The following is a 57671-nucleotide window of genomic DNA, read 5'->3' as shown; positions in this document are numbered from 1 at the left end:
CGCTGACGTCCGACTGAAGTCGGACCCACAATGGGACGGGATGGATTCCCGCCTGCGCGGAATGACGCACGGTTGCCGGATTGCACCAATGCGCCTGATCCAGACGCGTTGCCTTGACCTGGATCAAGCAAAGCTTGCTGCGATTCACGTCTGCGAACATCCCTGAATGGTTACGAGGCACTCCGCATTGGTGCTGTCGCGAAGCTCTGTTTTCCTGCACTCCAAAGACGCCTGTCAGCGTCGCAGCGGAGTGGCAGTCCATGTCGAACTACAAATCCTTCTGCCTGGCCATCGCGGTCGGGCTCGTGCTCTCAGGCTGCGGCAAGGAGAGCGCACAGCAGCCGGTGGCGTCTGCGCATGCGAGCGGCGTGCTGCTCGATACGGGCGGATCGCGCAAAGGCGACTTCGGGGCGCCGCAGGGTGAGCCGATCAATGCTGTGCTGACGAATCCACCAAACGTTCCGCCGCCGACCGCTCGCAACTATCCGGCGAAAGTGATCGTCGAGCTCGAAGTGAAGGAGCTCGACCTCGAGATCTCCGAAGGCGTGAAGTACACGTTCTGGACTTTCGGCGGCACGGTACCGGGCAGCTTCATCCGGGTGCGGCAGGGCGATACCGTCGAGTTTCACCTGAAGAATCATCCGTCCAGCAAGATGCCGCACAACATCGACCTGCACGGAGTGACGGGTCCCGGCGGTGGTGCCGCTTCAAGCTTCACTGCTCCCGGCCATCAATCTCAGTTCACTTTCAAGGCACTGAATCAAGGCCTCTACGTCTACCACTGCGCGACCGCGCCTGTCGGCATGCACGTAGCGAACGGCATGTATGGCCTGATTCTCGTGGAGCCGCCCGAGGGCCTGTCCAAAGTCGATCACGAGTTCTACGTGATGCAGGGCGATTTCTACACGGTCGGCAAGTATCGCGAGAAAGGCTACCAGGCCTTCGACATGCAGAAGGCGATCGATGAGCATCCGACCTACGTGCTGTTCAACGGCTCCGAATCGGCGCTCACCGGACCGCGCGCGCTCAAGACGAAGACGAACGAGAGCGTGCGCATGTTCGTCGGCAACGGCGGACCGAATCTCGTGTCCAGCTTCCATGTCATCGGCGAGATCTTCGACAAGGTGCAGTACGAAGGGGGTACCCGCTACCAGGAGAACGTCCAGACCACTCTGATTCCCGCAGGGGGTGCCGCCACGGTGGAGTTCCATACCGAGGTGCCCGGTACGTATGTGATGGTCGATCACTCGATCTTCCGCGCGTTCAACAAGGGCGCCCTCGCGATGCTCGAGGTCAGCGGCGACAAGCGCGCCGATATCTACTCGGGCAAGGAACAGGACGAGGTTTACATCGGCGACAAGCTCGAGAGCCTTGCATCCGTCGCAACCGCCCAGGAAGCACGCGCCAAGGGAACATTGACGAAGGCACAGCAGATCGAAGCCGGTGCCGCGCTCTACAAGGGAACCTGCTCGGTGTGCCACCAGGACAACGGCGCGGGTCTGCCGAACGTGTTCCCGCCACTCGCGAAGTCCGACTTCCTCACGGAGAACCCCGCGAGAGCCATCGAGATCGTGCTCAACGGATTGAACGGGCCGGTCAAGGTGAACGGAGCGACCTACAACTCCGTGATGCCGCCGATGAGCCAGCTCAACGACGACGAGATCGCGAACATCCTCACGTTCGTGAACAACAGCTGGGGCAACAGCGGTCCGGCGATCGATGCCGCGCAGGTGAAGACCACTCGGGCCGGCACCAAGCGGGCGGAAGGCGCGGCGCACTGAACCAGGAGCTAGTCATGAAGACGCTCATCGTCGCCGCTGCGCTGAGCCTGGCATGGGCTTCGGGGTTCGCGGCGAATCTCAGGGCCGAGGGAACCCAGCGACCCGCCATGATGCGGGTCGCTGCCGGTGAGTTCGAATCGGTATTGCCCGTCGCGCCGGGAAAGAATCGCGTGCGTGTGGCGTCGTTCGAGATGGATGCCGTGCCGGTCACGAATGCCCAGTTCGCTGCGTTCGTGGCGGCGAATCCGAAGTGGCGCCGCGATCGCGTATCCAGACTGATGGCGGATCCGCAGTATCTGGCGCATTGGCAGACACCGACGACGCCTGTCGCCGCAGAGCGCAATCAGCCCGTCATTCGAGTGAGCTGGTACGCAGCGCGTGCGTACTGCGAGTCGCGAGAAGCGAGATTGCCGACCTGGTACGAATGGGAATGGGCTGCCGCAGCGAACGAATCGAAGGCCGATGCACGCAACGATCCACGCTGGACACAGCAGATCCTTGCCTGGTATTCGCAGCCGGCAGGTGCTTTGCCTGATGTTGGATCGCGGCCGGCGAATATTCACGGTGTTCGCGATCTTCACGGCGTCGTCTGGGAATGGGTCGAGGACTACAACGGCCTGATGGTCGCCGGCGATAACCGCCAGCAAGCGGAAGCTGACGACACCCGGTTCTGTGGTCCCGGTGCACTGACGATGGAACAGAAAGAGCAGTACGCGACGTTGATGCGGATCGCGATGCTCTCCAGTCTCAAGGCCGAGTTCACTACTGCCACGATGGGATTCCGATGCGTACGCTGAAGCGGTTCTGCCTGTCATCCCTGTTTTCGCTGACCCTCGGCTTGATCGCGCAAGCCGCGCCGGCCGAGCCCGTCTCACCTTCGCTCTACGAACTCGATCTGACGCTCACGAATCAGGCGGGGGCGTCTCGACAGTTCGATGTGTATCGAGGCCATGTCGTGCTCGTCACGATGTTCTATGGGCGCTGTCCCATGGCTTGTCCGCTGCTCATCGATACGCTCCGGGCGATCGAGTCATCGATTCCTGAGGCGGAGCGCTCGAATCTGCGTGTGCTGATGGTGTCCATCGACCCGGAGCACGACACGCCGGACGCGCTCGCGGCGCTAGCGAAGCAGCGGCGACTGGATTCGAAGCGATGGACGATGGCGCGGATTTCCAAGGATGACGTGCGTCTGCTGGCCGCGGCACTGAACGTTCAGTATCGGCAGTTGCCCGATGGTCAGTACAACCATACGAGCGTGATCAGCTTGCTCGGACCTCAGGGCGCTATCGAGAAACAGACTACCGTGCTGGGGAAGCCGGATCAGGAGTTTGTGGCGGACGTGAGCAAGGCGTTGGGAAGAGGGCGGTAAGAGTTCCTAGTCGTCGGCTTAGCCGGACGTGAGGCCGACAGGCCCCCTCCGTCATTCCCGCGAACGCGGGAATCCATCCGGTCGGCGAGGGGTGTGACAGGTGAAGATGGACTCCCGCGTGCGCGGGAATGACGGAAGCGCTAGCGCGCTGACGTCCGACTGAAGTCGGACCCACAGCAAGAAGGTAGCGGTTGTCGGAGTGTGGGTCCGGCTTTAGCCGGACGTGAGGCCGATAGGCCCCCTCCGTCATTCCCGCGAACGCGGGAATCCATCCGGTCGGCGAGGCGGTGTGACAGGTGAAGATGAACTCCCGCGTGCGCGGGCGTGACGGAAGCGCTAGCGCGCCGACGTCCGACTGAAGTCGGACCCACAGCAAGAAGGTAGCGGTTGTCGGAGTGTGGGTCCGGCTTTAGCCGGACGTGAGGCCGATAGGCCCCCTCCGTCATTCCCGCGAACGCGGGAATCCATCCGGTCGGCGAGGCGGTGTGACAGGTGAAGATGGACTCCCGCGTGCGCGGGCGTGACGGAAGCGCTGGCGCGCCGATGTCCGACTGAAGTCGAACCCACAGTGACGGAGACGCCTATGCGGAAGTAACGGAGGGCGCGGAGGCGACCTCGCACTGTCCGCCACAACCACATCCATGGTGTTCGCGTGAAATCACCGACAGCTCGGTAGCCGCCTGCGCGAGGATTTCGCGCAACGCGATTCTCAGTGCACCGCCATCGAGAAGATCGGGCTGAAATCGCACGACGCCGATCGAATGCTCGAACACGTGCAGCGTGGCGCGAACGAACCACGTGCCGCCCTGCGATGCAGGGCTCGGCGATCGGCCTATCAGCAATTCGCATCGTGTGATCGAATCACACACACGAACCAGGTCTTCTGCAAACTTCGAGATGCCTTCCTCGATCTGAGGAAGCGGCTCGACGTTCCGATAGGTAACACACAGCAGCGGTGCCATGATTTCGCCAGCGTTCTTAGGTGCAGGCAGTCTGGGGCTTTGTGCCGGAACGAGTGATGAGGGCTTCCGCGTGCGCGATACGCAGTAGAACCTGCACTGCGACATACGTCACAGACGGTGTTCGATTGACCTAGATCAGTGCGCAGCTGCGCGAGCAAGCTGACACTGGTCCCATGAACACCATCCCGCCTTTCGACCGCGAGCTACTCGTCCGCTACGACAAACCCGGTCCGCGCTATACGTCGTACCCGACTGCGCCGCAGTTCGACGCCCGGTTCGACGAGTGCGCTTTCCGCGAGCAGGCGCTGCTGAGCAACGCAGATCTGATCCCGCGACAGCTCTCGCTCTACGTTCACGTGCCTTACTGCTTCAGCCCGTGCTTCTACTGCGGTTGTACCCGGATCATCACACGCGATACGAATCGCGCTGAACCGTATCTGGAACGGCTGCTGCGGCAGGTAGAGACCGTGTCGTGTCTCTTCGATCGGGACCGCGAAGTCGTGCAGATTCATCTCGGCGGCGGAACTCCGAACTTCCTGCGACCGCATCATCTGGAGCAGCTGTTCAGCAGCCTGTCGCGCCATTTCACCTTCAGCTCGACCGCCGCCCGCGACTTCTCCATCGAGATCGATCCGAGATTCATCCAGGCCGGCGATATCGAGGCCTATGGACGGATCGGCCTGAACCGCGCCAGCCTCGGTGTTCAGGACTTCGATCCCGACGTGCAACGGGCGGTCAACAGGATCCAGAGCGTCGAACAGACCCTCGACGTGATCGAGCGTTGTCGCGCGAGCGGCTTTCGTTCGGTCAATGTCGATCTGATCTACGGCCTGCCGAAGCAAACGCTCGCTGGATTCTCTCGTACGCTCGATACGGTGCTCGCGGCACGGCCGGATCGACTGGCGATCTACGGTTACGCTCACATGCCTTCGCTGTTCAAGGCGCAACGTCAGATCGAGGAAGTCGATCTGCCGGATGCGCAGACGAAGCTGGCCCTCCTGCAGGTGGCGATCGAGAAGCTGTCGGGCGCCGGCTACCGCTATATCGGGATGGATCACTTCGCATTGCCCGAGGACGATCTCTCCAAGGCCCAGGAGGAAGGCAAGCTGCATCGGAATTTCATGGGCTATACGACGCATGCGGATTGCGACCTGATCGGCCTCGGTGTCAGTGCGATCAGCCACGTCGGCGACAGCTTCAGCCAGAGTCCGCGAGACCTGACGAGCTGGGAACTCGGCGTGGATCAAGGGCGCATCCCGGTATGGCGGGGCCTGCGCATGAGCGCCGATGACATGATCCGTTCCGAGGTCATTCAGCAGCTGATGTGCCAGGGCGAGATCGACATCGATCGCATCGAGCGCCGCTATGTCATCGACTTCCACCAGTACTTCGCCGACGCGTTCCCGCGCCTGCAGGCCCTGGAGGCGGATGGCCTGGTCATCCTCGAGCCCCACCGCGTGGTTTCGACGTCGCGCGGACGGATGCTGTTGCGTATCATCGCGATGTGCTTCGACAACTACCTGCAACAAGCGGCCGCGGCCACCCCACGATACTCGCGGGTGATCTGAGTCTTTCAGCGACATGCGGGCAGGTTTCTGCATGACGGCGCCGTCCCGCAAAACGGGGGCGATGGCCGACGACGGCGACGATCTGCATTTCTGCAGTACCTGCGCGTTCTCGGCTGCGTGCATGCAGAGCGGCTACGACAAGTCGCATCTCAAGGAACTCCACGTCCTCGTCGAGCACGTCGGACCGTTCAAGGAAGGCGAGCACCTGTTCCGCGAAGGCGACCCGTTCAACGCCATTGCAGCCGTGCGTTCGGGAACCGTGAAGACGTATGTCACGGATGCCAATGGTCGCGAACAGGTCCAGGGATTCTTCCTGCCGGGCGAGATCATCGGGCTGAACGCGATTTCTCATTCCCGCTATCCCTGCAATGCCGTTTCGCTCGACTCAGTGCTACTGTGCTGGTTCTCCTTTCCAACGATGGCTGCGCTTGCGACACGCATGCCTGGCCTGCAGCAGCAGCTGTTCAAATTGCTCAGTGAAGACATCGGTAAGGCAGCGCTGCTGTCGGGCAATTACAGCGCGGACGAACGGACCGCCGCATTCCTCATGGGATTGTCACGGCGCTACGCCTCGCGAGGGTTTTCACCGAATCGATTCCTGCTCACGATGAGCCGGACTGACATCGCGAACTATCTGCGCCTGGCGTCCGAGAGCGTCAGCCGGGTTTTCCGACGCTTTCAGGACGAGGGGCTGTTGCGCGTCGATCGAAGGGAGATCGAGATTCTCGATCGCGCGCGGCTGGAGGAGCTGTCAAGGAGCATTCTGCGGGAGTGATTCCCCGTGTGGGTCCGGCTTCAGCCGGACGTAAGGCCGACAGGCCTCTCCGTCATTCCCGCGAACGCGGGAATCCATCTGGGTTAGTGAAGATGGACTCCCGCTTGCGCGGGAGTGACGAGGCGCTGGCGCGCTGACGTCCGACTGAAGTCGGACCCACAACCAGAAGGTCGCGCTCGTCCGAGTTGTGGGTCCGGCTTTAGCCGGACGTAAGGCCGACAGGCCCCCTCCGTCATTCCCGCGAACGCGGGAATCCATCTGGATTAGTGAAGATGGACTCCTGCGTGCGCGGGAGTGACGAGGCGCTGGCGCGCTGACGTCCGACTGAAGTCGGACCCACAACCAGAAGGTCGCGCTCGTCCGAGTTGTGGGTCCGGCTTTAGCCGGACGTAAGGCCGACAGGCCCCCTCCGTCATTCCCGCGAACGCGGGAATCCATCTGGGTTAGTGAAGATGGACTCCCGCTTGCGCGGGAGTGACGAGGCGCTGGCGCGCTGACGTCCGACTGAAGTCGGACCACAATCAAGAATATCGCTCGCACTTTCCGAAGGTTCCTTCTTACCCCACTTCCACTTGATCTGGATCAGGGCACCGAACGCCCCCCGCGCTCAGCATCTGCTCATCATCCGAGGAGATGCGTGTCATGAGTGCGAACAAGAAGCTATGGGGTGGTCTGGCCTTGCTGCTGCTGGCCTCGTTCACCGTGCTGTTATGGGTCGGTGGAGAAATCCATCGTGTGATGCCGCCAATCCCCGCGGCGGTGGTAACGAACGAGGGAGCGACGGTCTACACCCGCGCCGATATCGAGAAAGGCCGGCAGGTCTGGCAATCGATCGGCGGACAGCAGCTGGGATCGATCTGGGGTCACGGCAGCTACGTCGCACCGGACTGGACTGCGGATTGGCTGCATCGCGAAGCACTCGCATGGCTCGATATCGAAGCGCGGCGCGCCACATCGAAGGACTACGCGCAGCTCGCGCCGGATGTGCAGGCGGGTTTCGTCGCGCGTCTGCAGCCGCAGATTCGAGAGAACACTTACAACCCGGAAACCGATACGGTCGTTATTCCGACCGATCGCGCAGCGGCCATCAAGCAGGTCGCTGAGCACTACACCTCGCTGTTCGGCAACGATCCGAAGCTGCTGGAGCTGCGCAAAGCCTACGCGATGAAGAACGACACGGTGCTGGACGCTGATCACCGTCACGTTCTCACGGCCTTCATCTGGTGGACGTCGTGGTCCGCGGTAACTGTGCGCCCGGGGCAGGACGTCACCTACACGAACAATTGGCCGCACGACGAACTCGTTGGCAACCAGCCTCCGGGTCAACTGCTGCTATGGACCGTGTTCAGCGTGCTGTTCCTGATCGCGGGTATCGCCTTGCTAGGCTGGCATCACGCGCGTCATCGCGAGGAAGAGCCGGTGACATTTCCTGCGACTGACCCCCTGGCTTCGATTGCTGTCACGCCGTCGATGCGTGCAACCGCGAAGTACTTCTGGCTCGTGATCGCGTTGTTCCTGACGCAGATCCTCCTGGGCGCGATCACCGCGCACTACCAAGTGGAAGGGCAGGAGGCCTACGGCTTCGCACTTTCCAACTACCTGCCGTACTCGCTCTCACGCACCTGGCACACACAACTCGCGGTGCTGTGGATCGCGACCGCATGGCTCGGCATGGGCCTCTACATTGGACCGGCGATCTCGGGTCATGAGCCGAAGTATCAGCGGTTCGGTGTGAACTTCCTGTTTGCCTGCTTGCTGATCATCGTAGTCGGCGCCTTCACGGGCCAATGGCTCGCGGTCATGCAGAAGCTCGGACTCGCGAAGAACTTCTGGTTTGGCCACCAGGGCTGGGAATACGTCGATCTCGGCCGCTTCTGGCAGATCTTCCTGTTCGTGGGACTGTGCCTGTGGCTCACGCTCGTGGGTCGCGCTCTCCTGCCGGCAATCCGCAAGGGAGGTGAGTCGAAGTCGATCATCGTGCTGCTCTTCCTCTCCACCGTCTGCATCGGCCTGTTCTACGCAGCCGGCTTGATGTGGGGCGAGCACACCCACCTGTCGATGGTCGAGTACTGGCGCTGGTGGGTCGTGCATCTCTGGGTCGAAGGCTTCTTCGAAGTGTTCGCGACGGCGGTGATCGCGTTCCTGTTCACTCGCCTGGGCCTGCTTCGGGTGTCGACTGCGACTGTGGCTGTGCTCTTCGCAACTATCGTGTTCCTGTCCGGTGGTGTGCTTGGAACGCTTCATCACCTGTACTTCACCGGAACGCCGACAGCCGTCATCGCGCTGGGTGCGAGCTTCTCGGCACTCGAAGTCGTGCCCCTGGCATTCGTCGGTTTCGAGGCCTATCAGACCTTCAAGCTGGGTTCTGCGACACCGTGGATGCAGCGGTATCGCTGGCCGATCCTGTTCTTCACCGCAGTCGCGTTCTGGAACGTGGTCGGTGCAGGCTTGTTCGGCTTCCTCATCAACCCGCCGCTGCCCCTGTACTACATGCAGGGTCTGAACCTCACTCCGCTCCATGGCCATACCGCGCTGTTCGGCGTGTATGGCTTTCTCGGAATCGGACTGATGCTGTTCTGCCTCCGCGGTCTGAAGCCGAACCTCGTCTGGAACGAGAAGCTCCTGAGGACCGCGTTCTGGTCGCTCAACATCGGTCTCGCCGGAATGGCCTTGTTCACGCTGCTACCCATCGGTGTGATCCAGCTCAGTGCGGCAATCGAGCACGGCTACTGGTATGCGCGGTCTGCTGACCTGATGCAGCAACCGATCATCCAGCTGCTCGTGTGGATGCGCGTTCCTGGCGACACGCTCTTCAGTGTCGGCGCGCTGTCCCTTGCGCTGTTCGTCGTCCGGCTCTGGATTGCACCGAAGCGTGAGCGTGCACCGGAGCTGGCGGGCGATGTGGCGAAGAGCAGGGCGTAGGTGCCCGAAGAGGGCGGTTGCAAGTGAGGATGACGATGAACAACCAGAACATCTCAGCCGATTCGACAGGTGCCTTCGTTCCTGCGGCCCTGCTGAAGCAACTCGCAGCCGCCCCGCATCGCTTGCTGTTCCTCATCGGTGCCACGAATGTGCTGCTGGCAATGGCCGCATGGACGCTGTGGCTGATCGATGCGCGATGGAACGTGTTCGACATCACGCAGCCAGTTGTGCCGGCCGGCTGGCTGCACGCCGTCGTCATGCAGTACTACGTGCTGCCGGCTTTCATCTTCGGGTTTCTTCTGACTGTGTTCCCTCGGTGGATGGGTTTGCCTGCGTTCGAGCGCAAGCACTACGTGCCGGTGGGTCTTGGGCTCGTAGGCGGCCAGTTGCTCACGCTGATCGGCGCGGCAGCGGGCCTGCCAGTGATGCAGGCTGCGGCCGCGATCACGATTCTGAGCTGGAGTGTCGGTCTCTGGTTGCTCGCGAAACTCGTCTATGTTCACTCGGCAAAGGATTGGCATTCGGTGAGCTGTGTCCTCGCGCTCACATTCGGTCTTTGCGGCTTGCTGATGTACGCAGCTTTCCTTGCGACCTTCGATGCCCGATGGATGTTCGCGACGATCAAGATCGGCAGTATCGGGCTCCTGCTGCCGATCTACTTCACCGTCTGTCACCGCATGATTCCATTCTTCGCGAGCTCGGCGCTGCCTGGCTATCAGACCGACCGTCCGCTCTGGAGTCTGGCGTTCGTCTGGGCCGCCGCGCTGGGACAGCTGTATCTCGAGATCCGGCATGGCTACGCATGGATCTGGCTACCAGCCGGGCTACTGGCTGTGCATTGCTCCTGGCTGCTGTTCAAGTGGTGGCCTCGCCGACAAATGCCTGCGCTGTTGCGCGTCCTGTTCGTCGGCTTTGCGTGGCTGCCGATCTCGTTCGCGCTCTATGCCATTCAGAGCGCCTGGTACGCGATCAGCGGTGCATTCATACTCGGTCGAGCACCGGCTCATGCGCTGTTCATCGGCTTCTTCGGCAGTCTCCTGGTTGCGATGGTGACGCGAGTAACGCAAGGACACTCGGGTCGACCGCTCGTTCTCGGAGCTGTCGCCGCGGTTGCGTTCGTACTGGTGCAGGGTGTGGCAATCCTGCGCATCGTTGCTGAAACGATGCCGGACGCGATGTTCTGGCAGGTGCTGGCGGCGATCGGCTGGGTGCTGGCGTTCATTCCCTGGGTCGCGCGCTCCAGCTGGATCTATCTGACGCCTCGGGTGGACGGACGCACGGGTTGAATCGATGGCTGAGTTCTATCTGCAGATCAAATGGGTCCACGTTGCGGCAGTCATCGCGAGCGGAGTGTTGTTCTTCCTGAGAGGCGGCGCGCAACTGCTTGGCGCTCGCTGGACGATGGCCGCGCCTCTGCGGTATCTCAGCTATACCGTCGACACGGTATTGCTCACCGCTGCGCTGATGCTCGCGACGATCCTGCACCAGATGCCATTTGCGAACGGCTGGCTGACCGCGAAGGTACTGCTGCTGGTTGTCTATATCGTGCTGGGCAGCTTCGCGCTGAAGCGCGCAAAGAATCGACGCCAGCAGGCGTTCTGCTGGATCGGCGCGCTGCTCGTTTACGGATTCATCGTCAGCATCGCACGAACCCACAATCCATTGGGGCTCTTCGCGATGCTCTGACAGTCAGGGCCGAACGGCCTTGTACAGAGCCCGCATCAGATCCGTCTGTGTGATGATGCCGACGAGACGGTTCTGCGCGTCGATGATCGGGATGTGATGGTGACCGCCATCCGAGAACAGCGGCATCAGCTCCATGACGTGCCGGTCGTCAGACGCGACGCGCACTTGCCGGGTCATGATCTGACCGACGACCTCCGGCTTGTCGGAGTGTGTGAGACCCGACAACTTCACGAGCGAACGCAACCGCGCACCAATCTCGTCATGCGCATCCAGATCCACGTGTCGCATGAAGTCGGCCACGGTAACGATGCCGACCAGTCGACGGCTTTTGTCTATGACAGGCAACGCCTTGATGCGATGCTCACGCAGTAACGCCCACGCTTGCCGCAGTGTCGTACCGAACTCGACCGCAATGGGTTGCGTGGACATGACGTCTGAGCAGCGCAGCTCGCCGAGATTGCGGTGATAAGCAGCCAGCTCCGCGTGATGCAGCAGCTCCTCGAGATCGTCGCGGCTGACGTCGAGCACCTGGTTGTAGTGAGCGAGGGCCGTATCGAGATCAGACGATGTGAATCGAGAGAGCAGGAGGCCAGTGGAAGCAGGGGAGAGCTGCACGTGCGGGTACCGCCTGCCCGTAAGCGAGTTGTAGACGATCCCGGCGAGCACCAGTACGACTGAGTTGAACAGCACCGGCGTCAGCGCGAACGAAAACTCCGTCTGGTGACTGAGCACCGCAAACAAAGCACTCGCGCCGCCAGGCGGATGAAGACATCGCAGTGGGAACATCAGGGCGATCGCGAGTGCCACTGCCGCCGCTGCTGCGAGCCTCTGATCAGGGATAAGAAGGACGCACGCGATGCCGACGAGCGCAGAGATCGTATTTCCGCCGATCACCGACCACGGCTGCGCGAGAGGACTGGCGGGCACCGCGAATACCAGAACGGCACTGGCTCCCAGAGGTGCAACGAGCCACAAGCCTGCGGGATCTGGCAGCAATAACCCGAGCCAGGCGGTCAGGAGGATGCCGATTCCAGCGCCCGCGAAGGCTCGAGCACGTTCGCGCGTGTCGACCAGAACCGGTGCCGGCCAGAAGGTACTGATCCAGTGCCTGATGACGGCCAGACCGCCAGGTGCTCGTTGTTCTACTGCTGTTCGATCCATTGGAACCGCCGGCGAGGAAAGAGCCCCATTGCCCATGCTCGCGAGCGGCCGCGGAGTATCCGCGAGGCGGGTAGATGAGTCCAATGTCGAATTCGCAGAAGTCGTGAAGCGATGCTTCCATGGTTCCGGGCCTGTCAGCCAAATCCCTCCCGGCAGTCCCTCATTGCGAAGGAACGCGGTGTTGCCATGATCGCGTGCGATCAGCGGATGCGTGACCAGCAAGGAGAGCCGCCATGAACGTCTACGTGGGCATCGCCGTCGTTGGGTTGACCTGCGTGTCAGTGGCACACGCTTCACAGCCGGAGCAGATCAAGCCACGGACGACACAGTATTGTGCATACGGTCTTGGTGACTCGGCACCCGGGGCGTACGCAACGCCCACGGCAATCAACAATCGCAATCATATCGTGGGCTACTACGTCTCCGATGGCCGTCCGCTGCCCTTCGTATGGAGCGCTGAAACGGGCATGCGCAAGCTGCCGCTGCTGGAGGGAGACGATATGGGATCGGCAGCGGACATCAACGACCGGGGCGAGATCGTCGGCGTATCGATGAATCAAGCAGAGTTCATGGAGCACTCGGTGCGTTGGCATCGCAATGGCGAGATCGAGGCGCTGAGCATTCCCTTTGTGGAGGGCGCCAGTCACTACGCGACCGGCATCAATCGACGCGGCGACATCACGGGGAGCAGCAACAGACGGCCGGCCAATCCGATCGACCGAGGATATCTGCTCGAACGAAATGGCAATGCGATCGACCTCGGCACCCTCGACTCGCCCTACCCGGCATCGACAGCACTCGGCTTGAACGATGCGGGCACGGTCGTTGGGTTCAGTACGTTCGGGTTTCAGTCCAACGCCTTCGTGTGGACGCGCGCGACGGGGCTCGAGCTGCTGTGGGAACCGGGCCGAGATGGCTGGTACGCAATAGCCGCTTATGCCGTCAACAATCGTGGCCACGTCGTCGGATCTATGGAGTCGAATGCCGGATTCGACAGCTTCTTCTGGTCGCGGCAGGGCGGACTCGTCTTCTTCAACGTCCCTGACGGTTCAGCGAAGGACATCAACGCACGCGATCAGGTAGTCGGTTGGGGTTCGGACTACGGTTACCTCTGGGACCGTCGCAATGGCGTGCAGGATCTGAATACGCTCGTCGATCGGTCGAGTTCCGAACCCGTAGGTCAGATCATCACCGGCTATTCGATCAACGATGCCGCCTGGATTGCGGCGCAGGCAGATGACGGCACGCAGACCCGCGCAGTCGTGCTGATTCCGCAGCGTCGGGCGAAGAAGCCGTGCCCGCCAACTGTGCCGCGTGCATCTGCCCCAGTTGAGCAGTGAGGGGAAGAGGGCGCACGGAATTCGCCCTGCGCCATAGGACGCTGGAAGGAGACTGGCAATGAGCAATCCCCATGCATCGCTATTCGTGGCATCAGCCCTCGGCAGCCTGATACTCACGCAGAATGTCTTCGCGTCGGCGTCGGCGAGCGAAGGGCAGCTCATCGACGGCCGCGGTGAAGCGATCGAGCTGCGAGTCGCAATTGAGCCGCTTGTTGTGAATGAACCCGACATCGTTGCCGCCGCAGACGGCATCGTCGCTACGTTCGACGCGCCCGCCCTTGTTGCACTCAGCCGGAACGGAGAAACGCGCAACTTGGAAATCACCTCCGAGAATCTCCGCTTCACGTTCCGCGACCAGGGCAAGTTCATGGTGTCGAGGAGCGCAGCTGGGCTCATCATCCAGGCGCCTGCGAACAGCTCTGGATGTCCGATCTACGATCAGATCACCGGCATCTGGCAGGCGCCGGGCATCAGGGCCTACAAGAGAATCAACGTCAGCCAGAGTTCCCGAACGCCACCCGCAAGCGGCCAGGACTGCTCATCGAGGTCCTCGGCGTCCGTCGCACCTGAGTCCGGGGAAGATCCGCTCTCAGGAACTTCAACCGATTTTGACGCTGCGATTCGAAGCCGCATCGCAGATGGCAGCAATGCGGTGCGAGTCGTTCCTCCCTCGGTCGATGGCGCAGGGCTGCTCCGAATCGTGGAAGCATGCGAGCGACAGAGGGTGTGGTGTCTGCTGGATCCCGGACTTGCACCAGCGGATGAGACTGGCGCGAGCGCAAGCGACCCAGTGAAATATTTCACACAGACAGCAGTTCACGACACGCTGCTCAAGCATCAGGACTACGTGATGCTGGTGGTTCGTGAAAGCGAGGGCGAAGCACTCGACCCGGGTGACGCACTCAACCAACTACGTGGGATCGGACTGCCGCATGTCGTGCTGTTCAGTGCGAGCTCGATGCGGTCTGGCGCGGATGCCGAAGCACTACTGGGTGTCGACCCTTACCAAGCAGTCGCACTGACGGTCACCGCGGGCCACGATCCCGTGATGGCCGCGTCTGTGCCTGTGGTGACGCTGCCCGACGTCCAGACAGCAGCTGCGGACGTTCCATGCAAGCTCAAGATCAATCACGGCTCAACGACTGTATTGGATGTGGACTGTCGCGTGGATGCAGCAGGGGCAGGTGGCATGCCGGAACTTACGATCGGTGGTAACCACGGAGCCGTGCGCACGACGACCAGGAGCGACTGGTTTCGAGCTGGTGCATCCAATACCACGTCGCTGCCCGTGATCATCGATGGCTGGCAGAGCCCGACGCCAGGCGGCTCCCGCATTGGAATACTCGCCGTGGAAGTCCCTGGCCAACAGCACAGCCGTGTTCTGGGCTCCGTCCTGGTGAAGCAGTCGTCCAGGTACTGGCGCTACAACGTGGACATGTTCAGCGGCGGGGTGAGTGCGCTGGAGAACCTGCTGGACAATCGCGGCGCCAGCGAGTGGGAACTGGCGAACGTCTCCGCCAGCGGCGTCTATATCTTCAAGCAGCGCGCGGATCAGAGTCTCATCTGGCGTTACAACGTCGACGCGTTCAGCGGCAACATCGGTGCGCTCGAAAACCTGCTGGACAATCGCGGCGCCAGCGGCTGGGAACTGGCCAACGTCTCCGCCAGCGGCGTCTATATCTTCAAGCAGCGGGCGGATCAGAACCTGGGCTGGCGTTACAACGCGGATGCTTTCAGCGGCGATGTGGGTGCGCTCGAGAATCTGCTGGACAATCGCGGCGCCAGCGGCTGGGAACTCGCCAACGTCTCCGCCAGCGGCACGTATATCTTCAAGCGGCGCACGAACCAGAACCTGACCTGGCGTTACAACGTGGATTCGTTCAGCGGCGACGTGGGTGCACTGGACAACCTGCTGGACAATCGCGGCTCCGCCGGGTGGGAACTCGCCAACGTCTCGGCCAGTGGCGTGTACACCTTCAAACAGAGGACCAACCGGAACCTGCGCTGGCGCTACTATGTGCGTTCATTCAGCGGCGGGCTCGGTTCGCTGGAGAATATGCTGGACAATCGTGGTCGGGACGGATGGGAATTGGCCAACGTCTCGGCCAGTGGGGTGTATATCTTCAAGCGGCCAAAGTGAGCGGAGGCCCCGACGGTGAAGTAGCGAAACTCGACCCGATCAGCTTTATACTAGATTTGTCATAATATACATTATGCGCATTAACAAATACGCCCATCCGCACACATCCGCCAGGTTTCCCCGTTGCCTTTGATAGTCGCAGGTGTATATTCCGACGCTAGTCGCTTGAGTGACCAACAGAAAAGATCACCGGCGAACTTAAAGTAGATTCTCAGCATTGGCGCCTTTCTGCTTATCCTCGCTTTCAACGAGCAGCAGAATTCGGCAACACAAGTTCATCGCTCCGTTTCAACGCGGGAGAAAGATGCAATGAGCAGCGTCTGGGAGAATTTTTTCGCGGCGACAGCCATCCTGGCTTCCAGCGGGCCGATCAAACAGCGCCTGGTGGATGCGTATCGCACGCACCTCGTGAAGATCGATCAGGACGAGTTGCCGAAGGAAATTCGCGAAGAATTCTGCTCAGTCACGACGTGTATGTCGTGTGTGCGGCCGCTGCGCGGTGAAACAGCCGAACAAGCCACTGTTCGCAAGATGTCCGACATCGAGGCCGGACGCATTGCTGGACGTATCGTCGATATGCTGGGTGCGGTTGCCCGCGCTCAGATGTTCCAGCGTCCGCCGAAGCTGCGGGCTGTGAACTCCAACGACGATTGATTCCGAGGCTCCGCCCAAAGCTTTTCAGTCCATCTTGAAGTCGATGACATCCCAGCGCGCCGTCTCTTCGTGACGGGCCTGGCGGCGAATGGCGTCGGCGATCGAACGTTCGTTCCATTCGATGATCTCGTCACCCAGCGCTTCCAGCTGGACCGGAATTTTCTGCTTCACGCCGAATGACTCCAGTACGACCACGGGCTTCTCGAGGCCTTTGGCGCAGGCGACCGTGAAATCAATCACCTCACGATATCGGTCATAGAGACCCGACGGCACGATCACGATCTCTGAGAGCATGATCTGCTTGCGGATCTCTTCCTTCATGGCCTCGCGGTCGGTGACTTTGAGGTCCGGACGGCTGCAATTCTTGTAATAGAAGTTATGGGAGCTTTCGAGGTACTCGAAAACGCGGTCGTAGTCTTCCGCGGGTTCGAAGCAATGGCTCACGAACAGGCGCACCGGATTCTGCTGAGAAATGCCGCTCAAGGTTCCACTCCTGTGCACCGGCATGTCGCATGAATACCGGTATTTGACCGAATAGTAATCGAGAACCGGTCCGTTGCGAGCACCAGGAATGGGTTGGGCGGTGCGATTGAGGGTCCCTCGGACAGCTTATTTGCGAGGCCTGCTATAGAATGCGGCGCTGCGATTTTCCGCTGTTCCGCGGTTACTTCCCCTCAAGATGCGCTTCGTTCTGTACAACATCCGGTACGCGACCGGCACGGGCCCGGCGTTTCACCTGCCCATTCCAGGTGCCGGGTACCTTCGCAGCAATACCCGCATCCTCGAGCGCCTGACGGCCTACCTGAAATCGCTGGATCCCGACCTGGTCGGTCTGATCGAAGTGGACACGGGCTCGATCCGTACGGGCCTCGTGAATCAGGCGACGCAGATCGCGAACGCACTCGGTCACTATTCGATGTACGAGTGCAAGTACGGTGCATCGTCCTTCAACCAGTTCCTTCCCATCGTGCGCAAGCAAGGCAACGCGTTCCTCGCGGCGCCGCGCGTCGAAGGCGAACGTTTCCATTATTTCGAAACGGGCATCAAACGCCTGATCATCGAGCTCGAACTCGAAGACGTTGCGATCTTCCTGGTGCATCTGTCGCTCAAATTCCGGCATCGGCACGATCAGCTGCGTCATCTGCACGAGCTGGTCAAGCGCGCCAGCAAGCCGGTCATCGTGGCAGGGGACTTCAACACGTTCTGGGGAGATCACGAGATCTATCTCTTCATGGAGGCTTCCGGCCTGAAGAGCGCCAACCGCCTCGGTCTGCCCTCCTACCCTGCCCGCAACCCGCGCAAGGAACTCGATTTCATCCTGTATTCGAACGGCATCGAGATCACGCATTTCGACATTCCGGACATTCGCTTCTCGGATCATCGCCCGCTGATCTGCGACTTCAACGTGCGCCGCCAGCCCGTCTGACGGTGCGATTCTTCTGCTGCACGAGGTTTCCATGCCAGCGCACGACACTGCGTCGAACTGGACGTTGACGACGGACGAATCCGGCATCGCCTGGCTTGCCGCAGACAAGGCGGATGCGTCCGCGAACAGCTTGTCGCGAGCCGTGATGGAAGAGCTCAGCGCGCGAATCGAAGAGTTTCATCGATCGCCGCCGAAGGCTTTGATCATCACTTCCGCGAAGAAGAATGGATTCGTGGCGGGAGCGGACATCAAGGAATTCGTCGGCATCCAGGATCCGGATCAGGCGTACCAGATGATCCGACAGGGTCAGCAGGTCCTGGATCGTCTCGAAGCGCTGCCGTGCCCGACGGTTGCCGCGATCAATGGGTTTGCGCTCGGCGGTGGTCTCGAGTTGGCGCTTGCCTGCAAGTATCGAGTTGTTGCTGACGATGCGTCGATCACGCTGGGCTTCCCGGAGGTGATGCTGGGCGTGCATCCGGGATTGGGCGGCACCGTACGGGCTGTGCAGTTGGCCGGACCGATTGCAGCGATGGATCTGATGCTGACAGGGCGCTCGATCCGGCCGAAGAAGGCACTCGAGCTGGGGCTCGTCGACCGGCTCGCACCGCCTGCGGAGCTGAACGAAGCCGCGAAGCGAATCGCGCTGAATCCCCCTCCTCTGCGCACGACCGGTTTCAAGAATCGACTGCTGAACTCCGGCATCGTGAGACCCATTCTCGCGGGTCAGATGCGTGCGCAGGTGGCGAAGCGCGCGCGACCGGATCACTACCCGGCGCCCTACGCAATGATCGAACTGTGGCAACGCCACGGCGGGCACGGTGAACAAGCGTACGACGCCGAAGCGCGCTCGATGGGCAAGCTGCTGTGCACGGAAACGTCACGCAACCTCGTACGAGTGTTCTTCCTGCAGGAGCGACTCAAGGCGGGCGGCAAATCGAATCTGCCTCCGGCGAAGCATGTGCATGTAGTCGGTGCCGGCGTGATGGGCGGCGACATCGCTACGTGGTGTGCCGTCCGCGGCCTCACCGTCACGCTCCAGGATCGCGAGATGAAATACATCACGCCGGCGATGGAACGTGCCAAGGCGTTCATCGACAAGCGCTATCCCGATCAGGCCAAGAGAGACGAGACACTCGCGCGCCTCAAGGCAGATGTCGAAGGGAACGGCGTTCCCGATGCGGATGTGGTAATCGAGGCGATCTTCGAGAATCTGCAGGCGAAGCAGGATCTCTACGCACGTCTCGAACCGCGAATGAAGGCTGATGCGGTGCTGGCAACGAACACGTCCAGCATCGTGCTCGAGCAGTTGTCCCAGAAACTGGCGACGCCGACTCGGCTGGTCGGATTGCACTTCTTCAACCCCGTGGCGCGCATGCCGCTGGTCGAAGTCATTCGCACGAAGGACACCGATCCCACGGTCGTTCAACGCGCGCTGGCGTTCGCCCGCCAGATCGACAAGCTGGCGATCGTCTGCATGAGCTCGCCCGGATTCCTCGTGAATCGCGTGCTCATGCCTTATCTCAGCGAAGCGATTCGTGCGGCGGAGGAAGGCGTTCCGCTGCCCCTCATCGACCGCGCCGCTGAAGACTTCGGGATGCCGATGGGACCGATCGAACTCGCGGACGTCGTGGGGCTCGATGTCGCAATGAGTGTGGGCAAGGTCTTCCTGCAGTCGGATAGCGCAGCGGCTCCGCCGACGCTGCAGAAGCTCTACGACGCGAAGAAGTTCGGCAAGAAGACGGGCGAAGGGTTCTACAAATGGCAGAACGACAAGCCCCAGAAGCCGGATATCACGGGCCAGAAGGCTCCTGCGGACCTGCAGGATCGATTGCTGCTGTCGCTCGTCAACGAGGCCGTTGCGGTGCTGCGCGAAGGTGTCGTCGAAGATGCTGACCTGGTCGACGCCGGGGCGATCTTCGGTGCGGGTTTCGCGCCGTTTCGCGGTGGGCCGATTCAGTACGCGAAGAGCCGTGGGGTCGAGGCCGTCGTGACACGTCTGCAGGAGCTGCAGCAGACGCATGGCGGACGTTTTGCGCCCGATGCCGGATGGCAGTCGCTACGATAATTGCAGGCGCGCTGCAATACGGGCGCGCCGGAGTTACGGCAAAAAGCCCTGTGCTACGATGCCCTGTGGGTGCAGCTCCTGCACCCTGATATCCAGTCCGACCGCCAGGTGAATTGGTAGACCAATGGAGAGCAAGCCGCTCGAACTCAGTCTCTTACGCTCGTTCTCGCCCCTGGATGGATTGAAGTCGGAGAATCTTCATTCGCTTGCCCGCAAAGCCGTCCTGAGAGAGCTCGGGACCGGTCGGATGCTCTTCAAGGAAGGCGATACCGACAAGCGCACGTACTATCTCGTCAGTGGCGTGATCGAGCTGATGCACGAAGGCCGCACCGTGTTGATGCTGCGCGGCGGCTCACCCGAGGCGCGCAACCCTATCGCTCCCTCCTTGCCCCGGCGCTACAGCGCGCGCGTCGTTTCCGATCGGATCGAGTTCCTCACCGTGGACAGCGACATGCTCGATGTCATGCTGACCTGGGATCAGACCGGCAGCTACGAGGTCAACGAGCTCAAGCATCAGGAAGATGCGCCAACCGGCGACGACTGGATGACCACCCTCCTACAGACCAAGGCGATGCACAAGGTTCCGCCCGCGAACATCCAGGCGATCTTCATTCGCATGCAGCGCATGGATTTCAAAGCCGGCGAATTCGTGATCCGCCAGGGTGACGACGGCGATTTCTTCTACGTGATCGTGAAAGGCAAGTGCGCCGTGATTCGCGAGACCCCGCTCAACAAGCAGGGCATCAAGCTCGCCGAACTCGGAATGGGCGACACCTTCGGCGAGGAAGCGCTGATCTCGGACGCCAAGCGCAACGCGAATGTCCAGATGATCACCGACGGTACGTTGATGCGTCTCGGGAAGGAAGATTTCCGCACGCTGCTCAACGAGCCGATGCTGCAATGGGTCGACTACGAGCAGGCGAAGGCGATGGTCGCGCGCGGCAGCAAGTGGCTGGATGTGCGCTTACCCAGCGAGTTCGACAATTACCATTTCGAAGGCGCGATCAACCTGCCGCTGTACTTCATCCGTCTCAAGCTGAAATCGCTCGAGCGCGATGCCCACTACGTCGTCTGCTGCGATACGGGCCGTCGCAGCTCAGCAGGCGCGTACATCCTGTCGGAGCGAGGATTTCACGCGTCGGTGTTGAAGGGCGGGTTGCTGACGACGGATATCGTCAAGAAGTAGCGGTATCCGAAGAGTACCCTCGTGCAACGCGCCTCTCACGTCAACGGCGCGGGTTCGACACTGATCAACCAATTGCCTTCATCGTTCTCTGTGATAACAAGCGTTGGATAGCTCCAGCTCGCAAGACTTTTGGTAGGCGCCTCAGCTCGACCATGGCAGTGCTTGAAGCGCCGGCCACTCTTACACGTGCACATCTCTAGGCGTGGCCCTGCGGCAACCAAGTATGGGGAATTCGGGTTGTCACCGAAGAGAGGTCGCGCAGACAAGATGGCGAAATGCTGTCCATGGCGCATCTTATGGCTACCGGATGTTCGCGAGGCGGTGCCGCGAGTGAATGCCCCGCTGACGCCGATTTTTGTACCCTCTGGGAGTCGATCGAGGTCGACCCCATCTTTGAGCCCAACTACGAGGCAAAACAGCGCTGGACCAGCGGTCTTCACGATTTCGCGCCTTATCTCCTCATAGATATCCCCACACATCGAAGCTGAATGCGCATCTAGTGCGTTGTCTCCACCCGTGCCGACTACGCCTACAGCAGCACCGATCACGCAGCTCGTTGGCAACTCGCTGGTATCAATTTCTACGATCTTGTCTGCTCCGCGACCGCTATACGGCTTCAGGGGCGACGCAGAGCTGCTGAACCAATCGGGGTCATTGTCTATGGTAAATGTCTCGAGGGGCTCCGCATGTACAAGCTCATCAGGCGGCGGAATGTGGCGTATGTCACCGTACCAATCCCGATTGTGAGACGCGCCCTGAGGCTTGAACTTTGTATGCAGTCTGCCGCTTTCTTTGTAGCTCCGATGACCAATCTCTCCCGGAGCCGTAGCTTGATAGGTTTCATCGCTCATCCGGGAGATTTGGAGCAGCTCGCGCACGTCTGTGCCCCGGCGCATTAGTACTCGCAACGTCTTCTCGCGTTTCGCCATTGAGTGCTCCCTGTTCCCAGCGCTATATAACCGCTCTTGCCGCGCCTGCCCAATCTGCAGGGAACCTATTCTTCTGCTCCCAGAACGTCGCAGATGAAGGGAATCAGAACGCCACACGCCCGAGGCAGCGAAGCTCAGACCTACATCGCGTGGGTCGGCTAGCCTGCAATTAGCCTAGAAACTCCCAAAAATGTCCCAATTTTGTAACCCGAGATGGATTTCCTCAGTTTCTAGGCTAGGTTGAACCCGTAGCCCATTGTTCTCAGACGACTAGGCAGACTATCTAGGAGAACTGGAACTTTTGTCATGGTTTAACCGTGGTTGAGACATGGTAGGCTGTTGGCTCATCAGGAACCCGTCATGACTAGTATCCAAGTTCGCCGCCATGATCTGGGCCAGCACATTGCGCCCGATATTCTGAAGTTGTGGAGCAATGATGGCGTCGCTGATTACAAGCGAATCGCCGAACTCTGGCATCTCAGCAAGGCTGATCTTAGTAAGATCAGTGATGTCTCTCCTGCGTCGGTACGATTTGACGTCAACATCCCTCGCCCAATGGCCGAGCGCCTGCATGAACTCGCCAACATTGCAAACTTAGTAGCTGAGTTCTTCAGGGGCGATGCGCATAAAGTTGGCCTTTGGTTTGAACTAGCCAATCCAATGCTCGGAAACATCTCGCCGCGCACAATGATTCGCGCGGGCCGATATAAGCGGCTACTCAACTTTGTATTGGAAGCCCGAGAGGCTGAACAGGCAGCCCGAAACGCTGAACAGATGGCAAAGTCGCGACCAGAGAACCACTAAGTGCCTAAGTGACGCGACGCAATCGTCCAAAAAAAACAAGAACACCGCCGCCCCTGCGGACATCGGCACTTCTGGATCTATACACCGCTGCCGATATCGATCGGTGGGACGCATTGTCAGTCACTGATCAGACGTACCGTGACCGTGTCTATTTCGATCTCGAAGCTCAACGAACTACTCACCGGAATGCGCTACTGGCGGCGCTCCAGGCCGTGGAGCCAACTTCGATCAATCTTATTCCCGACTGGTGCCGTGTCACGGATTGGACGTGGAGCAATACGCCGTTGTCGCCGGCAGGGAGTCTTAAGGGCATTGGGCAACGATTCAACATCGGCGAGACTCTCGACCGAGCACGCGGTCAGTCCTTCCCTTGCTTATACATTGGACAGGATGAAGAGACAGCGCGGATTGAGAAATTTGGTGTAGCGCGATCAGCACGGGAGGATAGGCTCTCAACATACGAGTTTGCGTTGCGAAGCCCCGACGCGTTCACGACGTTCCCGCTCCACGGTCACGTCGATGAAGTTCTCGATTTACGAGAAATGAGGCGTTTGCGTCCCTTTGTCGACATCATCAAGAGATTCAATCTCTCTTCCGACACCATCGCTTACGCAAAAAAGCACAAGTTTCCGCAGCGGACACTGGTTACGACAGTGGTGATGTTGAGGAACTTGCTCCTCGCTCCGCCTAGCTGGCGTGAGGAACCCCAGAACTATGGCATTCCTGCTCCGAGTCAAATCTTCGGGCGTTTAGTGCGCGATGCCGGATTCGAGGGAATCCTATATCCCTCGCAACGAGGCGGCCAGCTTTGCCTTGCCTTGTTCCCGGAGAACTTCCGGGATAGCAGTTCCGAAGTTCACGTACGCGGGACACCGCCTCCCGCAGCGAGTTGCTACAAACTCAACAAGGACAACCTTTGTCTTTGAGCGGGTGGCCGAACTAGACAGGGCCGCGAAGGCGGCCCTGTTCGGAAGACTGCACAAGCTATCTAGAATTGCTTGCCCGCTGACTTACAGATCTAGAAGGGAAACGAAAAGAAAAGTAACCAACCGACGCCGATCAGAAACGGGAGAAAACAGGCCCTAAACTACATCGTGTGCGTCGGCTTGTCCCCGCCCAGCGCGCCGGCCAGATAGCCTTCGATCTTGCGCTGGGTGTTGCCGCGATCCTGTTCGCTGAACTGCACGCCGATGCCGGCGGTTCGCTTTCCCTGCGCGCCCTTGGGCGTCATCCAGATCACGCGGCCGGCGACGGGCAGCTTCTCGTCCTCGCCCATCAGGTTGAGCAGCATGAAAACTTCATCGCCCAGGCGATAGTTGCTGTTCGTCGGAATGAACAGGCCGCCGTTTTTCACGAACGGCATATAGGCAAGGTACAAGGCGCTCTTGTCCTTGATCGTCAGGGTCAGCAAGCCCGGCTTGCTGGTTGGCTGCCGCATCACCATCCGCTCGCTACCTCAGAAATTCCTCGTGGCCGATCTCATCGTCGGGCCGCCGGAGCCGGACCGAGAACCTGCAGCACCGAGTGAAGCAACGATTCGATCGCCAACTCCCGCTGCAAGGCCGTGCGGGTCAGTTGGGATTTGAGGGCCCGGACCTGATCCACCACAGCGTAAAGAGCACTTATGTTCAACGCGGCCGGCAGACTTGGCAAGTGCGGCGATCTCGCCGGGAACGTGAACAGATCGGCACTTCCACCAATTGCCGCCCTGGCGACCGATGTCAGCCACAGGTCCAGCCACGTTAGCCTGTAGGGAAGCTGTGGCTTCGCGTCCTTGGTATCCCATTCCGCTGCGAGCTGCGTCACATCCGACCGCCCCGCAAGCAGCTGCCCCAGGGACTTCTGCATGCCCTCGTTCAAGGCGTCGAAACGGCCCTCCTGGGCCAGTTCGAGTGCCCGCAACGGAGCGTTGCCGGTGAACTCCAGGAGCTGCGGATCGGCTTCGGCACCACTTTCCTGGCGCAGCCATTCGATGGCTTCCGTGGACGATGGACCATGAACGACCATCTTCTGACATCGGCTGCGGACCGTAGCGGGCAATCCCGACGGACGCGAAGTGACGAGGATGAGCACGCTGCGCGGCGTCGGTTCCTCCAGCGTCTTTAGCAGGCTGTTTGCCGCGCTGATCGTCATCTGGTGCGCGGGCTCGACGATAGCCACCTTATAGCCGTGCCGGTAACTGGTCTGGGTCAGGCGACCGGTCATTTCGCGGATCTGGTCGACCGAGATCTGCTGCTTGTCTTCCTCTGGATCGATCCAGTAACGGTCCGGATGGGAACCCGCGGCGATGAGCTGGCAGCTCGCACATTTGCCGCAGAACTGAAGCGGGCCGGCTCCCGACGTTTCGCAAAGAACCGCAGCCACCAGCCAGGACGCGAGTTGGCGCTTGCCAAGGCCTTCCGCGCCCTGCAGGAGAATGGCGTGCGGGAAGCGGCTCGCGGACCAGGCCGTGCGAGCCTGATCGATTGCGCTCGCGTGCCATGGAAGGATGCGGGGAGCCGGGATTGAGGAGACGGTTTCTTCGGCCATGAATGTTCAGAACAAATGCTTTTCAATCGCCGCGCGGATCGACGCGCTCACCTGGTCGCGTTCCACCGACGCATCGATCACCACTATGCGGTTCGGTTCGCGCTGAGCGCGCGCCCGATAGGTCGAGCGAACGCGCTCGAAAAATTCCCGCTGTTCGCGCTCGAACCGATCAGTCGTTCCGATCGTCGTGTTTCGATGCTGGGCACGAGAGGAAGTCAGATCGAGCGGCGCATCCAGCAGAAGGGTCAGATCGGGCCGCAGGTCCTTCTGCACCCACTGCTCGAGCGTCGCGATCTGCGATACATCCATCCCGCGCCCTCCTCCCTGATATGCGTACGTGGCATCCGTAAACCGGTCGCACACTACCCATGCACCGCGTTCCAGTGCGGGGCGAATCACGTTGGCCAGATGCGTCGACCGTGCGGCGAATACCATCAACAGCTCGCATTCGTCGGGCATCGTTTCGCCCGAGTTTTCCAGCAGGAGCTCCCGAAGACGTTCCGCGCGCGGCGTACCTCCGGGTTCACGCGTGAAGACAGTCTCGCGCCCCTGTGCGAGCAGCCATTCGCGGACGAACGCGATCTGCGTGGATTTTCCCACGCCTTCGCCGCCCTCGATGGTGATGAATTTCCCTCGCATATCGATCAACGCTGCGGCGACCGTTGCTGGCGCAATTGCCGGAGGTATCGTTGCACAGCCGCGTTGTGCTCCTCCAGTGTCGCCGAGAAATGATGGCTGCCGTCGCCGCGGCCGGTGGCTACGAAGAACAGTGCGCCGGTCATTTTCGGCTGAACAGCTGCCCGGATCGAGTCCGCACCCGCCAGTGCGATCGGCGTCGGCGGCAAACCCGAGCGCGTATACGTGTTATAGGGCGTATCGCGCAGAAGATCTGCGCGGCGGATGTTGCCGTCGTAGTTCTCGCCGATACCGTAGATCACGGTCGGGTCCGTCTGCAGGCGCATGCCGCGCTTCAGCCGTTCGATGAATACACCGGCGATCTGTGGCCGTTCACTGTCGAGGGCGGTTTCCTTTTCGACGACTGACGCCAGGATCAGCGCCTCGTATTTCGTCGCGAGCGGCAGATCCGGCGCTCGTGCTGCCCATGCGGCGTCTAGTTCCGACTGCATTCGGCGATACGCGATGCCCAGCAGCTCCAGGTCGCTGGTACCGCGCGCGAAGTGATAGGTATCCGGAAAGAACTGCCCTTCAGGGTGAGCGCCCGGTGCGCCGAGATCACGCATCAGGTCTTCACTGCTCATGGTCGCGGCCTTCTGCGCCACAGCCGGATGCTTCGCGAGCTGCTTGCGGATCTCGGCAAAGCGCGAACCTTCGATGAACGTGATCGCATGCAGGACCACATCCCCCGAGCTCAAGCGATCGAGCAACGCGCGAGGTGACAGTCCCGGTGCAATTTCGTACTCACCCGCCTTCAGTCCGCCGGCTCGCCCGGTCAGACGTGCCCACGCGATCCACACGTTCGGTTGATCGAGCCATCCTCGACCATTGAGTTGCGAGGCGACCGTGCGAAGCGACCCGCCTCGCTCGACCTCGAATGTCGAGATCTCGCTGAGCCCTTCGATCGGGGTCTGCAGCCATACATTCGCGCGCCAGGCGATCACCACCGCGACGATGCCAGCGATGAAGATCAGCGCTGCGACGATGCGCAAGAGCTTGCGAATCACGAGAGCAACACCTGTCGAAGCTGGCCTGCGACCGCAGTGCTCTCCCAGCGATGATCCTCGAGGGCGGCCACCGACCGAATACCTCGCACCGCGTTGGTCACGAACACTTCACTCACATCATCGAGATCGTGTGGCCAGAGCGGTTCCTCACTGCTCGTCCAGCCGAGTTGCTGCGCCGCTCGCAGTACCTGTGCTCGCATTACGCCGCGTACGCCGCTGAACTTCAGGTCAGGGGTGAGCAAAGCGCCGTTGCGAACGATGAATACGTTGCTCGATGTTCCGCAGACAAGCTCGCCTTCGGTGTCGAGCATCAATCCTTCGGCGACATCCGGATCCTGCCATTCGTTCTGCGCCAGCACCTGTTCCAGTCGATTGAGATGCTTCATGCCCGCCAGCAGGGGATTACGGCTCAACCGCAGTTCACACCAGCGAACGGTGAGCCCTTCGACCGGATAGCTGGATGGCAACGGATGCAGAGTCACGATCCTTCGCGTCGGCGCTGAGGGATCGCCTCGGTACCCTCGCCCTCCGACACCGCGTGTGACGACGACCTTCAGAACGCCTTCCCGGGCCTCGGACGCGATCCGGGCAATATCTCGCTCGACATCGGAGCGCGAGAAGCGGATGCCCAGTCGATTGCATCCTTGCTCGAGGCGTTGCAGATGCGCGTCGGCAAATCGCACCATTCCATCGCGCAACAACGCCGTTTCGAACAGGCCGTCGCCGTAGTTCAGTCCGCGATCATCGACAGCTACGGCGTGCGCCGGGTCCTGAACGATCGAGCCGTCGCATAAGGCCACGACGGTCACGCGATCTCTCCGGAAAGTGCACGCAGGACGCCACGAGCCTTGGCGCGTGACTCGTCGAGCTCCCGCTCCGGGACAGAGTCCGCCACGATGCCGGCACCCGCACGCAGCGAAACCTGCCTGCCGCGTATTTCGAGTGACCGGATCAGGATGTTGAAATCCATGCTGCCGTCGGTGTTCAGATAGCCGAGGGAGCCAGTGTATGCGCCCCGCGCCGCGTGTTCGAGTTCAGCGATGATTTCCATGCAGCGCACCTTGGGGCAACCGGTAATCGTGCCTCCGGGAAACACAGCCGCAAGTGCCTGTCCGGGCGTTACGTCCGCGCGCAGTCGACCACGGATGTTGGAAACGATGTGATGAACGTGCGCGTACGACTCGATCGTCATGAACTCGTCGACGTGCACAGTGCCTGCCTCGCAGACGCGGCCCAGGTCGTTGCGCTCCAGGTCGATGAGCATGACGTGTTCGGCCCGCTCCTTCGGATGGCCGTGAAGTTCGCGAGCGAGATCCTGATCGGATGAAGCATCGCGCCCTCTCGGCCGCGTACCCGCGATCGGACGCGTCTGAATCCACCGGTCATGGACGGAGACGAGTCGCTCTGGAGACGAGCTGACGACGGCGTTCTCACCGAGGACGGCCAGAGCGCAGAACGGGCCCGGATTCGTTTTGCGCAGTCGTTCGTACAGATGAAACGGCTGGGTTTTCGGATGCAGGTCCGCACGCCAGCCGCGCGACAGATTCGCCTGATAGATGTCGCCGGCCTGGATGTATTCGAGGGCACGCTCGACGGCACGCAGGTAATCCTCGGCGGGATCTTCGTCGATCGTTCCCTGCAGAAGATCAGGCGGAGCCTGGGCGATGGCGCCCGCATTGGCGAGATCGGCCTCCATCGCATCCAGGAGCCCTTCGCGCCCTCGCTCGGCAATCGCGAAGCCACGTCCGGTGTCGCGTTCGTGAATGATCGCAGCGGGAATGCGCACGGCATCAGCGATCACACCCGGCGTCGGCGGCAAGCGAAGCCGCGGCTCGATCTGACCCGCGAGTTCGTAACCGAGATACACGAGCCAACCGCCTCGAAACGGCAACGGCGAATCGAACAATGCGGTTCGTTCGCGCTGCCACCAGTCGTCGAGGTGCTGAAGGAATGAGCCACGCGTTTCCGAACCCGTGTGACTCAGACGATCGCCGTCGCGCAGCGTGAGCCGATCGCCGGGAAAGGCAAAGAGAATATCGAAACGGCCGAGAGGCTCCCCGGACGCAGCGCTCTCAAACAGCGCGGGATAACGATCGGGCCGCGCAGCGTGAAGCGCCAGAAGCAGGGTCGGCGAGACCGTGACAGGTCTGACCGCCGGCGCGGGGTTCATTGCGGATCAGTCGAGCTTGCGGAAGATGAGACTGCCGTTCGTGCCGCCGAAACCGAAGGAATTCGACAGGGCGACCTTGATCGGCATCTTGCGGGCCGTCTTCGGCACGTAGTCCAGATCGCAACCTTCGCCCGGATTGTCGAGGTTGATCGTCGGCGGCGCGACCTGGTCGCGAATCGCGAGCACGGAGAAGATGGCTTCCACGGCGCCGGCAGCGCCGAGCAGATGACCAGTCATCGACTTGGTCGAGCTCACTGCGATCTTCTGTACGTGATCGCCGAAACAACGCTTCATAGCGAGCGTCTCCGCGCGATCGCCGAGATCAGTCGAAGTCGCATGAGCATTGATGTACTGAACGTCGCTCTGATTCAGGCCGGCGTCGCGCAGCGCGTTCGCCATCGCGAGTCGCGCGCCTTCGCCGTCATCCGGGGGCGCCGTGATGTGATGGGCATCGCCGCTCATGCCGAAGCCGACGAGCTCTGCGTAGATACGTGCGCCGCGTGCCTTCGCGTGCTCGTACTCTTCGAGCGTCAGCGCGCCTGCGCCATCCGACAACACGAATCCATCGCGATCGCGATCCCAGGGACGACTTGCGGCCTGCGGATCGTCATTGCGCGTCGACAGCGCGCGAGCCTGGCAGAAGCTGCCGAGACCGAGCGGCGTCGTCGCCATCTCACCGGCACCCGCGATCATGACGTCAGCGTCGCCGTACTGAATGAGGCGAGCTGCAAGACCGATAGCGTGCGTCGAGGTCGTGCACGCTGTGACCGTCGCGATATTGGGGCCCGTGAGCTTGAGCTGGATCGAGACGTGGCCGGAGATCATGTTGATGATGCTGCCGGGCACGAAGAACGGCGAAATCTTCTTCGGGCTGTGCGTCTCGATGTACTTCTCGTAGTTCTCTTCGATCGTATGCAGGCCGCCGATGCCCGCACCCATCGCCACTCCGATGCGCGGAGAGTTCGCTTCGGTCACCGTGATACCGGAATCCTTGAATGCCTCGATCGCCGCGGCGTAGCCGTAGTGCATGAAAGGATCCATGCGCCGCAGCTCTTTCGCGGGGAGGTATTTCTCCGCATCGAAGTCCGCCACCGGTCCGTGGAAGCGCACTGGAAACGCGCTGACATCGAAAGTCTTGATCGGGCCGATGCCGCTCTTGCCGGCGAGCACGTTCTGCCACGCCGATTCAACGGTGCTGCCGACCGGTGAAATGATGCCAAGGCCAGTGATAACGACGCGTCGCTTGGACAAGCGTTTACCTCGGAAGTGATGGCGATGCAGGAGAGAAACGGTTGGCCGCACTGCCATCCGTGGCTGATCGACCTGCTACCTGAGTGTGCGCGAGCCCGACGGGTCGCGCACCAGGGGTTCAGGCCTGTGCGCGGCGCTCGGTGATGTAATCGATCGCTTGCTGCACGGTGGTGATCTTCTCGGCATCTTCGTCGGGAATCTCGGTTTCGAACTCTTCTTCCAGCGCCATCACCAGCTCGACGGTGTCGAGTGAGTCGGCGCCCAGGTCGTCGACGAAGGAAGCGTCGTTGGTGACCTCTTCTTCCTTCACGCCCAACTGTTCGGCGACGATGGCTTTAACCTGCTGTTCAATACTGCTCATTGCTGTACGAGTCCTCTGTGAGACTGCTTGAAACCCTTCGAAAGACCGACCCTTTTATTTGTTGGGAGGGTCGCACGGGGGGCGTATTCTAAGTTAAGTGACTGAAGCGGCCAACATTTTCGAAAACGATTCGATAACAACGACTTGACACGCTCAGATCATGTACATGCCGCCGTTCACGTGGAGCGTCTCCCCCGTGATGTAACCGGCGAGCGGGGAAGCCAGGAATGCGACTGCGTGCGCGATGTCCTCGGGTGCCCCAAGACGGCCCAGCGCGACCTGGCTGGCCAGCTGTTGTTGCTGTTCCGCCGCAAGTTGCGCCGTCATATCGGTAGCGATGAAACCGGGGGCCACAACGTTCACGGTGATGGCGCGTGATCCGACCTCCCGGGCCAGCGATTTGCTGAATCCGATGATGCCGGCCTTCGCTGCGGCGTAATTCGTCTGACCTGCGTTGCCCATGACACCGACGACGGAGGCGATGCTGATGATGCGGCCGCGCCGGGCCTTCATCATCCCGCGCAGGACGGCTTTGGACAGCCGGTACACGGAAGCGAGGTTCGTATTCATGATGTCGTCCCACTCCTCCGGCTTCATGCGCAGGAGCAGGTTGTCGCGGGTGATGCCCGCGTTGTTCACGAGTATCGTCGGCGCGCCTTCTTTAGCTTCGATGTCCTTCAGCAGCGCATCCACAGATTCCTGCTGGGCAACATTGAGCACGAGGCCGCGGCCCTTGAAACCGCCTTCACCCAGCCACTGAGTAATGCCCTGGGCGCCGCCTTCGCTGGTTGCGGTGCCGATCACGGTCGCGCCCTGTTTCGCGAGCTCGAGCGCGATGGCCTTGCCGATGCCGCGTGACGCGCCGGTCACGAGCGCGATGTCACCTGTCATGGTCGCCGTCATGTTTACTCCACGCACGCCTTCAACGCGGCCTGCAGCGAATCGCTGTCTTCGATCGCGAGCATCGCGATCTCCTTGTTCTTTTCGATGCGGCGATTGAGGCCGGTCAGCACCCGCCCCGGACCGCACTCGACGATCACCTTAACGCCGCTCGCGACCATCGCCTGGATCGTCTGCGTCCACCGCACCGGCCCGACGAGCTGCTGCACGAGCGCTCCGCGGATGCTGTCGGCATCGCCGTGCTTGCGCACATCGACGGTGTAGATGTCCTTCACAGCGGGCGTGTTGAACTGGATGTCCTTCAGTCGCTGGCCCAATTTTTCGGCAGCAGGAGCCATCAACGGACTGTGCGAAGGGACGCTGACCGGGAGTTTGATGGCGCGCTTCGCGCCTTTGGCCTTCAGGATCTCGATCGCGCGATCGACTGCGGCGGCGCTGCCGGCGATCACGATCTGCCCCGGCGAATTGAAGTTCGCTGGCTGCACGATCTCGCCTTGTGCTGCTTCGCGACACGCAGCGTCGATGTCGGCATCTTCGGCACCGAGGATTGCCGCCATTGCACCCTGCCCTGCGGGAACCGCGGCCTGCATCGCCTGGCCGCGAAACTGCACGAGCGCAATCGCAGTGGCGAAATCGAGAGCGCCCGCGGCAACGAGTGCGGAGTATTCACCGAGGCTGTGTCCGGCCATTGCCGAGGGCAACAGGCCGCCGTGCTTGCGCCAGACGCGCCAGGTGGCAATGCCGGCAGCGAGCATCGCGGGCTGCGTGCGCTCCGTCTGCCCGAGCAGTTCCTCCGGGCCTTCCTGACAGAGCTTCCACAAGTCGTAGCCGAGCACCGACGAAGCTTCGGCGAATGTCTCCTGCACGAGAGGTTCGGCGCTCGCGAGTGCGCTGAGCATGCCGATAGATTGCGAACCCTGGCCCGGAAACACGAACGCAAACGCCATCGAGTGAGTCCTGTCGAGAAAAACGGCGCGCGATTATAGCGATCGGGGGCGCAGTGACCAGCGTTGCAAGTACAGGCAGATCCCTAATCCCGCCAGCAAGCCTCCGAGTGCACCGTAGAGATGGGCATCGACGATCACGTTCATGTCGCCAGAAAGTGGCAGCGCACCGCGCCATTGTTCCCAGGCCAGTTTGCCGACCAGCACCGCGCTCAGGGATCCCGCGAGCAGCCTGGATTCATGCCTCCACCAGCTCACTGCCCCCGCGGCCAGTGCGCCGTGCAACAGGCCGGAAAGACCCACATACCAGGTGAGTTGTGGCTCAAAAAGAACAAACCCGAGGTCGATCGCGGCGATGCTCGCGGAGCCCACGATCAGCCACTGCCTGAGGGAGTAGTCACGGGGAAACAGCCCCGCGATCAAGCCGAGGCCCGCCACATTTAATAGGAGATGCGCCAGCCCGCCATGAACGAAATGCCCCGTCAGCAGCCGCCACCACTCGCCCGCAAACACGGCCTCACGCTCATAACGCAGCGCAAGACGAGCGCCCTCTCCGCCCAGCGCCAGCAGAACTGAAACCCCCGCCGTCAGTCCAACCAGCCAGAGGGCCCGCAGAACGCCGGCGGCCGGCTCGGACACCGCTGAAACTGTCGGGCTCGGGCGACCTTCACTCATGATTTCATTGTGCTTTGTTATGATCCGGCGCGCCGCATCGGCCATGACCGCCGATCGTCTATAGATAAGGACTGAATGACATGACCCTCAGCATCTCCCCTGCAATTCGCGATCCGCGCCGCGCGCGTGGCTTCACCCTCATCGAAATCATGGTGGTGGTGGTGATTCTCGGCATCCTTGCGGCCATTGTGGCGCCGAACGTCATCAGCCGCATCGACGATGCCAATGCCGCGAAGGTGAAGCAGGACATCCGCAACTTCGATACCGCGCTGAGCATGTTCCGGATGGACAACTTCAAGTATCCGACCACCGAACAGGGATTGACCGCGCTCTCGACCCGGCCGAACGACACGACCGTGCGTAACTGGCGCGAATACATGAAGTCGGTGCCGAAAGATCCCTGGGGCAACGATTACCAGTACCGTAGCCCCGGCGAGCACGGCGAGTATGACCTGTTCACGCTCGGCGCAGACAACCAGGAAGGCGGCGAAGGCATCAACACCGACGTCGGCAACTGGACCCTGCAGTGACATAGACGCCAGAAATTTTCTGAACCCGCCGACCGGCGATTGCGCTGGTCACCTCTGAATGCCAGGCATTCGCCCTTCTCTCCCGATCACTGGCTGTCGCGCATTCCCGCGCGACGCAGCGGGCTTCACGTTGATGGAGATCCTCGTCGTCATCGTAGTGATCGGCGTGATCGTCTCCGCGGCGACGCTCTCAGTGAACATCCTCGGGCGCGATCGGGAATCGCAGGAAGAAATGGAACGCGTCTGGGCCGTGTTGCAGCAGGCGCGCGAAGAGATGGAGCTTCAGGGCCTGGACCTCGGCATGTTCGTCTCCACCAGGGGCTATGAGTTTCTGCGGTTCGACGGACGAGAGAATCGGTGGATGCCGATGGAAGGCGACCGGCTGTTCGCAACTCGCGAATTGCCCGAGGGCCTGCGCTTCCGGCTGTGGGTCGAATCGCGAGAGATCGTGATGAAGCGTGACGGCGCGGTGGATCGCGGAGACCGCGACGAAGACAAGAAATGGCCGCCGCAGATCATGGTGCTGTCGAGCGGCGATATCATGCCTTTCGAGTTGCAACTCGAAAGAGATTCCGAGCCTGCGAAGTGGCGCGTGGAAGTCCTGCCCGACACCGATCTGCGCCTCGAGAAGCGCGAAGACACCGAGCCCTGGCAGGTCGTTGCGCAGACCAAGCCGCCGGAAGACGAGAAAGACAAACGCGATGCGACCAAGGCGAGACGCTGACATGCGCATTCGAATCCTCGGCTTCACCCTCCTGGAAGTCCTCGCCGCGCTCGTGATCGTGGCGCTCGGCATGCTCGGCGTGATCGAAGCCGTGAGCCAGACGGCGAGCAACAGCAGTTACATTCGCGACAAGACGCTCGCGCACTGGGTCGCCATGAACCAGCTGACGCAGGCGCGTCTGTCGCAGTCACCGCCGAAGATCGACAAGTCGTCCGACGAAGTCGAGATGGCGGATCGCCGCTGGCGCTGGACGATGGAAGTGACGCAGACACCGGTCGAAAGCGTGCGACGCATCGACATCAGTGTCCGTCTGGAGGATGCGGACGAGAATTCCTCGCTCGCCACCGTGACCGGTTTCTATGGCGCCGCGCTTGCCCAGCCCGGCAGCACGATCGTGATGTGGCAGTCGTCGGACGAAGAACAGAACGGCGGCGAGAACGGTGGAAAGGACGACGACAAGAAGGACGACGACAAGAAGGACGATGGCAAGGACAACGAGCAGCCGCCGGAGCCGCCGACTTCACCCGAACCGGGCGACGGCGGTGAGCCTCCTCCGCAACCGGAGCCGAGCGAGTGATGGGCACCGCACCGCACTCTGTCACACGCAGTAGCGGCTTCACGCTGCTGGAGATCCTCGTCGCGGTCGCGATCTTCGCCCTCGTCGGCATGCTTGCGCTGGGTGGCTACAGCCAGCTCATGTCACAGAGCGAGCGTATCGACGAAGGCGCAAAAAGGACTCGTGCTATCCAGGCTGCTGTCATGCGGATGACACAGGATTTCGAAACATTGGAGCCTCGCGCAGTGCGTCCGGCCATGGGCGAGGAACTGCAGCCGGCACTGCGCGCCACCAAGGGCACGGATGACGCGATTGAACTCACACACTCCGGCTGGAGCAATCCGGCTGGCGTTCCCCGGTCGACGCTCCAGCGCGTGTCCTATCGGCTCGAAGATACCGATCTCGTGCGCGAATACTGGCATGTGCTGGACCGCACACAGACCGTCGAGCCCGTGAGCGTGGTGCTGCTCGACAAGGTCAAGAGTGTGTCGGTGCGCTACCTCGGCGCCGATCGTGACTGGAAGGATCAATGGCCGCCGCTCGGATACTCAGGTGTGAATGTGCGGACGGCACGACCGCTCGCAGTCGAAATCACGCTCGAGCTGGAAGACTGGGGCGAGATCAAGCGGCTGGTGGAGGTGGGTGGATGAACCCGTCGTCGCTCATCAGGCGCGGAACACAGCGCGGCGTTGCATTGATCACGGCAGTGCTGGTCGTTGCGCTCGCCACGATCCTTGCGGTCAACGTCGGATTCAAGGGTTACCTCGATCAACGCCGCACCGTCACGATGTTCTCACTGGACCAGGGTTTCCAGATCGCCATGGGGGCGGAAGCGTGGGCCGCCGACATCCTCAGGAAGGACACTCTCGGCGGTTCGAAGGTCGACGATTTCACGGAGGAATGGGCGATGCCGATGCCGCCGATCCCCGTCGATGGCGGCGAAGTTTCCGGTGGCCTCGAAGACATGCAGGGACGTTTCAATCTCAACAGCCTGGTGAAGTTCGAGAACGGCACGCTCGTGCGGGACGATGAAGCCGTCGAGCGATTCAAGTTGCTTCTCGGCATCCTCGAGCTCGAAGAGAAATGGGCCGACATGATCGTCGACTGGCTCGACAGTGATCTGGATCCCGGTTTTCCCGACGGCGCGGAAGACAGCGTCTACACGTCGCTGACGCCGGCCTATCGTCCGCCGAACATGCGCATCACGCGTGCGAGCGAGTTGCTTGCCCTGCATGACTTCGGGATCGAACGCTATCGAAGGCTCGAGCCGTTCGTTACCGCACTACCGGTCGGCGCCAAGATCAATCTCTGCACTGCGTCGCCGGAGGTGCTCGATGCGCTGCTCGGCGGCAACCGCGAGTTCACGCTTGCGCGCGAGAACGTGATCGAGCTTCGCAAACAGCGCTGCTATCCGAGCCTGCAGGAATTCCCCCTGGAAGCAGGCAAGAAGAGCCAGCTGACCGAGGGCAATGTCATCGGCGAAAGCAGCAATTACTTCCGCGCGAACATCTGGGTCACTATTGGCACTACCCAGTTCACCCTGTACAGTCTGTTGTACCGCACCGGCCAGTCGAACCTGGTCAGCCCCATTCTAAGAAGCTTCGGAACCGCCTGATGACAGAAGCTCTGGTCATCCGACTCAACGCTGCCTCCAAGCCTGCCGATGTCGCCGATGGCTGGATCGCGCAATGGCTCGCGGTCGACAGCACTGGGGCGCGGCATGGCAACGTTCAATCAGGCCCGCTTGCGAATGCCGCTGCGTTTAGCGGTGGGCGCCGGGTGATCGTCATCGTTCCAGGCACCGACGTCTATCTCGCCGAGCCCGTATTGCCGGTGAAGAGCGGCGCGAAGCTCTTGCAGGTCGTTCCCTTCGCGCTCGAAGAGCAGATGGCGACCGACATCGAGGACCTGCATTTCGCCGTGGGCAAGCGGGATGATCGTCCCGGCACACCCGTCGCCGCCGTTGCTCGCGATCAGATGGATACATGGCGCGACGCACTCAGCGCGGCGAATCTTCATGCAGATGCGATATACGCGGAGACCACTGCCCTCCCCGTTACTCCCAACGGCGTCACGTTGCTCGTAGACGGCGCACGCGTATTCGTGAAGCGCGAGTCCGGTCAGGGCGCTGTGCTCGATGTTCAGCCACTGATCGAAGCCGTGCAGCTCGCGCTTGCAGCGGGCGATGATTCGCGTGAGCACGTAACGATCTACCTGACCGAAGACGTGTACGAGCGCGACCGCGACCTTTTCGAGGGTCTGCGTGAGTTCACCGCGAGTCTGCAGCTCAAGCTGTTGCCCGACGGCCCGCTGCCGTTGCTCGCTGCGAACGTGATGCAGGGTTCATCGATCAACTTGCTGCAAGGCGCTTATGCGCAGAAGACGAAGCTGCGGCTGTCGTTCCAGCCCTGGCGTTACGCAGCGATTCTGGCGGGTGTCTTCCTGGTGGCTCATTTCGCGGTCAAGGCGTGGCAGATCGTCGATCTCAAGCGCGATGAAGCGCGCCTCGACACCGAGATCGCCCAGCTCTATCAGCAAACCATGCCGGGCGCGCCGATTCCGGATCCCCTCGAGGCGCGTAAGCAATTCGAAATGCGCCTCAGTGCACTGCGCGGCGGCGGCGAAGTCAGCGGCGGCATGATGACGACGATGGGCGTCCTGCGAGACGCGATCGCGCAGACCCCCGGAGTGACCGTCGAAGCGCTTTCCTATCGCGACAACACGACCGACGTGCGCATCTACGCGACTTCGGTCGATGAGCTGGACAAGATCCAGCATGTGGCTTCGGAGCGCGGGCTCGTCGCTGAAATTCAGTCCGCCAATCCACGCGATTCCAAGGTGGAAGGCCGCATGAAGTTCAAGCAGACCGGGACCTGATCAAGGACGCGACGCCATGCAGAAGATCAAGGACTGGTTCAATTCCCTCAAGCCGCGCGAACGCGCGATCGTCTCGGGCGGCGCGGTCCTCGTCGTTCTGGCCGCGCTCTATACGTTCGCGCTCGCGCCGTTCTACAAGACGCTGCACGACCGGAGCGAGCGTGTCGCGCGCAAGGAAAGCGACCTCGCTTACATGCGCAGCGTGGCGGGCGAGCTTCAGACGCTTGGTGCCAATCAGCCGATCGGTGCCGCGCCCACTGGCGAATCGCTCGTCGTCCTCGTCGACCGCACTGCACGTGAATGCGGGCTCGGCACTTCGTTGACGGGCCAGACACCGAACGGTGAGACGGGCATCCGCGTGCGGCTCGAATCGGCAGCATTCGACGTGCTGGTGAAGTGCCTGGGCAATCTCCAGCAGGTCCACGCCATCAGCATCGAATCGGCCTCCTTTGATCGCACGTCGCGCTCGGGGCTGGTCAATGCGAATCTCGTGTTGAACCGGGCCGCGAGCTGATTCTCCCTCCCGCATGAAAAGAATCTGGCCGCTGGCCGCGCTCGGTATTGTCACTTACCTGGTGCTCGTGATCGTGACGCTGCCCGCCAGCGTCATTCTGTCGCGGCTCCCGCCCCCGATCGCAATCGCCGGTGTCGAAGGCACCGCCTGGAATGGACGTGCGCAGATCGTCCAGATCGGTCCAACCCAGCTTGGCAATGTCTCCTGGAACCTGCACGCACTGCCGCTCTTCATCGGACGTCTCAGCGTCGATCTGAAGGTCGCTCGCCGCGATGGCTTCGTTGAGACCGGTCTGTCGGTTCCGATGACGGGCGGAAAGCTCACGCTCACGGATCTGACGGCGTCCATGCCGCTTTCCGCATTGCCGCCTTCGGCAGCGCCCGGCTGGACCGGCACGATCAACGCCAAGATGACGAAACTCGTACTGGAGAACGGCTGGCCCGTAGAGTTGGACGGGACGGCCGACGTCCTCGACCTCACGGGTCCCGCGCGCAGACCGGCCAACATGGGCAGCTATAAAGTGATCTTCCCCCCTGACGCAGCGGGTGAGGAACTCGTCGGTGCCCTGTCCGATCAGGGCGGCCCGATGGAGATCGCCGGCAATATCCGGCTCAAACCCGACCGCAGTTACCTGATCGAAGGCTCGATCGCCGCCCGCCCTGAGGCCGGATCCTCGATTACGGACTCGTTGCGATTCCTCGGCGAGCCCGACGCGCAAGGACGGCGTCCCTTCTCTCTCGCCGGCACGATGTAGACGACACTCCCCGTCGCGGCGCTACACTCTCCTTCGAATCCTCAAGCCAGCGGCGGCCGGGGATGAGTCGCATCTCAAGTCCGCGTGATCCCAAGATCAAATCCAACGGGGAGTCTTTATGCGATCTGCCATCGATCCGTCTGCTCGTCTGTTGCTCATGGCTTCCATTGCACTCGCGGTGACCGCTTGCGGCAAGAAGGAGCCGGAACCCCCCGCTGCGACCGCTCCGGCGGCCACTGCCACCGCGGCGCTGGAAGGACAAGTCGATATTGTGGCCTGGCCTGGCTACATCGAACGCGGTGAAACCGACAAGAACTACGACTGGGTCAGCAAGTTCGAAACGGACACCGGCTGCAAGGTCAATGTGAAGACCGCCGGAACGTCGGATGAGATGGTCTCGCTGATGACGCAAGGGGGCTACGACCTCGTCACGGCCTCGGGCGATGCGTCGTTGCGACTGATTCGCGGCGGCACCGTGCAGCCGGTGGACGTTACCAGGATCCCTTCGTACGAAACGCTCGACCCGCGCCTGAAGGAAGCGCCGTGGCATTTCGTGGACGGGAAGCACTACGGCGTGCCTTATCAATGGGGCCCCAACGTGCTCATGTACAACACGAACGTCTTCAAGACCGCGCCCACCACCTGGGGCGTGCTGTTCGCGGATCAGAAGCTTGGGGACGGCAAGAGCAACAAGGGACGCATCCAGGCGTACGACGGACCGATCTACATCGCCGATGCCGCGCTCTATCTCATGAGCACGAAGCCGGATCTCGGCATCAAGGACCCGTACGAACTGACTGAAGCGCAGTACACAGCGGCGTTGGAGCTGCTTCGCGGCCAGCATCCGCTGGTGCAGCGCTACTGGCATGACGCCAACGTTCAGGTCCAGGACTTCACCAACGAGGGCGTCGTCGCGTCGAGCTCGTGGCCTTTCCAGGTGAACACGCTCGTCGCCAACAAGCAGCCGGTCGCGAGCACGGTGCCGGCCGAGGGCGCAACGGGTTGGGCCGACACGACGATGCTCCACACGCAGGCCAAGCACCCGAACTGTGCTTACAAGTGGATGGAATGGTCGATCAGCGCGAAGGTCCAGGGGGATGTCGCCTCGTGGTTCGGCTCGCTGCCAGTCGTGCCCGCCGCCTGCAACGGCAACGACCTGCTGGGCGCAGAAGGCTGCAAGAACAACGGCTTCGAGAACTTCGACAAGATCCACTTCTGGCGCACGCCGGAAGCTCGCTGCGCAACCCAGGGCGACGCCTGCATCCCCTACAGTCGCTGGGCGACTGATTACGTAGCCATCATGGGCGGGAGATAGCTCAGGACCCGAGATTTCACACGGAGTTCACGGAGATCACGGAGCCATCAGAGGTTCTTCAGATCTCCGTGGCCTCCGTGAGCTCCGTGTGAACTCCGCTTCTTTCCCGCATGACTTCCGCCATTGAGTTCAAAGATGTCTCGCGCGTCTACGGTGACGTGCGAGCGGTCAATGGCGTGTCGCTGCGGATTGCGACCGGCGAGTTCTTCGCCATGCTGGGACCGTCCGGCTCGGGCAAGACCACGTGCCTGCGACTGATTGCAGGATTCGAAGCGCCCGACAGCGGTGCGGTGTTGCTCGACGGACAGGATGTCACGTCGCGCCCTCCTTACGAGCGCGACGTCAACACGGTGTTCCAGGACTACGCCCTCTTCCCTCACATGAGCGTGCTTGAGAACGTGGCCTACGGGCTGCGGGTACGCAAAGTCGCCGGCGCGGAGCAAACGCGCCGCGCCATGGAGATGCTCGAACTGGTGAAGCTCGGTGCACTGGCTCAGCGCCGACCTTCGCAGCTATCCGGCGGGCAGCGCCAGCGCGTGTCGCTCGCTCGCGCGCTCATCAACAAGCCACGAGTGCTGCTGCTGGACGAGCCCCTCGGCGCGCTGGACCTGAAGCTGCGCGAAGAGATGCAGATCGAACTGAAAAACCTCCAGCGCCAGCTCGGCATCACATTCATTTTCGTCACGCACGACCAGGGCGAAGCGCTGTCGATGGCCGACCGCGTTGCCGTCTTCAATCAGGGCCGCATCGAACAGCTGGATACGCCGCGCATGCTTTACACGCGTCCGGCGACTTCGTTTGTTGCGCGGTTCGTCGGCAGTGCCAACGTGGCTGAAGGTGAGCTCGCACGCCGCCTGATGGGAAGTGCTGAACCGTTCGCAATTCGTGCCGAGAACATCCGCATCGCATTGCCGGGCGAGTCGCAGGACGACAATGTCATCCGCTGCAATGGCAAGCTGCTGGATGTTCAGTATCACGGCGCAATGAGCCGCTGCCAGGTACAACTCGATACAGGTGAGATCTTCGCGGCAGCGGTTTCCGAACACTCCGGGAACGGACGATTCGCACCCGGCTGCGCGGTGGTTCTATCGTGGACCGCCAGCGATGCGGTGCAGCTCCGCAGCGAGCCCGCTGCATGAACGCCTTCGCGGCCTCAGCGCCCTTGCAGGCTGGCTGGTCGCGTCGAGCGTCGACGTTTCTCCATGGGCGACCGGGCTTCTATCTCAGCCTGCTGTTGCTCCCGCCGCTTCTGTGGTTCGGCACGGTGTACCTGGGCTCACTGTTCACGCTGCTGGCCAACAGCTTCTACGCGATCGACGAGTTCACGGCGAAGATCGTCTACGAACCGACACTGGCAACCTTCAAGCAGGTGCTTACGCAGCCAGCGCATATCGACATCATTGTTCGCACGCTGGTGATGGCAGTCGCTGTGACTATCGCTTGCGCGGTGATCGCATTTCCCGTCGCCAACTACATGGCGCGTTACGCCTCGCCGCGAATGAAGGCGCTTTTCTACGTCGGCGTGATGCTGCCGATGTGGACGAGCTACTTGGTGAAAGTCTACGCGTGGCGACTGATCCTCGCGAAGCAAGGCATCCTGAGCTGGTTCGTCGATACGCTCGGGTTGACGCCAGTGCTCGAAGCCGTGTTGCGGCTGCCCGCTGTCGGCGGACCTTCGCTCGCCTCGTCGTATCTCGGCATGTTCATCGTGTTCGTCTACATGTGGCTGCCCTACATGATTCTGCCGCTGGCAGCCGCGTTGGAGCGTGTTCCGGAATCGTTGCTGCAAGCTTCCGCGGACCTTGGGGCGAGACCGTCGCAAACATTCCGGAATGTCGTGGTGCCGCTCGCGCTGCCAGGACTGGCTGCAGGTTCAGTGTTCACGTTCTCGCTCACGTTGGGCGATTACATCATCCCGAGCGTCGTGGGCGCGCCGGGGTACTTCATCGGCATGATGGTGTATCAGCAGCAAGGTACTGCCGGAAACATTCCGTTGGCCGCGGCCTTCTCAGTCGTGCCCATCGTGCTGATCATGATCTACCTCACGCTTGCCAAGCGCGCAGGAGCATTCGATGCGCTCTAGGGGCACGAGATGAGCCGCAGCGCACTGAATCGGCCGTCGCTCGGTACGCGCATCGGCGCGTTCGTCGGTCTCGCGTTTCTGAATGTACCGGTGCTGGTGATCATTCTCTACGCATTCACGACCGACGATCGGACGTATGCATTTCCGCTGCCGGGTGTAACACTGCGCTGGTTCGAAGCAGCGCTTGCACGAAGCGACATCTGGGCAGCGATGCGCCTATCATTGAGCGTTGCAGCGCTTGCGACCCTGCTGGCCATGATTCTCGGATCGTTGACGGCGCTGGCGATGTCGCGTTCGCGCTTCTGGGGAAAGGAAGCGATCACTTTCATGCTCGTCCTGCCGATCGCGCTTCCCGGCATCGTCACCGGCCTCGCGCTGCTGGCCGCCATCAAGGCGGCACGTATCGACCCTGGGTTCTGGACCATCGTCGTAGGACATACGACATTCTGTGTCGTGATCGTCTACAACAACTTCGTCGCCCGGTTGCGTCGCATGCCGCAGAACTGGATCGAGGCGTCGATGGATCTCGGTGCCGACGGGTTCCAGACATTCAGGCACATCGTGCTGCCTCACGCCGCAACGGCATTGCTTGCCGGAGGCATGCTCGCGTTCGCCCTGTCGTTCGACGAGATCATCGTCACGCTGTTCACCGCGGGGCACGAAAGAACGCTGCCGATCTGGTTTTTCAACGAGCTGTTCCGTCCGCGCGAACGACCGATCACCAACGTGGTCGCTGTCGTCGTCATGATCGTGACGCTGATCCCGATCCTGCTGGCGTACTATCTGACGCGTCCGACGGAGGAGAGATCATGAGACGGAGTTTCACACGGAGTTCACGGAGACCACGGAGATTGGAAGCTCCGAAAGAATGCCCTCTCCGATCTCCGTGTACTCCGTGAACTCCGTGTGAAATTTCTGAGTCCGCATCCGAGGTCGACATGAACACCAAGCTGCTCATCAACGGTAGGTTCGTCGCCGGCAAAGGCGCGAAAGAGGAAGTGCTCGATCCCGCGACGGGCAAGGTGATCACGTCCATCGCGGAAGCATCCGACGAACAGATCGAGGCGGCGGTGGAAGCGGCCGCGAAGGCGTTCGACGGCTGGTCCGCGACCGTGCCGAAGGATCGCGCTGCCCTGCTTCTCAGGATCGCGGATCACATCGAGGCCGATGGAGAAGAATACGCGCGGCTGGAATCGCAGAACTGCGGCAAGCCTTATGCGTCCGTGCTGGCGGATGAGATTCCGGCCATCGCGGACGTGTTCCGCTTCTTCGCCGGCGCCGCTCGAGCCCAGCATGCCGCCGTTGCTGGCGAGTACCTGCCCGGCTTCACGAGCATGATCCGTCGCGATCCGATCGGCGTCGTTGCCTCCATCGCGCCGTGGAACTACCCGTTGATGATGGCTGCCTGGAAGCTGTCCCCCGCACTGGCGGCCGGAAACACGGTCGTCATCAAACCCTCGGAACAGACGCCGCTGACGGCGCTGAAGCTGGCGGAGAAGTTCGCCGAGATCTTCCCGCCGGGTGTCGTCAACGTGATTTACGGGCGGGGCGCGTCGGTCGGCGCATCGCTGATCGCGCAGCCGCGAGTGTCCATGATTTCGCTGACCGGGGACGTGGGGACCGGCGAGAAGGTCTTGCAGGCTGCGTCGAAGAGCATCAAGCGAACGCACCTCGAACTGGGCGGCAAGGCACCGGTCATCGTGTTCGACGACGCGGATGTCGAGTCTGTCGTCAGCGGAGTGCGCACGTTTGGTTTCTACAACGCGGGACAGGATTGCACCGCGGCCTGTCGAATCTATGCGGGACCGAAAATCTACGACAAGCTCGTCGCGGACCTGACGAGCGCCGTGGCTTCGATCAAGGTCGGCAAACAGAAGGACGAAGGCGTCGAGATGGGCCCACTGATCAGCGCCAAGCAGCGATCCCGCGTCGCGGGCTTCGTCGAAAGGGCCGCGGAGAAGAAACACATCGAGGTCACCACAGGCGGCAAGGTCCGCGGCGGCGGTGGCTTCTTCTATGAGCCGACCATCATCGCCGGAGCGAAGCAGACCGATGAAATCGTGAAGCGCGAAGTCTTCGGCCCGGTCGTCTCGGTGACCCGTTTCAAGGATGCGGATCAGGCGATCACATGGGCCAACGACTCCGACTACGGCCTCGCCTCCTCCGTATGGACGAACGATGTGGGCAAGGCGATGCGCGTCGCGTCGCGGTTGCAGTACGGCTGCACGTGGATCAACACACACTTCATGCTGGTCAGCGAAATGCCGCACGGCGGCATGAAACGCTCGGGGTACGGCAAGGATCTTTCGATGTATGCGCTCGAGGACTACAGCGTCGTGCGCCACGTGATGGTGAAACTCTGAAAAGAAAAACCCGCCACGAGGGCGGGTTCTTCACGCCGACCGGCAGGGAGAACCGTTCAGCGTTTGCGGCGGCGGACCAGGCTCGCGCCGAGCAGGCCCATGCCGAGCAACCCGAGCGTCGCAGGTTCCGGAACGTTCGTCGTGCGGGCGAAAGCATGATTGTCCATCTCGAAAGCGTAGTTCGTGGTCAGGAAATCGATGCGATCGAACGTCGTGTCGAAGAAGAAGTTGACGTAGCGGTTCGAGCCGGCCGCCGTCTGGTTGCCGAGCGAAGTGCCGGTGGCAATGACGTCGAGGCCGGTGATCGTCGCGACGAGCGAACCGTTGCTGTAGAACTTGAGCGAGTTGTAATCGTCGATCGAGCCCCAGTACAGGCCGAAGTAGTCGTACGCAGTGCCGTTGCCGGCGTTGAACGTGCCGATGCCCGTCTGATCCGGATACGCGACGCTGTAGTAGTACGTCGAATCGCCGGCCGGTGCGGCCGTGGTGGAGGACGAAAAGTTGATGACGCTTCCGGCACCCGTGTAGTTCGCCGGCTTGCCGTTCTCGAAGTCGTAAACCGTTGCACCGGCGACCTGTGTGGTCATGCCACTGGTGAAGGTCGTGATGTAGGCGGCATTCGCGGCCAGCGAGGTGCACGCCAGTGCGACGGCCGTGAGTGTCTTACCGAGCAGCTTCATTGCAGTTCGTCTCCTGAAGTTTTCATTCTCGAGCCCGATCCCGGGCTGCGATTCTCGCAGTCTTCATTGCAGCAATCGGGCCAGCGGCGTAACTGCCTGATTCGCAAGAAAGCGGAATCTCCCGGGAAATCCGCGGTGTCAGGTGCATCGACGTTCGCGTCGCGATGCTCTGAACATAAGCGCCGTCGGAGTGTGACCGGCATCACAAGCCGATCCGCGGCGCTCCAGTCCCCTTTCGTACACTGCCGGCGCAGCTCCGCAGGGCACATGCTGCGCCGGCCAGTCTCTTTATGTTCAAAGGAGCAACATCATGGCAGGCAAGCGCGGAACCCCAACGACGAAGAAGAAGCGTCCGGCCGCGGCATCGACCCGAAAAGCGTCCAGCGCGGCATCTGTTTCGATCAAACGCGCGGGTGACGAGCCGAACGCGGGTCGTGCGAAGACGATCCTTTACGTTCACGGCATCGGTAACAAACCCGCGGCCGAAGTTCTCAAGTGCCAATGGGACGACGCGCTGTTCGGTTTCAACCTGGGCGAGCGCAGCCGGCTCGCCTACTGGGTCAATCGGATGTTCTACCCGGACCCCGTCAAGGCCTCGTGCAAGATGGCTGACGCCACGCAGGATGTGGCATCGGCGGCGGCGGGCGCTGTAGCCATTCGAGCCCTGGCGGATCCTTCCGAGGGCGTTGAGCCGCTGCTGCCTGAGGATGCACAGAAGAAGCAGGAACGCGCGGTACTCGAGCGCATCGCGGAGAGAACCTTGCGCGGAGCAGCGCCGGTTGAAGGCCTGGACGCTGCTGACTATCACTTGAGAGTGCTTCCTCTGCCTGCCCCGCTGCGGGAGTTTATTTCCCGCCGCATCACGAAAGCGTTCCTCAAGGACGTTCACGAATTCCTGTTCATCAAAGAGCGCCGCGAGATCATGCGTGAGAGCGTGCTGTCGCGCCTGCGTACGGGCGGAGGCCCATTCATCGTCATTGCTCACAGCCAGGGGTCGATGATTGCGTATGAGGCGCTGAGCAGCCTGACAGCCGCCGACGGTGTCGAGATCGATCTGCTCGTGACCATCGGCTCTCCTCTCGGGCTGCAGGAAGTCCAGGATCAGCTCAAGGTCATCACGAACCAGAAGAAGGGACTCGCGGTACCGGCCGTCGTGAAGCGCTGGGTGAATGTCGCCGATCCTCTCGATCCGGTTTGCGCCGACAAGCGCCTGAGCGGCGACTACTCATCGACGAACGGTGTCGGCGTGGAGGACTTCGTGCAATGGAACGCCGATTCGCCCAAGGATCCGCATTCAGGCAGCGGCTATCTGCGGCTCTCCGAGGTTCGCGGCCCTGTGCGCGATGCGATCGACCGTGATCTGTTCCAACGAATTGCGCCGTTCACGATTGCACGGGATCTCGTCGGGCAGATGGAAGGCGGTGCCCAGGAAGAACGGCACGCCGTGCTCATCGAGCTGCGCGACCAGTGGGACAGTCCCGGCCAGTCACGCGCCGCCGACGAGGTTCGTACGGACGTGGTCCGCTGGATCACCAGCTCGCTGCGAACGGCGAAGCCGAAGCTGACACCGGATGATGTCGATCTGGAGGCGTTGTCTGGCTACGTCGCCGCTCGATTGACGCGCTCCGAAGTCGAGCGGATGTCGGCGGAGCTGCATCTCAACTCCGTCTACCGCGTCTTCCGCAATGCGCGCAAACGCGCCCTCCTCGATCAGTCCATCAACGTCCTGCAATGCGCGACCGCGCATCGCGGCTACGATTCACGCGGCCAGGGGATCACGTGGGCAGTGCTGGATACCGGCATCGACCCGCTGCATCCCCACTTCGGCTACGGCACCGATTGCTCGAACATCGGTCGTGTCTATGACTGTCTCAAGCCGGGTGCCATCGCCGAATGGAATCCGAAAAGCCATCCCAAGCTGGGTGTCGACCGCAACGGCCACGGCACTCACGTCGCGGGAATCATTGCGGGGGGCATGCGCGACTTCGGCATCAGCGGCATTGCGCCGACCGTCCGGTTGAACTCGTACAAGGTGCTCGATGACGACGGGCGCGGCACGGATGCCAAGATCATCAAGGCGCTCGATCACATCTTCGAAATGAACCGCAACTCGGCTTCGCTCGTCGTTCACGGCGTGAATCTCAGCCTCGGCGGTTCGTTCGATCCCGAAGCTTTCGGCTGCGGTGACACGCCGATCTGCAAGCAGTTGCGCAAGCTCTGGCGGCAGGGTGTCGTCGTCGTGCTGGCGGCGGGCAACGAGGGCTATCTCGAGCTTCAGCAGGGTGACGAGGTGATCGGCCTGAACACCGATCTCTCGATCGGCGACCCGGCCAATCTCGACGAAGCCATTGCCGTCGGGTCGATCCACAAGTCGAAGCCGCACCTCTATGGCATTTCGTACTTCAGTTCGCGCGGCCCGACAGCCGATGGCCGCTGCAAGCCGGACCTCGTCGCGCCCGGTGAGCGCATCGTTTCATGCCGGGCAGGTGCCAAAGCGACGAAGAACATGACTCGCAACAGCATGTACGTAGCCATGAGCGGCACGAGCATGGCGGCGCCGCACGTTTCCGGCGTCGTCGCATGCTTCCTGTCCGCACGGAAGGAGTTCATAGGCTATCCCGATCGCGTGAAGGACATCCTGCTGGGGGCATGTACCGATCTGAAGCGCGATCGGATGCATCAGGGGGCGGGGATGCCGAATTTGGTGAAGATGCTGCTGGGAAGCTAGGGGAAGCTGCAAGCGATGAGCGATGAGCCAGAGAGAAGGCAGTAAGGACAAGAGGCTGCTGGCGACTGGCTGCTGGCCAGAGGCAGCGGAGATCAGGTGAGCCAGTCCAGTTGGCGTTTTTCGTCCAGGGGGACTTCGCGCCATTCGCGCATGAGTGGGAAATAGAGGGCTGCGCGGACGGTTTGCTTAGGCCGATAGAGTCGCATGAGGGAGGCGTAGCGCAGGAGCTGGTGGCGGTAGCGGGCGACTTCTTCGTCGAGGAAGGCTGAGCGGCCGCCGCCTTCGTGGGTGCTCGTCTTGAAGTCGATCACCCAGCGGGTCCCCTGCTCGTCGACGAACGTCCGGTCGATGATGCCTTCGACGATGCTTCCGGCGAGGACGCCGCTGAGTGCGAGCTCGGAAGCGGCGTCCTGGATTCCTCCGTCCAGACCCAGTACCCATCGACCCCGTTTGTCGCTCAGCGTGTGCTGGAGGGCTGCGATCACTCGATCGCTCCCGCTCTCACAACGATCCGGAGGCACACCGAGCTCTGCGAGCTCCAGCAGCAGCCGACTGCGGGATGCGGGTGCCGAATCGCTCGATGTGCACATCCGTTCCAGCTCCCGATGCACGAGCGTGCCGACGTGCCGGCTCGTCTCGGAGACCCAGTCGAAGATCGGTCGTTCGGCTTCCAGATCGACGATGGGTGCGGCGGTGACGTGCAGCGGCTTCTCGGCGGCAGGTGGCGTCCAGTCGAGCGGCACGCGATGCAGCTGCTGCATTGGAGCGGCAGACGCGGGCGACGACGCTGGCGCGCTCGGTGCTTCTGCATCGAAGTACGGGGCCACGGCATGCCACAGCATGCGAAGCATCGACCCCTTTGTCGGTTCGCGCAGCGTGAGCTCACCGCCGCGGTCACGGGCCTGCACAGTGCCCAGCAAGTGCAGGGAATGCTTCGCGCGCGTCGCTGCGACGTAGAGCAGTCGTCCGCGCTCCCTGATGATACGTTGACGCTCGAGCAACTCGATCCAACGGTAGACGGGGTCGCCTTCGCTGCCCTCTGCCTTGACGGGAGCAAAGACCATTCCTCCGCCCTCGCCTGCGATTCGCGTCCAGCGCAGCAGCTCGCGATCTTCCGTGCGCATCTGTCGCTGCAGACCCGGCAGGATGACGGTCTCGAACTCGAGACCTTTCGCGGCATGGATCGTCATGATCTCGACACGGGCGTCGCCATGCGTCTGGCCGCTCGCGAACAACCGGTCGAGCTGCTCCTCCAGTCGCGCGACATCCTCCAGATCGCCGGCGACTTCGATATCGTCGAGGCGGCCGAAGAAGGATTGAGCATCATCGAGATCGCTCTGGCGTGAGAGCGTTGCGGGCCCGCCGAGCGCGTTCCAGGTTCGCTCTACCCAGATCCGGAGCGGCCAGCGACCACGTTCCTGAAGAGCGGCACTCAGGATCTCGTGCACGCGACTCAATCGCGACTGCCCATTCTCTGACAGGCTGCCCGCGTCGAGCTCTGCCCTGATGCCTTCCTCCAGCACGAAACTCCCGTGTGCCGCGAGCGCATGCAGGTCCGCCAGCGTCAGGCCGCACCAGGGAGCCCGCAGAACCGCGAACCAGGCGGTGCGATCCGCGAGATGAACAAGTGCACGTGTGAGCGCAATCAGATCCTGCACTACGGGGCGCTCGCGCAACTGCTCGATCTCGACAGCGCGAAACTCCACGCCGGCGGCAGCAAGATGCTGCGCGATGAGTTCGACGTGCGTTCTTGCCGTCACCAGGATGGCAATTCGTCCTTCGAGATCCTGTTGCAGGGAGTCGCGGACGATTGAAGTGACCTTCTGTGCTTCGGCACGTGGGTCTGTGTTCACGAATGCGTGAACGTGAACGCCGCCCGCATCGCCGGCGAGAGCCGCTGTGCTCGCGCTGTATCGAACAGCACCCTGCTCGGCATCGTTTTCCGGTGCGAGCACGTCGGGGAATGTCGTGTTGACCCAATTCACGATCACGGGCAGGGAACGGAAATTCGCTTCGAGCCTGAGCGGCTCCAGTTGCAGGTGGCCCAATCCTTTCTGCTGCAGCCCGATGAAGAGTCCCACCTCCGCCTGGCGGAAACGGTAGATGGACTGCATCGGATCGCCGACGCAGAAGAGCGTGCGGCCATCACCTTGCTGCCAGCCACCCGTCAGTCGCTCGAGCAGGTCGAGTTGCGCGAAGGACGTGTCCTGGAATTCATCGACGAGGATGTGCTGCAGCCGATAGTCGAACGCGAGCGCGAGATCCGTGGGTTCGTCGGGAGTACCAAGCGCACGCAATGCCCTCAATGCGACTTCGACGTAGTCCGCTTTGCCCTGCCCCTGGAATTCGAGCTGGAGTTCGGCGACTGCAACGGGCAGCAGGTCGAGCAGCGCCTGTAACGCACGCCACTGCTCGTCGCTGTACGTCGCATCGGGAAGCGTCCGCAGCTCGAACAATCGTTCGCAAAGCGCCGGATGCGTGCCCAGCCAGCGCAGCGCCGACAGCATTTGCTCCTTGCGGTCGCGGTTGGTCGTCGGAAATCCGTGCACCTTCGTGACGGTCTCGTACAGCTCGCCCTTCGTGTTCTTTTTGAACAGCATTGCGACCAGCGCGCGCCACGCGTCCAGCGATTCGCTAGTGGCATCCGGAGCCGCGGGCCGTGACAGACAGCTTTCCAGCAGCGCCCGACGCACCGGGTCGAGATCGCCGCCGAGAAGATTCCCCGCGGCATACTGCAAGAGATCGAACAGCTCGCGTCGCCGGACGTCACCCAGTCCTTCGCACAGCAGCGTCAGATGCCGTTCGACGATGCGCTTGAGCGTGCTCTCAAGCACGAACCTCAGATTCTCTCGCGCGTTCGCATTCACGATCGGATGCAGCCACTGATCGCGCTTCGCAAGCAGGTCGCTCAGAAGCTCTACCAGCCGGTCGACACGGTTGCCGAGATGGACCACGAGAACTTCGAGCCGCTCCGCCACGGCGGAGTTGTCGCCAAGTCGCTCGACGAGGCGCTGGCCCGCAGCATCATAGAAAGGCCGGGGATCAGTCGTAGGCTCCAATGCCGCGCCGGTTCCTGCGAGCACCGGCAATCTCCGCGCGAGCGAAGCGTTCAAGGCATCGATCGTCTGGATGCGTAGTCGCGCGGGATGTTCGGTCAATCGCCAGCCGTGGCGTGCGTCCGTGTTGCGAACTGCTCTGGCAAGTTCCCACGTCGATCGCTTGTGCGGCGACTCCGGCGGCGCTCCTTGCGCGGCATCCAGTGCGAGAAGGATTCGCGATCGCATCTCCGCGGCGGCTTTGCGCGTGAACGTGATTGCAAGGATCTGCTCAGGCGATTCGACGGTCGCCAGCAGCCGCAGATAGCGCTGCGTCAACAGTTCCGTCTTGCCCGATCCCGCAGGTGCCTGAACGATGAACGATCGTTGTGGATCGAGCGCAGCGGCGCGGGCTGAAGCATCACTCGTCATCGGTGACGCCCTCCTCGCCTTCAGCAGCTGGTGCCTCGTGAATGCGGCAGAGCGTGCTCAGGTGGCACGTCGCACATTCCTGCGGGAGTGGATCGACGACCGCATCGCCGGCGACGTAGCGCTCCGCGAGCCGCGTCAGCGTGAAGCGCCAGTGATGCATGAGCGCATCCCAGTCCGCCGGATCGCCCAGATCGATGCGCAGGCCCATCGGATACGGCACGATGCCGCTGCCTACGGGCGTGCCGTTGCTCCAGCCACGATACTCGACCGATGCTGGCGCCAGCACTGCGTATGCGAGCGCACTCAACCGCTCCGCGTGCGCAAGGCCGTAGAGAGGCAACTGGGGGCGCGGCGGCCTGCCCGGCACTGCATCGAGCCACTTGCGGGGCTGGTGCGAATCACCGAGCTTGTAGTCGATCAGCAATTGTCCACCGCCTTCGAGCACATCGATGCGATCGGGGCGCAGCGTGATCGACAGCCCGCCGATCTCGTACTGCTCCGATGTCTCCGCGAGCTCGACCGTGAAAGGCGGGCGCAGTCGCTCCTGGACCATCAGCCTGCCTACGAGCTGAGTAACGCTTTCGATCTCGAGCATCGCGAGCCGTGTGCGCGACGGCGTATCGGGAGCGACTGCCTCCATCGTATGACGCTGCGCGCTGTCGCGGATGCGTCGTGCGAGTTCCGCGTCATCGATGGCAAGGAGTTGGTCGCGGCTTCGCAGCGCGCCCCAAACGTCGGCGAGCACGCTGTGGAGAATTGCGCCCCGATCGACGGGCTGGATACCTAGAGAGATTCGCGGAAACTGCGGCGCCCGCAAGCGGACTTCGCCTTGAGCGCGGAACGGACAACGCGATTGCAGTTCGAGCGTGCGTGCGCCACCTCTTGCGGCCTGGGGCGGCAACGCAGGCGCGCGATCGTCCCGCAAGGATTCAAGGACCGGGCGATTCTCGAACAACTGTCGTCGCAGTGAAGCGCCCACCGCATTGACCGGGCCGGCTTCGCTCTCCTCGAGTCCGGCAAGCAGCGGACTTCGATTCAGCTCGATATCGCCATCGCGTTCCGGCCAGCTGAGTACGACCACGGGCGAGCAAGTGAGCCATCGCCGCAACTGCACACGAGCGTGGTCGAGAACGTCCGCTGCCGATGCTTCCGGTACTCGCGCGGCGCGCTGCAACTCGAGCGGAATCAGGGGATCGGGTGACACGGGCGCCGGCCACCGATCGGCATCGAGGCCACATACCCACAGCGCATCGAACTTCATTCCAGCGCTGGTAGCTGCATCGATGACGGTGATCGCGGCGGCTGTGGTCTCCGGTTCGAAAGGTGTGTCGTTGACCAGGTCCTGCAGGCGCGAAAGTGCGCGTCCCAGACCGATCCGGCCCATCACCAGGTCGAGCGCGCCGAAGTCAGCCAGGACCTCCTGGAATTTCTCCAGCGTCTGGTACTCGACGCTGCTCAATGTCCGTTCGCCCGGCCAGCCCAGCGTCAGCCAGAGTCTGTGAAATCGCTCGGCCCACTCGCTCGGAGTTGCTGTCGAAGGACCTTCGCGTAGAAGTACATTCAGATCGCGTGCCGCGAGATTCAGTTGATCGCAATGCGTCTGCGCGGCCCAGCGCTCGAGCTTGAACCAGTCCCAGCGATCGCGTTGATCCTCTCGCAGACGAAAGTCGGCGTGCGCGCGGGCTGCTCGCTCCGATTCGCCGCCCCTGAGAAACGGCGATCGCAGAATGCGGCCTGCCTGCGCGCTCGACACATCGCCCAACGCGATCCGCAGGATCAGCAATGCAGCATCGACCAACGGATAACCAGCCAGGGGCCCGGGCGCCGCAATCACCACCGGCAGCGATATTGCGGCGGCCTGCGTGTGTCGCGCGCCGGGCGCCAGCACATCTTCGAACACGCGCTGGATCTCGTCCCTGCGCTGCTGCAGGTCGGGAACGATCACCCCGACGTTGGTCGCGCCCGCCCGCACCTGATCGCGTGCCCACTGAGCCGTCAGCTCGATCTCCGTCGCTGCGTCCGCCGCGCCAAGAAGTTTCGCCGCGCCTGAATCGGCTGCCTGGATTCCAGCATCGACGAGCTGACCCGCCGCATGCCACCGATCGAGCAGTCGCGACATCGCGGGTGTGGTCGAATCGAACCCGGCGATCGCGATCTTCTCCGTCGGCACGAAACCGGAATCGAACGCCCATTGCGAAAGGCGGCTGTCATCCAGCGTCTCCAGCTTCTGGCAGCGGCGCTGATACTCGCGACACCATGAGAGCAGCGCTTGTGCTTCCGGCGCTTCAGATGGCAGCAGTGCTTCGACGGGAATCAGGTAGTCGTGCAGTCGTCGCCAGCTGCGGGCCGCGAGTCGCGCCGCGCTGGAAGGATTGAGCAGGTCGCTCGCTGCGGGGCTCGTGGAGACGATCTCGTCCCAGAGCACGCGAGCCTGTGCCGGTCGAAGAATGCGTGCGCGCGCCGAACGAGACGCGATGTACTGCTGGCGCAGCCATGAATCCCAGGGCAGTGCCTTGGGGGTCAGCCAGACACTCTCGCCGGCCTTCCGCGCCTCATTGGCAAAACTCAGCCGCACCGCGTGCGCCAGACGGCGGCTAGCAGTGAGGACGGTGACGCCTTGTTGCAGTAGGAGGTTGAGGGACAAGGTCCGTGGACGAGTGACGAAACGAGGCAGTGATGATGCCAGAGCGCGATGAAACGCTCATCGCCTCCTCACCACCCGGACGTTCGTCGCTGGTCAGCTGCGGACCATCTTCAGCGCGGGCGCTCGCGTCGCGGGCTCTGCGCCCGACGCGTAGCTGTCGAGCAGCTCTTCCACACGACCGAACACATCGGCGATCACTTCCGACGTCGGGAGGTTGGTGATGCGGAAATGCGTCTTGTACGGCGCGTTGAAGCTCGTGCCCGGCGCCAGCAGCACATGCTTGTGCTGCAACAGATCCATCGCGAACTGCTGATCCGAGAACTCCGGCAGAACGCCTTCCTTGATGCCGATGAACGCGTAGATCGCGCCGCGCGGTGCGCAGACCTGCAGATACTTGCTGGCAGCGACGCCGTCGAGAATGGCTTTGCGGGACTGGAACAGGCGACCGCCGGGCCGCGTGAGTTCGTAGATGCTCTGATAGCCGCCGAGCGCCGTCTGCACGGCCCACTGCCCGGGGACGTTGCTGCAAAGACGCAGCGACGACAGCTTGTCGAGTGCCGCCAGGTATTCGCGCGCCGGCTCGACTTCACCCGAGAACGACACCCAGCCGACACGGTAACCGCAGGCGCGATACACCTTCGACAGTCCGGAAAGCGTCGCGCACAGCGTGCCGTGAACGAGCGTCGCCATCGGCACGAACTCGGCGTTGTCGTAGAGAATCTGATCGTAGATCTCGTCGCTGAACACGACGAGATGATGCTTCTCTGCGATCCGTGCGATCGCTTCGAGTGTGGCGCGCGAGTAAACCGCGCCCGTGGGATTGTTCGGATTGATGACGACGATCGCGCGCGTCCGGCTCGTGATCAGGGCTTCGATGTCCTTCGGATCGGGCTCGAAACCATTCTCAGGCCGACACGGGTAGTGAACGGCCCGTCCGCGATTCAGGTTCACCGCCGCAGTCCACAACGGATAGTCGGGGCTCGGAACGAGCACTTCATCGTCAGTCGACAGCAGTGCGCGCAGCACGAGATCGATGAGCTCGCTCACGCCGTTGCCCATGTAGACCTCTTCGGCCGTCACACCGCGCACACCGCGACTCTGCTGCTGCATGACCACAGCTTCGCGCGCCGGGAAGATGCCCTTCTGATGGCAGTACGCCTCGCTCGAGCGCAGGTTCTCGATCATCGCGAGCCGCATCGTCTCCGGCGTCCGGAACCCGAACACCCCGGGATTGCCGATGTTGAGCGCGATGATGTCGTGCCCCATCCGCTCCATCTCATTGGCTCGCCGCGCCAGATCCCCACGAATTTCGTAGCGGACGTTGGCGAGACCGGAGCTGGGACGGATGGTGCGCATGGACTGAGCTCGAAAGCCGAGATGACTGCTAGATGGCCGGAAGATAACAGAATACAGCGCGGCGGCGCCCGGCACAGCGGGCTTCTGTGGGGGGAATCACAGTGAAGAAGCCAGCTAGCCATTAGCCGGCTAGCCAGCTAGCCAGAGAGGAGATCGGAGTTCTTGTTTGGCTAGCTGGCTAATGGCTAGCCGGCTAGCTGGCTTCTTCAGTGCTCCATCAACAACGACCCAAACCCCTCAATCCTGTCTTCGATGCCGTTGCTGCGCAGTGCGTGCCAGTAGGTGCAGGTGTTGACCGCCAGGACGGGCTTGCCGAGCCAGCGCTCGGCTTCGGCGGCGACCCGGGAAAAGCCGAGATTGGTGCCGACCTGCAGGATCAGTTCGACGCTGGGGTCGTCGACCTCGCGGACGGCGCGACGCAGGCGTTCCGGGGATTCGTGCCCCATCAGGAGCGGGCTGTTGCTCTTGAGTCCGAGCAGGTTGACCACCTCGAACCCGACGTCGGTGAACGAGCGGCGGACCTGCGCATCGCCGGAGGGCATGTACGGCGTGATCACGCTGATCTTCCGGATGCCGCCGTAGCGCTGGATAGCGGCCTGGCACGCCTGGGCCCCCAGCACGACCTTCACGTGAGCACGCGCCTCGAGGTGTGTCTGCAGCGCGTTCGCATCCATCGTCCCTTCCCAGAAGGTTTCCGCGGTCATGGCCATGATCACCGTGGACGGCGCGCAGGCCATTACCGTGTCGATCGCCGTTTCCACGGACGCGCGCACGGTGCTCATCATGCGGGTGAACTCTTCTTCCGTATCGACTGGCGTATCCGGAATGACCACTCTCGTCAGCTGGTTCGAAATCCCCGACGGCCGCATGGCGTCGAACTCCGGCTGAACGATGGTGTTGGTGGCCGGCGTAATGACACCGACCTTGAGGCGCGGTCCGAGTGCGTCAGGCATACGTTGCGAGCGGGTCCATGGGCGAACGGGCCGCCAGTTTACCCACCCGCCGCGCGAGCGCACGGCCGGTCTTTTTGCGGTGCGTTCCGACTTACGGAATTTCCCGGCCGATCAATGAGTAAAGTTCGCTGCAGCGCGCTGGCGATGGTTTGACTCCGGGCCAGCGTTCCATTAGTTTGCCCCGCCGTTGCCCGGCGGGCGCGAAGGGCGGCGTTTCGAGCCCTGTTTCCGGCTTTTTTTCGCAATCCAAATGAACTGGAGTGTGGCGTGAGCAAGATTCTGGTTGGCCTCAAGCGCGTCGTGGACTACAACGTCCGCGTCCGCGTGAAACCCGACGGCACGGGCGTCGTGACCGAAGGCGTGAAGATGAGCATCAATCCGTTCGACGAGATTGCGCTCGAAGAAGCCCTGCGGATCAAGGAAAAAGGCGGAGCGACGGAAGTCATCGTCGCCAGCATCGGTCCCGCCGATACCCAGCAGCAGCTGCGCACCGGCCTCGCCATGGGCGCCGATCGCGCAATCCTCGTGCAGAGCGATGCTCCGGTTGAACCCCTGGCCGCCGCCAAGGCGTTCCTGAAGCTGATCGAGAAGGAAGGCCCGCAGATCGTGCTGCTCGGCAAGCAGGGCATCGACGACGACAACAACCAGACCGGCCAGATGCTGGCAGCGCTCTGGAATCGTCCGCAAGCCACGTTTGCATCGAAGGTCGAGCTCGACAGCGGCCGTGCCAAGGTCACCCGTGAAGTCGACGCCGGCCTCGAGACCATCGAAGTCGATCTGCCCGCCGTCATCACCACCGACCTGCGCCTCAACGAGCCGCGCTACGTGAAGCTGCCGGACATCATGA

Annotated in this window: 51 protein-coding genes (1 of these 51 only partly in view); 31 read left to right on the top strand and 20 right to left on the bottom strand. The window is 62.0% G+C overall.

What is annotated here, in order from left to right:
* The first annotated feature begins 260 nt into the window (after positions 1 to 260).
* The 3 genes from nirK to HNQ60_RS04915 are packed head-to-tail and all read left to right on the top strand — an operon-like array spanning position 261 to position 3150.
* Positions 261 to 1781, top strand: coding sequence for a copper-containing nitrite reductase (gene nirK, locus HNQ60_RS04925; protein WP_184329874.1), 1521 nt, complete (start codon positions 261 to 263; stop codon positions 1779 to 1781).
* 14 nt (positions 1782 to 1795) lie between these two features.
* Positions 1796 to 2578, top strand: coding sequence for a formylglycine-generating enzyme family protein (locus HNQ60_RS04920; protein ID WP_221304015.1), 783 nt, complete (start codon positions 1796 to 1798; stop codon positions 2576 to 2578).
* Positions 2566 to 3150, top strand: coding sequence for an SCO family protein (locus tag HNQ60_RS04915; protein ID WP_184329873.1), 585 nt, complete (start codon positions 2566 to 2568; stop codon positions 3148 to 3150). Before HNQ60_RS04920 ends, HNQ60_RS04915 begins: the two co-directional genes overlap by 13 nt.
* A 581-nt stretch (positions 3151 to 3731) precedes the next feature.
* Here the strand turns inward: HNQ60_RS04915 and HNQ60_RS04910 are convergent.
* A complete protein-coding gene (locus tag HNQ60_RS04910; protein ID WP_184329872.1) occupies positions 3732 to 4112 on the bottom strand; it encodes a hypothetical protein in 381 nt (126 codons plus the stop codon).
* 173 nt (positions 4113 to 4285) lie between these two features.
* Between HNQ60_RS04910 and hemN the strand changes: the two genes are divergently transcribed.
* The 5 genes from hemN to HNQ60_RS04885 all read left to right on the top strand — a co-directional run bounded on the left by hemN (position 4286) and on the right by HNQ60_RS04885 (position 11063).
* A complete protein-coding gene (hemN, locus tag HNQ60_RS04905) occupies positions 4286 to 5680 on the top strand; it encodes an oxygen-independent coproporphyrinogen III oxidase (protein WP_184329871.1) in 1395 nt (464 codons plus the stop codon).
* Positions 5681 to 5711: 31 nt separating this feature from the next.
* Complete coding sequence (locus HNQ60_RS04900) at positions 5712 to 6455, top strand: helix-turn-helix domain-containing protein (RefSeq protein WP_221304014.1); 744 nt, start codon at positions 5712 to 5714, stop codon at positions 6453 to 6455.
* Between the two features lie 642 nt (positions 6456 to 7097).
* On the top strand, positions 7098 to 9377 hold the full coding sequence (locus HNQ60_RS04895; RefSeq protein ID WP_184329869.1) for a nitric-oxide reductase large subunit: 2280 nt from the start codon (positions 7098 to 7100) through the stop codon (positions 9375 to 9377).
* A gap of 35 nt (positions 9378 to 9412) precedes the next feature.
* Complete coding sequence (locus HNQ60_RS04890) at positions 9413 to 10663, top strand: NnrS family protein (protein ID WP_184329868.1); 1251 nt, start codon at positions 9413 to 9415, stop codon at positions 10661 to 10663.
* Between the two features lie 4 nt (positions 10664 to 10667).
* On the top strand, positions 10668 to 11063 hold the full coding sequence (locus HNQ60_RS04885) for a SirB2 family protein (RefSeq protein WP_184329867.1): 396 nt from the start codon (positions 10668 to 10670) through the stop codon (positions 11061 to 11063).
* A 3-nt stretch (positions 11064 to 11066) separates the two neighbouring features.
* Here the strand turns inward: HNQ60_RS04885 and HNQ60_RS04880 are convergent, their stop codons facing one another.
* Positions 11067 to 12224, bottom strand: a complete 1158-nt coding sequence (locus tag HNQ60_RS04880) for an HPP family protein (protein WP_184329866.1) — start codon at positions 12222 to 12224, stop codon at positions 11067 to 11069.
* 233 nt (positions 12225 to 12457) lie between these two features.
* On the opposite strand from HNQ60_RS04880, the gene HNQ60_RS04875 reads away from it, so the two are divergent.
* The 3 genes from HNQ60_RS04875 (at position 12458) to HNQ60_RS04865 (ending at position 16358) form a co-directional block, all read left to right on the top strand.
* Positions 12458 to 13564: a hypothetical protein gene (locus HNQ60_RS04875; RefSeq protein WP_184329865.1), complete on the top strand. Its 1107-nt coding sequence runs from the start codon at positions 12458 to 12460 to the stop codon at positions 13562 to 13564.
* 58 nt (positions 13565 to 13622) lie between these two features.
* Entirely contained in the window at positions 13623 to 15704 is a 2082-nt protein-coding gene (locus tag HNQ60_RS04870) for a hypothetical protein (protein WP_184329864.1), read from the top strand.
* Between the two features lie 309 nt (positions 15705 to 16013).
* A complete protein-coding gene (locus HNQ60_RS04865; RefSeq protein ID WP_184329863.1) occupies positions 16014 to 16358 on the top strand; it encodes a hypothetical protein in 345 nt (114 codons plus the stop codon).
* Positions 16359 to 16382: 24 nt separating this feature from the next.
* Here the strand turns inward: HNQ60_RS04865 and HNQ60_RS04860 are convergent, their stop codons facing one another.
* A complete protein-coding gene (locus tag HNQ60_RS04860) occupies positions 16383 to 16841 on the bottom strand; it encodes a hypothetical protein (RefSeq protein ID WP_184329862.1) in 459 nt (152 codons plus the stop codon).
* Positions 16842 to 17037: 196 nt separating this feature from the next.
* Between HNQ60_RS04860 and HNQ60_RS04855 the strand changes: the two genes are divergently transcribed.
* The 3 genes from HNQ60_RS04855 to HNQ60_RS04845 all read left to right on the top strand — a co-directional run bounded on the left by HNQ60_RS04855 (position 17038) and on the right by HNQ60_RS04845 (position 21035).
* Positions 17038 to 17784 carry an endonuclease/exonuclease/phosphatase family protein gene (locus tag HNQ60_RS04855; protein ID WP_184329861.1) on the top strand — a complete coding sequence of 249 codons (747 nt, stop codon included), beginning with the start codon at positions 17038 to 17040 and terminating at the stop codon, positions 17782 to 17784.
* 31 nt (positions 17785 to 17815) lie between these two features.
* A complete protein-coding gene (locus HNQ60_RS04850; protein WP_184329860.1) occupies positions 17816 to 19849 on the top strand; it encodes a 3-hydroxyacyl-CoA dehydrogenase NAD-binding domain-containing protein in 2034 nt (677 codons plus the stop codon).
* A gap of 124 nt (positions 19850 to 19973) precedes the next feature.
* A complete protein-coding gene (locus tag HNQ60_RS04845; RefSeq protein WP_184329859.1) occupies positions 19974 to 21035 on the top strand; it encodes a cyclic nucleotide-binding domain-containing protein in 1062 nt (353 codons plus the stop codon).
* Positions 21036 to 21070: 35 nt separating this feature from the next.
* Here the strand turns inward: HNQ60_RS04845 and HNQ60_RS28260 are convergent, their stop codons facing one another.
* Positions 21071 to 21328 carry an SEC-C metal-binding domain-containing protein gene (locus HNQ60_RS28260; protein ID WP_407676433.1) on the bottom strand — a complete coding sequence of 86 codons (258 nt, stop codon included), beginning with the start codon at positions 21326 to 21328 and terminating at the stop codon, positions 21071 to 21073.
* 996 nt (positions 21329 to 22324) lie between these two features.
* Between HNQ60_RS28260 and HNQ60_RS04835 the strand changes: the two genes are divergently transcribed.
* A complete protein-coding gene (locus tag HNQ60_RS04835) occupies positions 22325 to 22768 on the top strand; it encodes a hypothetical protein (protein WP_184329857.1) in 444 nt (147 codons plus the stop codon).
* Between the two features lie 8 nt (positions 22769 to 22776).
* Positions 22777 to 23694, top strand: a complete 918-nt coding sequence (locus HNQ60_RS28255; protein WP_184329856.1) for an RES family NAD+ phosphorylase — start codon at positions 22777 to 22779, stop codon at positions 23692 to 23694.
* 161 nt (positions 23695 to 23855) lie between these two features.
* Here the strand turns inward: HNQ60_RS28255 and HNQ60_RS04825 are convergent, their stop codons facing one another.
* From HNQ60_RS04825 to rrtA, 11 genes are all read right to left on the bottom strand, one after another.
* Positions 23856 to 24206 carry a PilZ domain-containing protein gene (locus tag HNQ60_RS04825; RefSeq protein ID WP_184329855.1) on the bottom strand — a complete coding sequence of 117 codons (351 nt, stop codon included), beginning with the start codon at positions 24204 to 24206 and terminating at the stop codon, positions 23856 to 23858.
* A 41-nt stretch (positions 24207 to 24247) separates the two neighbouring features.
* Entirely contained in the window at positions 24248 to 25297 is a 1050-nt protein-coding gene (gene holB / locus HNQ60_RS04820; protein WP_184329854.1) for a DNA polymerase III subunit delta', read from the bottom strand.
* Positions 25298 to 25303: 6 nt separating this feature from the next.
* Positions 25304 to 25936 carry a dTMP kinase gene (gene tmk / locus HNQ60_RS04815; protein ID WP_184329853.1) on the bottom strand — a complete coding sequence of 211 codons (633 nt, stop codon included), beginning with the start codon at positions 25934 to 25936 and terminating at the stop codon, positions 25304 to 25306.
* Between the two features lie 5 nt (positions 25937 to 25941).
* The gene (mltG, locus tag HNQ60_RS04810; protein WP_221304012.1) at positions 25942 to 26979 is read right to left on the bottom strand and encodes an endolytic transglycosylase MltG; all 1038 of its coding nucleotides are present in this window, start codon (positions 26977 to 26979) and stop codon (positions 25942 to 25944) included.
* Complete coding sequence (gene pabC, locus HNQ60_RS04805) at positions 26976 to 27788, bottom strand: aminodeoxychorismate lyase (RefSeq protein WP_184329852.1); 813 nt, start codon at positions 27786 to 27788, stop codon at positions 26976 to 26978. The genes mltG and pabC overlap by 4 nt, the downstream gene beginning before the upstream one ends.
* A complete protein-coding gene (locus HNQ60_RS04800; protein ID WP_184329851.1) occupies positions 27785 to 29149 on the bottom strand; it encodes an aminodeoxychorismate synthase component I in 1365 nt (454 codons plus the stop codon). The genes pabC and HNQ60_RS04800 overlap by 4 nt, the downstream gene beginning before the upstream one ends.
* 6 nt (positions 29150 to 29155) lie before the next feature.
* Positions 29156 to 30400, bottom strand: coding sequence for a beta-ketoacyl-ACP synthase II (gene fabF, locus HNQ60_RS04795; protein ID WP_184329850.1), 1245 nt, complete (start codon positions 30398 to 30400; stop codon positions 29156 to 29158).
* 118 nt (positions 30401 to 30518) lie between these two features.
* Entirely contained in the window at positions 30519 to 30761 is a 243-nt protein-coding gene (acpP, locus tag HNQ60_RS04790; RefSeq protein WP_184329849.1) for an acyl carrier protein, read from the bottom strand.
* 153 nt (positions 30762 to 30914) lie between these two features.
* On the bottom strand, positions 30915 to 31664 hold the full coding sequence (gene fabG / locus HNQ60_RS04785; protein ID WP_184329848.1) for a 3-oxoacyl-ACP reductase FabG: 750 nt from the start codon (positions 31662 to 31664) through the stop codon (positions 30915 to 30917).
* Positions 31665 to 31666: 2 nt separating this feature from the next.
* Positions 31667 to 32608 carry an ACP S-malonyltransferase gene (gene fabD, locus HNQ60_RS04780; protein ID WP_184329847.1) on the bottom strand — a complete coding sequence of 314 codons (942 nt, stop codon included), beginning with the start codon at positions 32606 to 32608 and terminating at the stop codon, positions 31667 to 31669.
* Positions 32609 to 32641: 33 nt separating this feature from the next.
* Positions 32642 to 33325: a rhombosortase gene (rrtA, locus tag HNQ60_RS04775; protein WP_184329846.1), complete on the bottom strand. Its 684-nt coding sequence runs from the start codon at positions 33323 to 33325 to the stop codon at positions 32642 to 32644.
* Positions 33326 to 33360: 35 nt separating this feature from the next.
* Here rrtA and gspG point away from each other — a divergent pair, with 35 nt between their 5' ends.
* The 13 genes from gspG to HNQ60_RS04710 all read left to right on the top strand — a co-directional run bounded on the left by gspG (position 33361) and on the right by HNQ60_RS04710 (position 44996).
* Entirely contained in the window at positions 33361 to 33810 is a 450-nt protein-coding gene (gspG, locus tag HNQ60_RS04770; protein ID WP_184329845.1) for a type II secretion system major pseudopilin GspG, read from the top strand.
* Between the two features lie 58 nt (positions 33811 to 33868).
* Positions 33869 to 34534, top strand: coding sequence for a type II secretion system minor pseudopilin GspH (gene gspH, locus HNQ60_RS04765; RefSeq protein WP_184329844.1), 666 nt, complete (start codon positions 33869 to 33871; stop codon positions 34532 to 34534).
* 1 nt (position 34535) lies between these two features.
* Complete coding sequence (gspI, locus tag HNQ60_RS04760; protein ID WP_184329843.1) at positions 34536 to 35111, top strand: type II secretion system minor pseudopilin GspI; 576 nt, start codon at positions 34536 to 34538, stop codon at positions 35109 to 35111.
* Positions 35111 to 35740, top strand: a complete 630-nt coding sequence (gspJ, locus tag HNQ60_RS04755) for a type II secretion system minor pseudopilin GspJ (protein ID WP_184329842.1) — start codon at positions 35111 to 35113, stop codon at positions 35738 to 35740. Before gspI ends, gspJ begins: the two co-directional genes overlap by 1 nt.
* Positions 35737 to 36705: a type II secretion system minor pseudopilin GspK gene (gspK, locus tag HNQ60_RS04750; protein ID WP_184329841.1), complete on the top strand. Its 969-nt coding sequence runs from the start codon at positions 35737 to 35739 to the stop codon at positions 36703 to 36705. Before gspJ ends, gspK begins: the two co-directional genes overlap by 4 nt.
* A complete protein-coding gene (gene gspL, locus HNQ60_RS04745; RefSeq protein WP_184329840.1) occupies positions 36705 to 37967 on the top strand; it encodes a type II secretion system protein GspL in 1263 nt (420 codons plus the stop codon). The genes gspK and gspL overlap by 1 nt, the downstream gene beginning before the upstream one ends.
* Positions 37968 to 37983: 16 nt before the next feature.
* Positions 37984 to 38481, top strand: a complete 498-nt coding sequence (gene gspM / locus HNQ60_RS04740) for a type II secretion system protein GspM (protein ID WP_184329839.1) — start codon at positions 37984 to 37986, stop codon at positions 38479 to 38481.
* Between the two features lie 13 nt (positions 38482 to 38494).
* On the top strand, positions 38495 to 39235 hold the full coding sequence (locus HNQ60_RS04735) for a type II secretion system protein N (RefSeq protein WP_184329838.1): 741 nt from the start codon (positions 38495 to 38497) through the stop codon (positions 39233 to 39235).
* A gap of 118 nt (positions 39236 to 39353) precedes the next feature.
* The gene (locus HNQ60_RS04730) at positions 39354 to 40550 is read left to right on the top strand and encodes an ABC transporter substrate-binding protein (RefSeq protein WP_221304010.1); all 1197 of its coding nucleotides are present in this window, start codon (positions 39354 to 39356) and stop codon (positions 40548 to 40550) included.
* Positions 40551 to 40660: 110 nt separating this feature from the next.
* Positions 40661 to 41689: an ABC transporter ATP-binding protein gene (locus HNQ60_RS04725; RefSeq protein WP_184329837.1), complete on the top strand. Its 1029-nt coding sequence runs from the start codon at positions 40661 to 40663 to the stop codon at positions 41687 to 41689.
* Positions 41686 to 42633 carry an ABC transporter permease gene (locus HNQ60_RS04720; RefSeq protein ID WP_184329836.1) on the top strand — a complete coding sequence of 316 codons (948 nt, stop codon included), beginning with the start codon at positions 41686 to 41688 and terminating at the stop codon, positions 42631 to 42633. Before HNQ60_RS04725 ends, HNQ60_RS04720 begins: the two co-directional genes overlap by 4 nt.
* A 9-nt stretch (positions 42634 to 42642) precedes the next feature.
* Positions 42643 to 43446 (top strand): ABC transporter permease, encoded by an 804-nt coding sequence (locus HNQ60_RS04715; RefSeq protein WP_184329835.1) that lies wholly within the window; start codon positions 42643 to 42645, stop codon positions 43444 to 43446.
* A 125-nt stretch (positions 43447 to 43571) separates the two neighbouring features.
* On the top strand, positions 43572 to 44996 hold the full coding sequence (locus HNQ60_RS04710; protein ID WP_184329834.1) for a gamma-aminobutyraldehyde dehydrogenase: 1425 nt from the start codon (positions 43572 to 43574) through the stop codon (positions 44994 to 44996).
* A gap of 56 nt (positions 44997 to 45052) precedes the next feature.
* Here HNQ60_RS04710 and HNQ60_RS04705 read toward each other — a convergent pair whose 3' ends face one another.
* Positions 45053 to 45676 carry an Npun_F0296 family exosortase-dependent surface protein gene (locus tag HNQ60_RS04705; protein WP_184329833.1) on the bottom strand — a complete coding sequence of 208 codons (624 nt, stop codon included), beginning with the start codon at positions 45674 to 45676 and terminating at the stop codon, positions 45053 to 45055.
* 310 nt (positions 45677 to 45986) lie between these two features.
* Between HNQ60_RS04705 and HNQ60_RS04700 the strand changes: the two genes are divergently transcribed.
* On the top strand, positions 45987 to 48404 hold the full coding sequence (locus HNQ60_RS04700) for a S8 family peptidase (protein ID WP_184329832.1): 2418 nt from the start codon (positions 45987 to 45989) through the stop codon (positions 48402 to 48404).
* 92 nt (positions 48405 to 48496) lie between these two features.
* Here HNQ60_RS04700 and HNQ60_RS04695 read toward each other — a convergent pair whose 3' ends face one another.
* The 4 genes from HNQ60_RS04695 to HNQ60_RS04680 all read right to left on the bottom strand — a co-directional run bounded on the left by HNQ60_RS04695 (position 48497) and on the right by HNQ60_RS04680 (position 56824).
* Positions 48497 to 51871, bottom strand: a complete 3375-nt coding sequence (locus HNQ60_RS04695; protein WP_184329831.1) for a UvrD-helicase domain-containing protein — start codon at positions 51869 to 51871, stop codon at positions 48497 to 48499.
* Entirely contained in the window at positions 51861 to 54515 is a 2655-nt protein-coding gene (locus tag HNQ60_RS04690) for a hypothetical protein (protein ID WP_281382652.1), read from the bottom strand. Before HNQ60_RS04690 ends, HNQ60_RS04695 begins: the two co-directional genes overlap by 11 nt.
* Before the next feature lie 93 nt (positions 54516 to 54608).
* Entirely contained in the window at positions 54609 to 55871 is a 1263-nt protein-coding gene (locus HNQ60_RS04685) for an aminotransferase class I/II-fold pyridoxal phosphate-dependent enzyme (protein ID WP_184329829.1), read from the bottom strand.
* A gap of 206 nt (positions 55872 to 56077) precedes the next feature.
* On the bottom strand, positions 56078 to 56824 hold the full coding sequence (locus HNQ60_RS04680) for a maleate cis-trans isomerase family protein (protein WP_184330190.1): 747 nt from the start codon (positions 56822 to 56824) through the stop codon (positions 56078 to 56080).
* A 267-nt stretch (positions 56825 to 57091) separates the two neighbouring features.
* Between HNQ60_RS04680 and HNQ60_RS04675 the strand changes: the two genes are divergently transcribed.
* Positions 57092 to 57671 carry the 5' portion of an electron transfer flavoprotein subunit beta/FixA family protein gene (locus HNQ60_RS04675; protein WP_184329828.1) on the top strand. The gene runs 170 nt beyond the window's last position, so only the first 580 of its 750 coding nucleotides appear in the window; its start codon is at positions 57092 to 57094; its stop codon lies off the right edge, out of view.

The sequence above is a fragment of the Povalibacter uvarum genome, from assembly GCF_014202975.1.
Taxonomy (GTDB): Bacteria; Pseudomonadota; Gammaproteobacteria; order Steroidobacterales; family Steroidobacteraceae; genus Steroidobacter; species Steroidobacter uvarum.
This window is presented reverse-complemented; position numbering and strand designations above follow the sequence as displayed.

Bases quoted from the DNA above. Each gene is read 5' to 3' on its own strand.
- nirK (WP_184329874.1), top strand. From the start codon at position 261: ATGTCGAACTACAAATCCTTCTGCCTGGCCATCGCGGTCGGGCTCGTG.
- HNQ60_RS04920 (WP_221304015.1), top strand. From the start codon at position 1,796: ATGAAGACGCTCATCGTCGCCGCTGCGCTGAGCCTGGCATGGGCTTCG.
- HNQ60_RS04915 (WP_184329873.1), top strand. From the start codon at position 2,566: ATGCGTACGCTGAAGCGGTTCTGCCTGTCATCCCTGTTTTCGCTGACC.
- HNQ60_RS04910 (WP_184329872.1), bottom strand. From the start codon at position 4,112: ATGGCACCGCTGCTGTGTGTTACCTATCGGAACGTCGAGCCGCTTCCT.
- hemN (WP_184329871.1), top strand. From the start codon at position 4,286: ATGAACACCATCCCGCCTTTCGACCGCGAGCTACTCGTCCGCTACGAC.
- HNQ60_RS04900 (WP_221304014.1), top strand. From the start codon at position 5,712: ATGACGGCGCCGTCCCGCAAAACGGGGGCGATGGCCGACGACGGCGAC.
- HNQ60_RS04895 (WP_184329869.1), top strand. From the start codon at position 7,098: ATGAGTGCGAACAAGAAGCTATGGGGTGGTCTGGCCTTGCTGCTGCTG.
- HNQ60_RS04890 (WP_184329868.1), top strand. From the start codon at position 9,413: ATGAACAACCAGAACATCTCAGCCGATTCGACAGGTGCCTTCGTTCCT.
- HNQ60_RS04885 (WP_184329867.1), top strand. From the start codon at position 10,668: ATGGCTGAGTTCTATCTGCAGATCAAATGGGTCCACGTTGCGGCAGTC.
- HNQ60_RS04880 (WP_184329866.1), bottom strand. From the start codon at position 12,224: ATGGATCGAACAGCAGTAGAACAACGAGCACCTGGCGGTCTGGCCGTC.
- HNQ60_RS04875 (WP_184329865.1), top strand. From the start codon at position 12,458: ATGAACGTCTACGTGGGCATCGCCGTCGTTGGGTTGACCTGCGTGTCA.
- HNQ60_RS04870 (WP_184329864.1), top strand. From the start codon at position 13,623: ATGAGCAATCCCCATGCATCGCTATTCGTGGCATCAGCCCTCGGCAGC.
- HNQ60_RS04865 (WP_184329863.1), top strand. From the start codon at position 16,014: ATGAGCAGCGTCTGGGAGAATTTTTTCGCGGCGACAGCCATCCTGGCT.
- HNQ60_RS04855 (WP_184329861.1), top strand. From the start codon at position 17,038: ATGCGCTTCGTTCTGTACAACATCCGGTACGCGACCGGCACGGGCCCG.
- HNQ60_RS04850 (WP_184329860.1), top strand. From the start codon at position 17,816: ATGCCAGCGCACGACACTGCGTCGAACTGGACGTTGACGACGGACGAA.
- HNQ60_RS04845 (WP_184329859.1), top strand. From the start codon at position 19,974: ATGGAGAGCAAGCCGCTCGAACTCAGTCTCTTACGCTCGTTCTCGCCC.
- HNQ60_RS28260 (WP_407676433.1), bottom strand. From the start codon at position 21,328: ATGCGCCATGGACAGCATTTCGCCATCTTGTCTGCGCGACCTCTCTTC.
- HNQ60_RS04835 (WP_184329857.1), top strand. From the start codon at position 22,325: ATGACTAGTATCCAAGTTCGCCGCCATGATCTGGGCCAGCACATTGCG.
- HNQ60_RS04825 (WP_184329855.1), bottom strand. From the start codon at position 24,206: ATGCGGCAGCCAACCAGCAAGCCGGGCTTGCTGACCCTGACGATCAAG.
- holB (WP_184329854.1), bottom strand. From the start codon at position 25,297: ATGGCCGAAGAAACCGTCTCCTCAATCCCGGCTCCCCGCATCCTTCCA.
- tmk (WP_184329853.1), bottom strand. From the start codon at position 25,936: ATGCGAGGGAAATTCATCACCATCGAGGGCGGCGAAGGCGTGGGAAAA.
- HNQ60_RS04800 (WP_184329851.1), bottom strand. From the start codon at position 29,149: ATGAACCCCGCGCCGGCGGTCAGACCTGTCACGGTCTCGCCGACCCTG.
- acpP (WP_184329849.1), bottom strand. From the start codon at position 30,761: ATGAGCAGTATTGAACAGCAGGTTAAAGCCATCGTCGCCGAACAGTTG.
- fabG (WP_184329848.1), bottom strand. From the start codon at position 31,664: ATGACGGCGACCATGACAGGTGACATCGCGCTCGTGACCGGCGCGTCA.
- fabD (WP_184329847.1), bottom strand. From the start codon at position 32,608: ATGGCGTTTGCGTTCGTGTTTCCGGGCCAGGGTTCGCAATCTATCGGC.
- rrtA (WP_184329846.1), bottom strand. From the start codon at position 33,325: ATGGCCGATGCGGCGCGCCGGATCATAACAAAGCACAATGAAATCATG.
- gspG (WP_184329845.1), top strand. From the start codon at position 33,361: ATGACCCTCAGCATCTCCCCTGCAATTCGCGATCCGCGCCGCGCGCGT.
- gspH (WP_184329844.1), top strand. From the start codon at position 33,869: ATGCCAGGCATTCGCCCTTCTCTCCCGATCACTGGCTGTCGCGCATTC.
- gspI (WP_184329843.1), top strand. From the start codon at position 34,536: ATGCGCATTCGAATCCTCGGCTTCACCCTCCTGGAAGTCCTCGCCGCG.
- gspJ (WP_184329842.1), top strand. From the start codon at position 35,111: ATGGGCACCGCACCGCACTCTGTCACACGCAGTAGCGGCTTCACGCTG.
- gspK (WP_184329841.1), top strand. From the start codon at position 35,737: ATGAACCCGTCGTCGCTCATCAGGCGCGGAACACAGCGCGGCGTTGCA.
- gspL (WP_184329840.1), top strand. From the start codon at position 36,705: ATGACAGAAGCTCTGGTCATCCGACTCAACGCTGCCTCCAAGCCTGCC.
- gspM (WP_184329839.1), top strand. From the start codon at position 37,984: ATGCAGAAGATCAAGGACTGGTTCAATTCCCTCAAGCCGCGCGAACGC.
- HNQ60_RS04735 (WP_184329838.1), top strand. From the start codon at position 38,495: ATGAAAAGAATCTGGCCGCTGGCCGCGCTCGGTATTGTCACTTACCTG.
- HNQ60_RS04730 (WP_221304010.1), top strand. From the start codon at position 39,354: ATGCGATCTGCCATCGATCCGTCTGCTCGTCTGTTGCTCATGGCTTCC.
- HNQ60_RS04725 (WP_184329837.1), top strand. From the start codon at position 40,661: ATGACTTCCGCCATTGAGTTCAAAGATGTCTCGCGCGTCTACGGTGAC.
- HNQ60_RS04720 (WP_184329836.1), top strand. From the start codon at position 41,686: ATGAACGCCTTCGCGGCCTCAGCGCCCTTGCAGGCTGGCTGGTCGCGT.
- HNQ60_RS04715 (WP_184329835.1), top strand. From the start codon at position 42,643: ATGAGCCGCAGCGCACTGAATCGGCCGTCGCTCGGTACGCGCATCGGC.
- HNQ60_RS04710 (WP_184329834.1), top strand. From the start codon at position 43,572: ATGAACACCAAGCTGCTCATCAACGGTAGGTTCGTCGCCGGCAAAGGC.
- HNQ60_RS04705 (WP_184329833.1), bottom strand. From the start codon at position 45,676: ATGAAGCTGCTCGGTAAGACACTCACGGCCGTCGCACTGGCGTGCACC.
- HNQ60_RS04700 (WP_184329832.1), top strand. From the start codon at position 45,987: ATGGCAGGCAAGCGCGGAACCCCAACGACGAAGAAGAAGCGTCCGGCC.
- HNQ60_RS04695 (WP_184329831.1), bottom strand. From the start codon at position 51,871: ATGACGAGTGATGCTTCAGCCCGCGCCGCTGCGCTCGATCCACAACGA.
- HNQ60_RS04685 (WP_184329829.1), bottom strand. From the start codon at position 55,871: ATGCGCACCATCCGTCCCAGCTCCGGTCTCGCCAACGTCCGCTACGAA.
- HNQ60_RS04680 (WP_184330190.1), bottom strand. From the start codon at position 56,824: ATGCCTGACGCACTCGGACCGCGCCTCAAGGTCGGTGTCATTACGCCG.